This is a genomic window from Flavobacterium sp. GSA192, assembly GCF_006386525.1.
Classification (GTDB): domain Bacteria; phylum Bacteroidota; class Bacteroidia; order Flavobacteriales; family Flavobacteriaceae; genus Flavobacterium; species Flavobacterium commune.
Genome location: NZ_VAHC01000006.1, coordinates 288,356 through 346,026 on the forward strand (window position 1 = coordinate 288,356; position 57,671 = coordinate 346,026).

Annotated in this window: 49 protein-coding genes and 1 other RNA gene (2 of these 50 running past the window's edge); 32 read left to right on the forward strand and 18 right to left on the reverse strand. The window is 33.1% G+C overall.

The features are described from left to right. The 5 genes from FDM27_RS13765 to FDM27_RS13785 form a co-directional block, all read left to right on the forward strand. Window positions 1–132: the end of a M28 family metallopeptidase gene (locus tag FDM27_RS13765; RefSeq protein ID WP_140487332.1), read on the forward strand. The gene continues 885 nt to the left of window position 1, outside the view; only the last 132 of its 1,017 coding nucleotides appear in the window; its start codon lies beyond the left edge, outside the window; it ends in the stop codon at window positions 130–132. A gap of 204 nt (window positions 133–336) precedes the next feature. Beyond that, window positions 337–984: an HAD family hydrolase gene (locus FDM27_RS13770; protein ID WP_140487334.1), complete on the forward strand. Its 648-nt coding sequence runs from the start codon at window positions 337–339 to the stop codon at window positions 982–984. Window positions 985–1,280: 296 nt separating this feature from the next. After that, window positions 1,281–1,916, forward strand: a complete 636-nt coding sequence (locus tag FDM27_RS13775; RefSeq protein ID WP_140487336.1) for an HAD family hydrolase — start codon at window positions 1,281–1,283, stop codon at window positions 1,914–1,916. Between the two features lie 7 nt (window positions 1,917–1,923). Then, window positions 1,924–2,472 (forward strand): DUF1697 domain-containing protein, encoded by a 549-nt coding sequence (locus tag FDM27_RS13780; RefSeq protein WP_140487338.1) that lies wholly within the window; start codon window positions 1,924–1,926, stop codon window positions 2,470–2,472. A 196-nt stretch (window positions 2,473–2,668) separates the two neighbouring features. Continuing rightward, entirely contained in the window at window positions 2,669–3,367 is a 699-nt protein-coding gene (locus FDM27_RS13785) for a Crp/Fnr family transcriptional regulator (protein WP_071185515.1), read from the forward strand. A gap of 120 nt (window positions 3,368–3,487) precedes the next feature. Here FDM27_RS13785 and FDM27_RS13790 read toward each other — a convergent pair whose 3' ends face one another. Together FDM27_RS13790 and FDM27_RS13795 are read right to left on the reverse strand one after the other, a co-directional pair. Continuing rightward, window positions 3,488–4,537 carry an AMP-binding protein gene (locus tag FDM27_RS13790; RefSeq protein ID WP_140487340.1) on the reverse strand — a complete coding sequence of 350 codons (1,050 nt, stop codon included), beginning with the start codon at window positions 4,535–4,537 and terminating at the stop codon, window positions 3,488–3,490. A gap of 3 nt (window positions 4,538–4,540) precedes the next feature. Then, on the reverse strand, window positions 4,541–5,464 hold the full coding sequence (locus FDM27_RS13795) for a CPBP family intramembrane glutamic endopeptidase (protein ID WP_140487341.1): 924 nt from the start codon (window positions 5,462–5,464) through the stop codon (window positions 4,541–4,543). A 97-nt stretch (window positions 5,465–5,561) separates the two neighbouring features. Between FDM27_RS13795 and arsC the strand changes: the two genes are divergently transcribed. From arsC to fumC, 3 genes are all read left to right on the forward strand, one after another. Continuing rightward, window positions 5,562–5,912: an arsenate reductase (glutaredoxin) gene (arsC, locus tag FDM27_RS13800; RefSeq protein WP_140487343.1), complete on the forward strand. Its 351-nt coding sequence runs from the start codon at window positions 5,562–5,564 to the stop codon at window positions 5,910–5,912. An 82-nt stretch (window positions 5,913–5,994) separates the two neighbouring features. Continuing rightward, window positions 5,995–8,535 carry an outer membrane beta-barrel family protein gene (locus FDM27_RS13805; RefSeq protein WP_140487345.1) on the forward strand — a complete coding sequence of 847 codons (2,541 nt, stop codon included), beginning with the start codon at window positions 5,995–5,997 and terminating at the stop codon, window positions 8,533–8,535. 577 nt (window positions 8,536–9,112) lie between these two features. Continuing rightward, complete coding sequence (fumC, locus tag FDM27_RS13810; protein WP_140487347.1) at window positions 9,113–10,498, forward strand: class II fumarate hydratase; 1,386 nt, start codon at window positions 9,113–9,115, stop codon at window positions 10,496–10,498. Between the two features lie 82 nt (window positions 10,499–10,580). Here fumC and FDM27_RS13815 read toward each other — a convergent pair whose 3' ends face one another. After that, entirely contained in the window at window positions 10,581–11,786 is a 1,206-nt protein-coding gene (locus FDM27_RS13815) for an NAD(P)-dependent oxidoreductase (RefSeq protein WP_140487423.1), read from the reverse strand. A gap of 223 nt (window positions 11,787–12,009) precedes the next feature. Here FDM27_RS13815 and FDM27_RS13820 point away from each other — a divergent pair, with 223 nt between their 5' ends. From FDM27_RS13820 to folE, 7 genes are all read left to right on the forward strand, one after another. Further along, window positions 12,010–13,227, forward strand: a complete 1,218-nt coding sequence (locus tag FDM27_RS13820; RefSeq protein WP_140487424.1) for a serine hydrolase domain-containing protein — start codon at window positions 12,010–12,012, stop codon at window positions 13,225–13,227. 88 nt (window positions 13,228–13,315) lie between these two features. Next, window positions 13,316–13,713, forward strand: a transfer-messenger RNA (tmRNA) gene (ssrA, locus tag FDM27_RS13825). 246 nt (window positions 13,714–13,959) lie between these two features. Then, entirely contained in the window at window positions 13,960–15,198 is a 1,239-nt protein-coding gene (locus FDM27_RS13830; protein WP_140487349.1) for a site-specific integrase, read from the forward strand. 75 nt (window positions 15,199–15,273) lie between these two features. Then, the gene (yiaK, locus tag FDM27_RS13835; protein ID WP_140487351.1) at window positions 15,274–16,293 is read left to right on the forward strand and encodes a 3-dehydro-L-gulonate 2-dehydrogenase; all 1,020 of its coding nucleotides are present in this window, start codon (window positions 15,274–15,276) and stop codon (window positions 16,291–16,293) included. An 80-nt stretch (window positions 16,294–16,373) separates the two neighbouring features. Next, complete coding sequence (locus tag FDM27_RS13840; RefSeq protein WP_140487353.1) at window positions 16,374–16,757, forward strand: hypothetical protein; 384 nt, start codon at window positions 16,374–16,376, stop codon at window positions 16,755–16,757. A gap of 81 nt (window positions 16,758–16,838) precedes the next feature. Continuing rightward, window positions 16,839–17,492, forward strand: coding sequence for a sigma-70 family RNA polymerase sigma factor (locus FDM27_RS13845; protein WP_140487355.1), 654 nt, complete (start codon window positions 16,839–16,841; stop codon window positions 17,490–17,492). Further along, on the forward strand, window positions 17,483–18,139 hold the full coding sequence (folE, locus tag FDM27_RS13850; RefSeq protein ID WP_140487357.1) for a GTP cyclohydrolase I FolE: 657 nt from the start codon (window positions 17,483–17,485) through the stop codon (window positions 18,137–18,139). The genes FDM27_RS13845 and folE overlap by 10 nt, the downstream gene beginning before the upstream one ends. A 41-nt stretch (window positions 18,140–18,180) precedes the next feature. On the opposite strand, the gene hmpA is transcribed toward folE, so the two are convergent. The 5 genes from hmpA to FDM27_RS13875 all read right to left on the reverse strand — a co-directional run bounded on the left by hmpA (window position 18,181) and on the right by FDM27_RS13875 (window position 21,386). Next, window positions 18,181–19,383, reverse strand: a complete 1,203-nt coding sequence (gene hmpA / locus FDM27_RS13855; protein ID WP_140487359.1) for an NO-inducible flavohemoprotein — start codon at window positions 19,381–19,383, stop codon at window positions 18,181–18,183. A gap of 106 nt (window positions 19,384–19,489) precedes the next feature. After that, complete coding sequence (locus FDM27_RS13860; protein ID WP_140487360.1) at window positions 19,490–19,840, reverse strand: hypothetical protein; 351 nt, start codon at window positions 19,838–19,840, stop codon at window positions 19,490–19,492. A 9-nt stretch (window positions 19,841–19,849) separates the two neighbouring features. Further along, window positions 19,850–20,080 carry a 2Fe-2S iron-sulfur cluster-binding protein gene (locus FDM27_RS13865; protein WP_181161675.1) on the reverse strand — a complete coding sequence of 77 codons (231 nt, stop codon included), beginning with the start codon at window positions 20,078–20,080 and terminating at the stop codon, window positions 19,850–19,852. Between the two features lie 142 nt (window positions 20,081–20,222). After that, window positions 20,223–20,579 (reverse strand): DUF488 domain-containing protein, encoded by a 357-nt coding sequence (locus tag FDM27_RS13870; RefSeq protein ID WP_140487364.1) that lies wholly within the window; start codon window positions 20,577–20,579, stop codon window positions 20,223–20,225. 21 nt (window positions 20,580–20,600) lie between these two features. After that, on the reverse strand, window positions 20,601–21,386 hold the full coding sequence (locus FDM27_RS13875) for an AraC family transcriptional regulator (protein ID WP_140487366.1): 786 nt from the start codon (window positions 21,384–21,386) through the stop codon (window positions 20,601–20,603). A gap of 251 nt (window positions 21,387–21,637) precedes the next feature. On the opposite strand from FDM27_RS13875, the gene FDM27_RS13880 reads away from it, so the two are divergent. The 7 genes from FDM27_RS13880 (at window position 21,638) to FDM27_RS13905 (ending at window position 28,921) form a co-directional block, all read left to right on the forward strand. Further along, entirely contained in the window at window positions 21,638–22,948 is a 1,311-nt protein-coding gene (locus FDM27_RS13880; RefSeq protein WP_219846421.1) for a TolC family protein, read from the forward strand. Window positions 22,949–22,951: 3 nt separating this feature from the next. Further along, window positions 22,952–23,206 (forward strand): hypothetical protein, encoded by a 255-nt coding sequence (locus FDM27_RS16240; RefSeq protein ID WP_255510546.1) that lies wholly within the window; start codon window positions 22,952–22,954, stop codon window positions 23,204–23,206. A gap of 50 nt (window positions 23,207–23,256) precedes the next feature. Further along, the gene (locus tag FDM27_RS13885) at window positions 23,257–24,012 is read left to right on the forward strand and encodes an HlyD family secretion protein (RefSeq protein WP_255510547.1); all 756 of its coding nucleotides are present in this window, start codon (window positions 23,257–23,259) and stop codon (window positions 24,010–24,012) included. A gap of 4 nt (window positions 24,013–24,016) precedes the next feature. Continuing rightward, complete coding sequence (locus FDM27_RS13890; protein ID WP_140487369.1) at window positions 24,017–25,606, forward strand: MFS transporter; 1,590 nt, start codon at window positions 24,017–24,019, stop codon at window positions 25,604–25,606. Window positions 25,607–25,930: 324 nt separating this feature from the next. Next, window positions 25,931–26,548 (forward strand): hypothetical protein, encoded by a 618-nt coding sequence (locus FDM27_RS13895; protein WP_181161676.1) that lies wholly within the window; start codon window positions 25,931–25,933, stop codon window positions 26,546–26,548. A gap of 41 nt (window positions 26,549–26,589) precedes the next feature. Then, entirely contained in the window at window positions 26,590–26,994 is a 405-nt protein-coding gene (locus FDM27_RS13900; protein WP_140487372.1) for a hypothetical protein, read from the forward strand. Between the two features lie 442 nt (window positions 26,995–27,436). Continuing rightward, window positions 27,437–28,921 (forward strand): hypothetical protein, encoded by a 1,485-nt coding sequence (locus tag FDM27_RS13905; RefSeq protein WP_140487374.1) that lies wholly within the window; start codon window positions 27,437–27,439, stop codon window positions 28,919–28,921. Here FDM27_RS13905 and FDM27_RS16115 read toward each other — a convergent pair. Continuing rightward, complete coding sequence (locus FDM27_RS16115; protein WP_181161677.1) at window positions 28,898–29,068, reverse strand: hypothetical protein; 171 nt, start codon at window positions 29,066–29,068, stop codon at window positions 28,898–28,900. The two genes, FDM27_RS13905 and FDM27_RS16115, sit on opposite strands and share 24 nt — an antisense overlap. A gap of 420 nt (window positions 29,069–29,488) precedes the next feature. Here FDM27_RS16115 and FDM27_RS13910 point away from each other — a divergent pair, with 420 nt between their 5' ends. The 9 genes from FDM27_RS13910 to FDM27_RS13950 all read left to right on the forward strand — a co-directional run bounded on the left by FDM27_RS13910 (window position 29,489) and on the right by FDM27_RS13950 (window position 40,303). Further along, window positions 29,489–29,794 (forward strand): helix-turn-helix domain-containing protein, encoded by a 306-nt coding sequence (locus FDM27_RS13910; RefSeq protein ID WP_140487376.1) that lies wholly within the window; start codon window positions 29,489–29,491, stop codon window positions 29,792–29,794. Window positions 29,795–29,872: 78 nt separating this feature from the next. Next, window positions 29,873–30,373 (forward strand): hypothetical protein, encoded by a 501-nt coding sequence (locus FDM27_RS16245; protein ID WP_255510548.1) that lies wholly within the window; start codon window positions 29,873–29,875, stop codon window positions 30,371–30,373. A gap of 67 nt (window positions 30,374–30,440) precedes the next feature. Beyond that, window positions 30,441–30,827 (forward strand): hypothetical protein, encoded by a 387-nt coding sequence (locus tag FDM27_RS16250; RefSeq protein WP_255510549.1) that lies wholly within the window; start codon window positions 30,441–30,443, stop codon window positions 30,825–30,827. A 255-nt stretch (window positions 30,828–31,082) separates the two neighbouring features. Beyond that, window positions 31,083–31,694 (forward strand): ATPase, encoded by a 612-nt coding sequence (locus FDM27_RS13920; protein ID WP_255510550.1) that lies wholly within the window; start codon window positions 31,083–31,085, stop codon window positions 31,692–31,694. A gap of 398 nt (window positions 31,695–32,092) precedes the next feature. Further along, complete coding sequence (locus FDM27_RS13925; RefSeq protein ID WP_255510551.1) at window positions 32,093–32,410, forward strand: helix-turn-helix domain-containing protein; 318 nt, start codon at window positions 32,093–32,095, stop codon at window positions 32,408–32,410. Window positions 32,411–32,492: 82 nt separating this feature from the next. Beyond that, the gene (locus tag FDM27_RS13930; protein WP_140487378.1) at window positions 32,493–33,740 is read left to right on the forward strand and encodes a type II toxin-antitoxin system HipA family toxin; all 1,248 of its coding nucleotides are present in this window, start codon (window positions 32,493–32,495) and stop codon (window positions 33,738–33,740) included. A gap of 369 nt (window positions 33,741–34,109) precedes the next feature. Then, window positions 34,110–35,699, forward strand: a complete 1,590-nt coding sequence (locus FDM27_RS13940; RefSeq protein ID WP_140487380.1) for a type I restriction-modification system subunit M — start codon at window positions 34,110–34,112, stop codon at window positions 35,697–35,699. A 2-nt stretch (window positions 35,700–35,701) separates the two neighbouring features. Further along, complete coding sequence (locus FDM27_RS13945) at window positions 35,702–39,037, forward strand: P-loop NTPase fold protein (RefSeq protein WP_140487382.1); 3,336 nt, start codon at window positions 35,702–35,704, stop codon at window positions 39,035–39,037. Continuing rightward, on the forward strand, window positions 39,038–40,303 hold the full coding sequence (locus FDM27_RS13950) for a restriction endonuclease subunit S (RefSeq protein ID WP_140487385.1): 1,266 nt from the start codon (window positions 39,038–39,040) through the stop codon (window positions 40,301–40,303). A gap of 24 nt (window positions 40,304–40,327) precedes the next feature. Here FDM27_RS13950 and FDM27_RS13955 read toward each other — a convergent pair whose 3' ends face one another. Both FDM27_RS13955 and FDM27_RS13960 read right to left on the reverse strand, forming a co-directional pair. Then, window positions 40,328–41,215 carry a hypothetical protein gene (locus FDM27_RS13955; RefSeq protein ID WP_140487386.1) on the reverse strand — a complete coding sequence of 296 codons (888 nt, stop codon included), beginning with the start codon at window positions 41,213–41,215 and terminating at the stop codon, window positions 40,328–40,330. A 1-nt stretch (window position 41,216) separates the two neighbouring features. Beyond that, window positions 41,217–42,059 carry a HipA family kinase gene (locus tag FDM27_RS13960; RefSeq protein WP_140487388.1) on the reverse strand — a complete coding sequence of 281 codons (843 nt, stop codon included), beginning with the start codon at window positions 42,057–42,059 and terminating at the stop codon, window positions 41,217–41,219. 80 nt (window positions 42,060–42,139) lie between these two features. Between FDM27_RS13960 and FDM27_RS13965 the strand changes: the two genes are divergently transcribed. Then, complete coding sequence (locus FDM27_RS13965; RefSeq protein ID WP_140487390.1) at window positions 42,140–45,145, forward strand: type I restriction endonuclease subunit R; 3,006 nt, start codon at window positions 42,140–42,142, stop codon at window positions 45,143–45,145. 676 nt (window positions 45,146–45,821) lie between these two features. Here the strand turns inward: FDM27_RS13965 and FDM27_RS13975 are convergent. The 7 genes from FDM27_RS13975 to FDM27_RS14005 all read right to left on the reverse strand — a co-directional run. Beyond that, entirely contained in the window at window positions 45,822–47,258 is a 1,437-nt protein-coding gene (locus tag FDM27_RS13975) for an MFS transporter (RefSeq protein WP_140487392.1), read from the reverse strand. A gap of 90 nt (window positions 47,259–47,348) precedes the next feature. Then, on the reverse strand, window positions 47,349–49,874 hold the full coding sequence (locus tag FDM27_RS13980) for a glycoside hydrolase family 31 protein (RefSeq protein ID WP_140487394.1): 2,526 nt from the start codon (window positions 49,872–49,874) through the stop codon (window positions 47,349–47,351). 44 nt (window positions 49,875–49,918) lie between these two features. After that, the gene (locus tag FDM27_RS13985; protein WP_140487396.1) at window positions 49,919–52,030 is read right to left on the reverse strand and encodes a glycoside hydrolase family 97 protein; all 2,112 of its coding nucleotides are present in this window, start codon (window positions 52,028–52,030) and stop codon (window positions 49,919–49,921) included. Window positions 52,031–52,286: 256 nt separating this feature from the next. Further along, the gene (locus FDM27_RS13990; protein ID WP_140487398.1) at window positions 52,287–54,041 is read right to left on the reverse strand and encodes a glycoside hydrolase family 66 protein; all 1,755 of its coding nucleotides are present in this window, start codon (window positions 54,039–54,041) and stop codon (window positions 52,287–52,289) included. A gap of 191 nt (window positions 54,042–54,232) precedes the next feature. Continuing rightward, complete coding sequence (locus FDM27_RS13995) at window positions 54,233–55,681, reverse strand: SusF/SusE family outer membrane protein (protein WP_140487400.1); 1,449 nt, start codon at window positions 55,679–55,681, stop codon at window positions 54,233–54,235. Window positions 55,682–55,691: 10 nt separating this feature from the next. Continuing rightward, window positions 55,692–57,173 (reverse strand): RagB/SusD family nutrient uptake outer membrane protein, encoded by a 1,482-nt coding sequence (locus FDM27_RS14000; RefSeq protein ID WP_181161678.1) that lies wholly within the window; start codon window positions 57,171–57,173, stop codon window positions 55,692–55,694. 11 nt (window positions 57,174–57,184) lie between these two features. Then, a protein-coding gene (locus FDM27_RS14005; RefSeq protein WP_140487402.1) for a SusC/RagA family TonB-linked outer membrane protein crosses the window boundary here: on the reverse strand, window positions 57,185–57,671 show its end. The gene runs 2,537 nt beyond the window's last position; only the last 487 of its 3,024 coding nucleotides appear in the window; its start codon lies beyond the right edge, outside the window; its stop codon occupies window positions 57,185–57,187.

The window sequence follows — 57,671 nt, forward strand, 5'->3', positions numbered from 1 at the left end:
GATTATCACAGAAAAACAGACACTCCTGACAAAATAGAATACGATGCTCTGGCAAAAAGAGCCCAACTTGCCTTTAACATCGCCTGGGAATTAGCCAACAGAGAAAACCGAATTGTGGTGGATAAAAAATAAAACGTTAGTTTTCCACACGAATTACACTAGTTTACACGAAATACTTTTCACAGTCTTTATTCCACGAATCTACCAAAGGCAAAAAAAAATTGTGATAATTAGTGAAATCTGTGTGAAACTTTTTTTAGCTGAAACTTTGTGAACTTAGCGAAAAACTTAGCGAACTTTGCAGTTAAAATTATTACACAATATCAACATACAAAAATGAAATTTAAAGCAGTACTGTTCGACTTAGACGGAACCCTCGTAAACTCACTTATAGACATCGCCGATTCGATTAACAAGGTGCTTCAGGAACGCAACTTCCCTACTCATAGTTACGAAGTCATTAATGATTTTATAGGCAGCGGACTTAGAAATTTGGTTACCAAAGCACTTCCCGAAACCCATAAAGACGAAGCAACTATCGAAAGTACTTTTCAAGCCATGATGACAAACTACCGCGAGAATTGTACCAATAAAACCATAGCTTACGACGGAATTATAGAACTTTTAGATGAGTTAAAATCTAAAAACATCAAATTAGCCGTATTATCCAATAAAGCCGATGAGCTGACCAAAAAAATTGGACTTTCGTTATTTCCTGATTATTTTGAAATTGTAATGGGTTTAAAGAGTGAGGCAACAAAAAAACCAAATCCCGCAGCTGCAATTGAAATCAGCAAAGATTTAGGCTTTTCTGCAGAAGAATTCCTTTATGTTGGTGATTCAGGTATTGATATGCAAACGGCAAAAAACGCCAATATGCATGCAGTAGGTGTACTTTGGGGTTACAGACCAGAAGAAGAATTAGTTACCGAAGGTGCCCAATCAATCATCAATCATCCGCTAGAATTATTGGAACTTTTATAATTTGAGTTAAAAAAATAGTCCGCGGATAAGACTGATTTTACAAGTCAGATGTAGCAGCTTCAGAAATAAAAAAACAGCCACGAATTACACGAAATAACACAAATTTAAATGTTATAATATTCCACGAATCTGCCAAAGGCAGATAAAATTTGTGTAATTTATTTTTAAAATCACTGATATTTGTGCAAAATAGTGTGATTCGTGGCAAAAAAAAATCGTATGGTTGCTGTAACTGATATAAACAGATTGTTGCTATTAGTGTTCACATTTCTAAATTAGCTTAAAACAACAAAAACATGAAATACAAATGCATCATTTTTGATTGCGATGGCGTACTGGTAGATAGCGAAGCTATTTCTATTGGTACCTTAGTCAGCATGGCAAAATCACATGGAGCAATCATTGATGAAACCGAAGCACACCAATTGTTTTTAGGAAAATCACTTGAATTTTGTTTTGACTATATTGCTGATTTGGCTAACAAAAAATTACCAGCTGATTTTGAAGAAGATTTCAGGGCACGCACTTTTGACTCCTTCAAAAAGCATTTGAAACCCATAAAAGGAATTCATGAATTATTGGCAAAAATCAACGTTCCAATAGGGGTAGCTTCAAATGGCCCGGCCGATAAAATAAGACTCAATTTAACCACCACCCAATTGATTGATAAATTTGAGGGGAATATTTTTAGTGCTTACGACATTAATAGTTGGAAACCCAATCCCGAATTATATCTTCATGCAGCCAAAACCATGGGATTTGAAGTTAAAGATTGCGTTATTATCGAAGACAGTCCTGCCGGTGTTCAGGCAGCTTTAACAGGAGGTTTTGACGTTTTTGGTTTTACCAATCACGCTAATTTTGATGCTTTACAGCAAATGAATATTCCGCTATTTGATGATATGGCGCAACTTAATTTACTTTTACAATAACTCAATTATGACTACACATCTGGCTTTACTTCGCGGTATTAATGTTTCCGGGCACAACATGATGAAAATGGATGCCTTGCAGAAAATGCTTGAAAACATTGGATTCACCAACGTAACCACTTACATCCAAACCGGAAATGTTTTTGTAACAACCGAAGAAGAAAATCCGGCCGCTGTAGGTTTCAAAATCAAACAGGAAATCTTCAAAACCTTTGGTCACGATGTTCCTGTAGTGGTAATCAATAAAGCCGATTTAGAATCCTGTTTAAATAACAATCTCTTTCTAAAAGAAAAAGAGGTTGATACTAAAAAACTCTATGTGGCTTTTGTATCGATGGAATTACACAAAGACCGAATTCACGACCTTAAAATGAGCGCTGTAAAACCTGATGAAGTACATATTGACAAAAACAGAATTTACATTAAATATGCTGTTTCAGCCGGAAAAACCAGATTAGATCAAAAATATATCGAAAAAAGATTGAATCTTATTGCTACAATCCGCAACTGGAATACGGTAAATCAGTTGCTAAAAATGTATGAAGAATTCGAATAAAAACAACTACAGTAGGAATCTGATAGATTTTTAATCTAAAAAATAAGATTCCTGCAAAAAGCAGTACTTCAATTTCTAAATCCATAAAAAATGCTTTAATCTAAGTAATTTCGATTTAAAAATACGTATTTATACTTATTTTTACTTTACATTTGTTTTATTCAAACTTGAGTTCAACTCATCAATTAAAGAACAAATGAGAGGAATTACTACCGACTGTACTAGCTGTATCAATGCCAATTGTTTTATTAAAAAACATTTGCATCTGGAAAAGATGCAGGATTTTGTTTTAGAAAAAACCAATTATACCTGCAAAAAAGGACAACAATTCATGATTGAAGGTGCTCCTATGCAAGGACTTTATTTTATATACAAAGGAAAAGTAAAGGTCCTAAAAACAGGTATTTACGGAAAAGAACAAATTGTGCGTCTCACAACTGATGGAGATACATTAGGATTCAGGGGTTTTGGAACCAGTAACCGTTATTTAGTTGCTGCTTCGGCTATTGAAGACACTGTTTTATGCAATTTCAGTAATGATGTGATGCACTCCATTCTTAAATCGATTCCGGAATTTACCTATGACATGATGCTTTTTTATGCGGAAGAATTGAATAAAAGTGAAAACAGGGTCAAAAAAATCGCCCAAATGAATGTGCGCGAAAGAGTTATCGACATCTTATTGTACTTACTTAAAAAATTCGGCCACACTAATAACCTGCTAAATATCAATCTTTCAAGAAAAGAAATCGCCGATTTTGCCGGAACTACCGATGAACAGGTTACACGTATTCTTTCAAGTTTAAAGAAAGAAGGTGTTATCAAAATAGTCAATAAAAAAATTGGTTTATTGCAGGTGGACAAGCTGAATAACGAAATTATAGAGCATAAATAATTACTGTATTCAGCCGTCGGAAATTTATCTTTATAAGGTTCTTGATACTCCCGAAATTTCGGGATCCGAAAAAGCTGTTCGCATTTTCTGAAAACCCACTCGAACTGACGTTTGGATAATTTATTCTAAAGCCTTCAAAATGGCTTTTCGCTTGATTTTTCCGCTCTCGGTTATTTCAAATTCCGGGACAAAAAATACTGCCTTGGGTTTTTCGTATTTATCCAAAACTGTAAAAATAGAGTCATCAAGCACTTGTTTTTCACCTTCGATAACTAAAACTAATTTTTCTCCTAAATCAGCATCAGGAATCCCCCCTACAAAGAAACGAGCCGCAATTGCATCGGCTAATTTTTCTTCTATTTTTTCAGGAATCAGTTTGACACCACCACTATTCACCACATTATCAATACGCCCTAAAAGTACAAACTGATGATCGTTAATTAGTTCTACCAAATCATTGGTAATCAAACGCTCATCGCTCAGTTGTGGCGCATCAATAACCAAACAATCATTTTCATTTTGAGAAATGCTTACATTGGGCAAAATAGAAAAAGCCCGCTCCCCTATTTTCTTAGCGGCTATATGCGTAATGGTTTCGGTCATTCCGTAGGTTTCATAAACTTTAGTGCTAACATTTAAGAGTTTATTTTCTAAAGAATTAGCCATCTTAGCACCACCAATAATGAGTTTTTTAACCTTATGCAATTCGTTCAACGAGTTTTGAACCTGCAAAGGAACCATCGCAACAAAATCATATTTTTTGTTTACATTTTCTAAGGGATTGGTATTTGGAGCGACAAAATCAATTTCCAAACCTAAAATAAAACTCCTAACCAGCATCATTTTGCCGGCAATAAACTGAACCGGTAAACAACACAAAGCAGTATCACCTGGCTTTAATTTAAAAAAATCTCCTGTGGCTAAAGCCGAATTAACTAAAGCCTGTTTGTTTTTTCGAATAATTTTAGGTGTTCCCGTAGTTCCGGAAGTCTGCAAATCGATATAGGGATTATCATCAAACCAATCGAGTAAAAAATCGCCTATGGATTTTTCATACTCATTGCCTTCTTTTATCAGATAATAAGCTGCAACCCGCAATCCATTACTGTCAAAATGAACTCCGTTGAATTTAAAAAAATTATGAATATTTCTATAAGTAACTTTTCTCATAAATTATTTGTTTACATCAATTCGACCCGTGAGTTTTTCTTTCCAATTGTTCCATTGGTATTTTTTACTAAAAACAAACAAAAGAAAAGGGTAAACCAGCACTACCGGCAAAATAACATCTACTCCCGCCTGAGGTTCTGAGATATCTTTGAAAATAGAATGCGTTTGAAAAGCCGACCAATCTGAAGTGATTAACAAAGCGCCAATAAGATTATTGGCAGCATGAAAACCTAAGGCTAATTCCATCCCTTCATCCATCAAAGTAATGATTCCCAGAAACAATCCCGTCCCGATATAATAGACAAAAATGATGTTTCCTACTTTGGTAACTTCGGGATTAAAAAAGTGCATTCCTCCAAAAATAACCGAAGTCATCAATAAAGGAAACCATTTATTTCGAGCCAAATTAGCAAAGCCCTGCATCAAATAACCTCTAAAAACATACTCTTCGGTACTGGTTTGAACAGGAATTAATACCACCGCAATAATAAACAAAACAGCAAAAGGAATGGGTTTAAAATCTAAAACATACAAACTGGGATTCGAAAAATAAAACACTAATGTTGTTACAATTGAAAATACCGACCACAATCCGAAAGAAAACCAAATTCTGCTCCAATCGACTTTTTTTCTGGAAGTGGTTACCGATAGTAATGTTTGTCGATGCAAATATTTGACAACAAAATAGATTCCTCCAAAAGCAAACACAAACGAAATTAACAATAAAAAAAGAGTAAGATTAGGCTCAAAAAAACGCATCACCCCCTCATTTGTTTCCGGATAACTCGCTCCGCTAAGAATTGTTTTTCCAATAACCGCCAATAATAAAGGAAGCTGTCCTACAAAAGAAGCCGTAATAATAAAAAGCGAACCCAATAAATATTTCCAAAATTTATTTCCCGAATGAATTCCTTGTTCTATAAACATCTATTTTATGATTTTATATAGTCCTATTTAACTTTCAAAAGCTATTTTTGCCTCTTCGAAAATACCCTTTTTATTTTAAATTAAAAAAATAGTACTCATGATTGAAGTATATCATAACCCACGTTGTGGAAAATCAAGAAATTGTCTGGCTTTTTTAGATAATGCCAATCAGGAATATAAAATCATTAAATATCTTGAAGAAGCACCTAATTATGAAGAGCTTAGTGCTTTAATAGAAAAATTAAACCTTAAACCTATTGAATTAGTGCGTCAAAAAGAGAAAATTTGGATTGATCATTTTAAAAATCAGGAAATGACTGATGAAGCCATAATCAAAGTAATGGTTGAAAATCCAATTTTAATCGAAAGACCCATCATTATCAAAGGAAACAAAGCCATCATAGCCCGAGAAGCCGATAAAATCGAAGCTTTTTTTCAGGACTTATAATCAATTTAATATTTATTTAACATATTGCTTTTAAACCTATTTGCGTTTATCGATTCCTAACACAAACATAAATTCTAAAAAAATGCGACAATCATTAAGATTCTTTTTAAGTCTCACATTGCTTTTTACTTGCCTGAGCAGTTTTGCTAAAATAGACGATCCAACAGTAGATCAGGCAAAAGAAAAAGTAAAAATATCAGGGACTGTAATTGAAAAAACAACAAAACAACCCTTAGAATACGCTACAGTAACTATTACTGATACCAAAAGTTCAAAACCTATTGCAGGTGGAATTACAAATGCTAAAGGTGTTTTTTCTATCGAAGTCGCCAAAGGAATTTACAACATAAAAATTGAATTTATTTCTTTCAAATCCATTCAGTTCAATCAACGTAACATCGAAAAAAATACTGATTTAGGAACTATTGCACTGGCTGAAGATGTAGCGCAACTGAACGAAGTAGTGGTTCGTGCCGAAAAATCGACTGTCGAAATTAAATTAGACAAAAAAGTCTATAACGTAGGTCAAGACATGATTGTAAAAGGTGGAACAGTTAGTGATGTACTGGAAAATGTACCTTCAGTTACGGTAGATGTTGAAGGAAATGTAAGTTTAAGAGGAAACGAAAACGTACGTATTTTTATCGACGGTCGCCCTTCGAATGCTTTGAATATGGCCGATGCCTTACGCCAAATTCCTGCTGATGCTATTGACAAAGTAGAAGTTATTACCAATCCATCAGCCCGTTATGATGCCGAAGGTGGTGCTGGTATCTTGAATATTATTTTGAAAAAAGGAAAAAATCTGGGCTTCAACGGAAGTTTTATCACTTCTGTAGGTATTCCTGAAACTTATGGATTAAGTGCTAATTTGAATTACAAAACCGAAAAATTAAACTTTTTTACTTCTACAGGATACGATTATAGAACCAGCGAAGGATCAGGTAAAACCAATTCTACTTATTTTGATTCTAGTGATGCTATTAGCAAATACATTGACGAAACCAGAGATACCGAACGTCTTAGAAAAGGAATCTCTTCTAAAACAGGTGTTGAATGGACGGTTGCTCCTAACACTTTTTGGACTAATTCTGTTAGTTTTCGTGAAAACAGAGGTTCAAACAATGACATGGTTTATTTTAATTCTTTTGATGCTAATAGAAATTTCACTTCTACACGTTCTCGTTTAAGCGAAGGAAATGATAACGGAAGAGATATCGAATTCGCTTCTAATTTCTTAAAAAACTTTAACGATGAAGGCCATAAATTAACCATGGACTTCTCCTATGCAACTAATACTGACAACGAAAACTCCCTTATTACCGACGAAATATTAAATAGCACTACTGCTCCTAAATATGATATTACAAAAAATAATGAAGACCAAAATCAACTACAATTACAAGTTGATTATGTTTTACCTCTTAAAGAAGGAAGCCAGTTTGAAGCCGGTTATAAAGGAAATTTCAATAATCTGGACAGCAAATACAACATCACAAGTGACAGTAACGAGAACAGTTATCTTTCAAACACCTTAGAGTATAAAGAACAGATTAATGCCTTTTATGCTCAATATGGTTTCAAATTAAACAAATTCTCTTATTTATTTGGTTTACGTTGGGAGGACACAAAAATCAATGTCAATTTATTAGATGAGCCTGATACCAGTTTCAATACTAAAAAATACAACAATTTATTCCCTAGTGCTTTCATCAATTATGAAATATCAGACGAAAGCAGTGTATCATTAAGCTATAGCAAACGTTTATCGAGACCCAGAGGGCGTTTCTTAAACCCTGCAACAAACTATTCCAGTAACATTAACTTATTTAGAGGTAACCCTGACTTAGATCCTTCATTTACTGATAAATTTGATTTAGGTTATCTGAAAAAGTGGGAAAAGCTAACTTTGAATACATCTATTTATTTTGAAAATACTAAAAGTGTATTCTCTTTTGTACGTTTTCCAACCGGTGATATTGTAGAGGAAATGATTGACAATACTGATGACGATATTGACAATCCTACATTAACTGAAACTCCTGTAATTTTAAGTACTCCTATCAATTTAGGAAGAGAACAAAAAATTGGTTTCGAATTTACTTTGAATTATAGTCCATTTAAAATTTGGAAAATCAACAGTAGTTTCAATCTTTCCAGTGCTAAAACAACTGGTGAACATACCTATTATGATATAAATGAAAATCCTGTTACTCAATCACTGGACAACGAAGCTTTTTCATGGTTTTCAAGATTAAGTTCGCGTTTAACACTTCCTGCCAAAGTAGATTGGCAATTAACAGGAATGTATTTTAGTCCTCGAAATACTGCTCAGGGTAAAAGTTTAGGGAATTATGTGGTAAATATGGCTTTCAGTAAAGATATTTTGAAAGATAAGGCAACAATTGCATTCAACGTAAGCGATCTTTTTAATTCCAGAAAAATGATGTCAGAAACTGATTTAACAAGTGTTACTTCGTACAACGAATTTCAATGGAGAAGAAGACAATTTAATTTGTCATTCACTTACCGTTTGAACATGAAGAAAACAGACAAAGATAAAAACATGCCAAAAAACAATGGAGATGGCGGCGGCGAAGGCGGCGGTGAATTCCCTGGATAATATAACAAAAAGACTCGTGAAAACGGGTCTTTTTTATTTACATTAAATCAACTTTTTTAAACATAGTAAGCCATTGAAGTTATTTTAAAAGCTTTTTGAAATAAAGTTTATTAAAGACCATATAAGAAAATCTAATAAACCTTTATATTAATGTCTTAATGGTAAAATTCAAAAGTGGTCATATAAAAAAAGGATTCGTTTTCACGAATCCTTTTTTATGAACAATCAAAAATTTATAGTGATTGTTGTTTTTTTGCTTTTTTTTCTTTGAATCTCTCCCAAGCTGCTCCTCCTACCCAGTAAGATACGAAGCTAACCAAGAAAAACATTAACCAAAATCCCATAGTAAGGATGGTTAAGAAAAGTAAAAAGCCTAAATACTGTGAAAATTCAAACATGTTTTCCGGAATTTTGAATGTAGCCACAAATGTAACGGTTAATTTTTTTCTTAGCAATAAAAACGACAATCAATTTTAATAAAAATACATTTATGCGTACATTTAAACAGCTTTTTGTTAATTAAAAAAGTTTAACATAAATCTTCTAACAAAAAATCGAACTCAAATCAAAGATGATTATGAACTACCGAATAGAAAAAGATACCATGGGCGAAGTGCAAGTACCTGCCGACAAATACTGGGGCGCACAAACCGAGCGTTCCCGAAACAATTTCAAAATAGGTACATCGGCATCAATGCCTTTGGAAATTATCTATGGTTTTGCTTATCTTAAAAAAGCGGCTGCTTACACCAATTGTGATTTGGGTGTTTTACCCATCGAAAAACGGGATGCGATTGCGGCTGTTTGCGATGAAATCCTTGCCGGAAAACTGGACGACCAATTTCCTTTGGTTATCTGGCAAACAGGTTCCGGAACACAAAGCAACATGAACCTAAACGAAGTGATTGCCAATAGAGCACAAGTTTTACAAGGATTTGAAATTGGTCAAGGAGAACAATTTATCAAAGCCAATGACGATGTCAATAAATCCCAATCGTCTAATGACACCTTCCCTACTGCCATGCACATTGCAGCTTATAAATCCATTATTGACATCACCATTCCGGGAATTGAAAAATTAAAAAACACATTAGATGCTAAAGCAAAAGAATTTGCTACTGTTATAAAAATAGGTCGTACCCATTTAATGGATGCCACTCCGCTGACATTAGGACAGGAACTTTCAGGTTATGTGGCGCAATTAAATCATGGATTAAAAGCACTAAAAAACACCTTAGCCCATTTATCCGAAATTGCTTTAGGCGGAACAGCAGTTGGAACAGGATTAAATACGCCCGAAGGTTATGATGTAAAAGTGGCGGAATACATTGCGCAATTCACGGGATTACCCTTTATAAGTGCTCAAAACAAATTTGAAGCTTTAGCGGCTCACGATGCTATTGTGGAATCGCATGGAGCTTTGAAACAACTGGCGGTTTCATTAAATAAAATTGCCAATGATATTCGAATGCTGGCTTCGGGACCACGCTCTGGAATTGGAGAAATCCTGATTCCTGAAAACGAACCCGGTTCATCCATCATGCCCGGAAAAGTCAATCCAACCCAATGTGAAGCTTTGACTATGGTTTGCGCCCAAATCATGGGAAATGATGTTGCCATTAGCGTTGGCGGAATGCAAGGTCACTATGAATTGAACGTTTTTAAACCTTTAATGGCTGCTAATTTTCTTCAATCGGCTCGATTGCTTGGCGATGCCTGTGTTTCGTTTGATGAACATTGTGCTCAAGGCATTGAACCAAATTACAAACGCATCAAAGAATTAGTTGATAATTCGTTGATGTTAGTTACCGCGTTAAACACTAAAATAGGCTATTACAAAGCTGCCGAAATTGCACAAACGGCTCATAAAAACGGAACTACTCTTAAAGAAGAAGCCATTCGTTTGGGGTATGTAACTGCGGAAGATTTTGACAATTGGGTAAAACCAGAAGATATGGTTTAAAGTGGGAAGTGGGAAGTCATGAGACTTGCTCGATAAACTTTTTTACGCATAAAACTTACTTCCAACTTCCAACTTCCAACTTCTAACTTCTAACTTCAACATAGTCCTGTAAATAACTAAACCTAGGTGTTAATTTACCTTTTTCAGTAATTTTTGCACGAGCTAAAATCCCATCTTTATCTCCATTAAAAAAAGCAGGAATCACATGCTCCAGAAACATAGCACCAAAACCTTCACTGGAGTCTTTAGGCAATGTACAAGGCAAATTATCAACCGCCATCACTACAATAGCCGCAGGATGAAACACATCTACTTCCTTATTTTCTATTGGTAAATAACCATAATAAGGTTCTTCGATAGTTGACGAACGCAAGGTGCAAGCAATTGGTCCATTAACATCACAGGAAATATCGGCAACTACTTTAATTTTACAATCATTAGATTGCAGCATTGTTCTGCTCAAAATCTGAGGTGCTCCATTCGCATAAAAATGTGCTGTAATTACAATATCTGACACTCTTGTAAAGCGCTCAAAATTACTCTCATAATCCTGTGGATTTTGAAAAAAATCAGCGATTTCTAAAACTGTTCCGTCTTTTCTTTTGTTGTATTCTAAAGCTTCTATTTGAGTATAAACAGGCTGCGTATAATTTTTAGTCAAATAATTCTCCACCGTAACCGATTTCACTTTAATGGCGTCTAAAATTTCTTTTACACCGCTGCCTACTTTTCCGGTTCCGGTAACCACAAACTTGATAGGTGGTAAAATGATTCTCTTTAAATGACGAATTAAATCTTCTTTACCGGAAAGTGTTTCGGCTTTAGGCAATTTGAATAATTCAAATTTTAATCCGAATGCACGAATACTGTTATAAGCACCCACCATTCCAGCATAATATCCAAAACCAATTAAACGATGATTATTAGCATCGACAATAGTTTCATGGTCATAAAAATCAACATTTTTTGCTAATAGTCCTTGTAACAAAGCTCTGTTGTGTGGCTGTTTTTTTATCGTGTGCGAAAAAAAGAAATAAGACTTATTCGGGATCAAGTCTTCCACAGGAATTTCTTTAACCCCAAACAAAACATCACAATCACTTACATCCTCAGCTACTTCAAGCCCTAAACTTTGATATTCTGCATCGCTAAAAGTTCTGACAGCTGAACTTTCCACTTTAACGATCACTTCAGGATACAATGTTTTTAATTTTACTAATGCATCGGGTGAAAAAACCACTCTTTTGTCAGCTGGAGTTTTTCGTTCTCTTATTATTCCAAATTTCATATTTCGATATTCCTTATCATTTCTGGTTTTCAAACAGTATTTTACTACATCCAAAAACAAGATTTTTAGTTGTTTAATTATTTCTGTTTTACCAAAAAACATTAAAAGCTGAAAGCCAAAAACATAGAAAAAAGTTCCCTAAAAACTTTCAAAAAATTCTGTTAACATTAAAAAAAACAGAAAACAAAAGCGTTTGATTCTATATATTTGCCATTATAGCGCTATGAAAATGATTTTGATAAAAAAGACAAATATACTACAATTACTCTCGCTTATTTTGGTTTTGAGTTCTTGTAACCAAAAGAATAAAGAAGGAATACTTTCTGACAACGAATTACCTAAGGACACACTCCCTCACATGGAGCCTCCAACTCAGAAATTACCTAAATTAACAGCACAATACATTAACTCCAAAAGAAATGCCATCGAGCATTTTTATAATAAAAACTGGCCTAACAACAGTATGAACGGCAGCTTTTTGGTGGCAAAGAACGGTCAAATTATCTTTGAAAGATACGAAGGAATGGCTAATTTTAGGGATGAAAGACCTATTACAGCTACTACTCCACTTCATCTGGCATCAGTAACTAAAATTATAACTGCATCGGCTGTTTTAAAATTAATTGATGCTAAGAAAATTAGTTTAGACCAAAAAGTAAATACCATTTTACCTAATTTTCCTTTTCCGGAAGTAACGGTAAAAATGCTTTTAAATCACCGTAGCGGAATGCGTAATTACGCCTATTTTACAGATAAAAAAGACGGAGTTTGGGATAGACATGATATTTTGTCTAATAAAGACATTGTAAATTTAATGGCTACAAAAGATATTGGTTTAGAATCCAGAACAGGAACCCGTTTTGCCTATTGCAATACTAATTATGCAGTCTTGGCTCTAATTATAGAAAAAACAACAGGACTTAGCTATAAAAAAGCCATGGAGCGTATGATTTTTAAACCATTAGGAATGAATCATACCTATGTTTTTGACTATGAAAAAGACAAAGATACTGCAGTTACTTCGTATAAAGGCAATAAAGTCGAAATTGGTAAAGATTATCTTGATGCGATTTATGGGGATAAAAACATTTATTCTACACCACGAGATTTATTAAAATTTGATATGGCCAGAAGCAATCCCGGTTTTTTAAGTCCCAAATTACTAAAATTAGTATATACTCCTTTTAGTAATGAACATAAAGGTCAAAAAAATTATGGCCTGGGCATACGAATGATTAATTGGGAAACAGGACAAAATTTCTATTTCCACAACGGATGGTGGCATGGTAACACCTCTTCCTATATTACTCTACCAAAAGAACAGCTTACCATTATTGCTTTATCGAACAAGTTTACAACAAAAACCTATCAGGTTAAAAAATTAGCTCCTTTGTTTGGTGATTATCCATTCAAACTGAGTAAAGACGAAAAAGAGGAATAATTTTTGCTTTAACAATTGTATTCGAATACAAATATTCAAGTAGAAAATTGTACATTTGCACTCTCAATTTTTTGAGTACAAAAAAACTGGGGTCGACTGGTTTTGACAGCAAGTCGAATTGAACAGTAAGCACGTCGAGCATTGAGACCTTGCTCGTAAATATAAGATCTCGAACTTTTACACGGCGAAAATAACTACGCTTTAGCTGCATAATCCGAATTATAGTACGATTGCGCCACGTCCCTACAAGGTAGGGAAGCTGGATTCTCCTTGAAAGCCTTGGTTTGTGGCGTTCAGTTCAGGGGAACCGTAAAAATAAACCTAGATTTCCATGAGCTTCGGGTGGTTTTCGAATATTAAGAAGATAAGTGTTAAGTGGCTGTTTCTGGCCTTGCTTAGCATCGAAAATTCAATCAGGAAATAAGCGTGTAGAAAGCTCTTTAGTTGCTTGTTTGGACCCGGGTTCGATTCCCGGCGACTCCACTAAAACAAATTCAAATTGATTCAAAAGCCTGTAAATCGTATGATTTACAGGCTTTTTTGTTTTTGGTACTATTCAAATTATCCATTAAATCTCAAATCATTGGTGGTAAAATCGGTTACCCCAAAAAAAGCAAAATTAGGGTAACCGATTTTCTTCTAAAGCCAGTGATAGCAAGCAGTTCAAAAGATGAACATCTTGACAACTAAGGGGTAAATAATTAATTTGAATAACTATAAAGTCACCACAAAATGAAACACAAAATGTCAATACTTTTCTACGTGAAAAGTTCAAAAGCTTCAAAAAATGGCTTACTTCCCATTTATCAAAGAATAACAATTAACGGCACTCGAATTGAATTAAGCACATCAAAGTTTGTAGAAAAATCAAAATGGAATGTTACAGCAGGCAAAATTAAAGGGAATTCGGAAAAAGACAGACTATTAAATAGTTACCTCGATATTTTAAAAAACAAAGCCTATGAAACAGAAAAATGGATGGTAAACAACAACCAGGAAATTAATGCTCAAACTTTCAAAAATAAATTTTTAGGTATTGAAGAAAAACAACGTAAACTGATTTTAATTTTTGAAGACCATAACAAACGAATGAAAGACTTAATTGGAAAAGAATTCTCAATTAACACTTACAAGAAATATGAAACTGCACTAAGCCACACAAGAGAATTTTTAAAACATCAACACTCTATAAGTGACATATCAATAAAACAAATAGATATAGCTTTCATAAATGATTTTGATTTTTACTTAAGAAACATCAAAAATTGCAATAACAACTCAACAATAAAGTACATTAGAAACTTTGGCAAAATAGTAAAGCAGTGTTATATTAATGGATGGATTGAAAAAGATCCGTTTCTTAATTATAAAGGAAAAGTAAAAGAAAAAGAAAGAACCTACTTAACAGAAAATGAAATTGATTCATTACTAAATAAAGATTTTAAAATAAAGCGTTTAGAATTAGTCCGTGATATGTTTATTTTTTCATGTTTTACAGGACTTGCATATATTGATGTTTTCAATTTAACAAAATCTAATATTGTGCTTGGTATAGATGGCGAAAAATGGATTTCAACTCATAGACAAAAAACAGAATCCGCTTCTAAAATTCCAATTTTGCCCGTAAGTCAAATGATTATTGACAAATACGAAAATCATCCACAATGCTTAAATGAAAACAAATTACTCCCTATTCTATCTAATCAAAAAATGAATGCCTATTTAAAAGAAATAGCAACTATTTGCGAGATAGAAAAAGAACTAACCTTTCACATTGCCCGGCATACATTTGCAACCACTGTAACGCTAACCAATGGAGTTCCAATTGAAAGCGTAAGTAAGATGCTCGGACATAAAAATCTAAGAACAACCCAGCATTATGCAAAAGTTTTGGATAGAAAGGTTAGCGAGGACATGAAAATTTTAAAGACTAAAATGAATTTAACTAGTCAAAGAACTAAATCTGGCTGATATTATAAACCTTAACTATTTAGTATTAATTATATTAGCAAAAACGAATAGTAACAATTACTAAATCTTATAGAAATGACCGAAAGTACGATTAGAATAGAACATCAAAAAATGTGTGATGTACTGTATAAACTATTCTTAAAATATAAATTCACAGAAAAAAAAGCCCTATTAATGGCTAATGAATACACGGAAAGTACATTAGTAGGAGTTAATTCTCATGGGATTAATAGAGTTCCACTTTTTATTGAATATGTAGAAAAAGGAATCGTTAAAATTGATGCTGAAGCAGAAAAAAAAGAAACTTTCGGTAGTATAGAACGATGGGATGGTAATTCAGGACCAGGAATTATCAATGCAACAAAGTGTACAAATAGAGCTGTTGAATTAGCAAAAAAATATGGAATAGGAATGGTGACATTACGTAATACCAATCATTGGATGAGAGGTGGAACATACGGAAGACAAGCTGCCGATTCAGACTGTATTTCTATTTTTTTCACAAATACACAACCCAATATGCCTCCTTGGGGAGGAAAAAATAGCCGGATTGGCAATAATCCACTAATTGTATCTATACCAAGAAAAGAAGGGCATGTTGTGTTAGATATGTCCATTTCACAATTTGCGTTCGGAAAAATAAACGACTATAAACTGCGAGGTAAAAAACTGCCTTACCCTGGAGGGTGGGATGAGAATGATACACTCTCTGATGATCCTGAAAAAATATTATCAAACGAACGTGGACTGCCCATTGGATATTGGAAAGGATCTGCGCTATCAATAATTTTGGATATGTTGGCAACTTTATTATCAGCAGGTGATTCTACTTATAAAATTAGTTTAAATGAATACGAAACAGGAATTTCTCAAATATACCTCTGTATTTACCCTGATGTTTTTAATGATAAAAATCTACAAGAACGACTTATTAACGAAATTATTAATTACACACATGACGTTGAACCTATGAATCTGGGAGACAAAATTTATTATCCTGGAGAAAGAAGTGCTGCAACCAGAAATAAGAATATGAAAGAAGGAATCCCAGTTGACAAAAGTATTTGGAAAAAAATTATGGAATTATCAGCATAAATTTTGTAACCTTTTTGCCTTTCATAAACTCTAAAGTAATATAAAAAGATTTGTATTCTAAACTTTAAAAAGAAAAAAAAATGGAAAGCACAAACAAAATTCAAATTATTAAACCAACGTATCATTTATTAAAATTTACTTTTGGAATAGTACCCATAGTTGCTGGATTAGACAAGTTTACTAATATTTTGACTAATTGGGAAAACTACATTAATCCTTCCTTAACTGCTATAATCCCTTTTGACAGTGGTACTTTTATGATGATTGTTGGTTTAATCGAAATCATTGCGGGTATTATTGTTTTGAAAAAAACAGAAATTGGATCTTACATTGTTGCAGCTTGGCTTACTTTAATTGCGCTTACTTTAATTGCCAGTGGTAATTACTTGGATGTAGCTGTACGCGATCTAGTCATGGCTATTGCTGCATTTTCGACTGCTAAAATTGCCAAAATTGTAGAATAATAAAAATGGTTTCTATCAATAAAATAGAAACCATTTTTTGTTTAATATGAATTAATTCTAATAGGTTCAAAAACAATAATAATGAATCAATATACCGATACCGAATTAGTGAATAAAATTCTTGAAGGAGAATTAGCTTTATACGAAATCCTTATAAGGAGAAACAATCCTTATTTATACAAAATAGGAAGAAGTTATAACTATAATCACGAAGATACCCAAGATTTGATGCAGGATACGTTTATTGATACTTATCTTAATTTATCTAAATTTGAAAATCGCTCTTCTTTCAAAACTTGGATTATTAGAATAATGATTAATAATTGTTATAAAAAACTACAAAAGTTAAGCTATAAAAATGAAATTTCAACTGAAATCAATGAAAAAGCAATTCCTATGTTTTCTGATAATTCACATACTGATACAAATAAAGTAATAATGACTAAAGAGTTGAATTTTGTAATAGAGAATGCTTTAATTCAAATTCCTTTAGATTATAGAATGGTTTTTTCTCTGAGAAAAATTGCAGGATTAAATGTTGCTGAAACGGCTCAATCATTAAGTATAAGCGAAAACAATGTCAAAGTACGTTTCAATCGTGCAAAAACAATGCTGCGAAAACAAATTGAGAAATCATATACTGAAACCGATTTATATGAGTTCAATTTAATTTACTGTGATGCAATGGTTCTTAATGTTATGAATAGAATAAAAAAAACTACAGAATGTCAATAGAAAAAACTTTAGATAAAATAGATAAAAGCCCTTTAATTAAAAATCATTTGCATAGTCCAATTCGTAAAGATGCTTTTGAACTCAATGACAATGAAAAAATAGATTTGATTCAAAATCATTTCAAAGAAATTATGCATATCCTCGGACTCGATCTAACTGATGACAGCATACAAAATACGCTTAGGAGAGTTGCTAAAATGTATGTTGAAGAAGTTTTTAGTGGTATCAATCCTAAAAATAAACCAATAATTACCCTTTTTGAAAACAAGTACCAATATGACGAAATGCTAATCGAAAAAGACATCACTCTTTACTCTTATTGTGAACACCATTTTGTTCCAATTATTGGAAAAGTCCATATTGCTTATATTTCTAGTGGAGCCGTAATTGGACTATCCAAAATAAACAGATTGGTACAGTTTTACGCCAAAAGACCTCAGATTCAAGAACGACTTACAAACCAAATTGCTGATGGATTAAAAGAAGCTTTAAACTCAAAAGATATAGCAGTAATGATTGATGCAGCCCATCTATGCGTATCATCAAGAGGAATTAAAGATACCAACACAACAACAATCACAACTCACTTTTCCGGAAAATTTGAAAATAAGATAGTAAAAAACCAATTTATAGCATTAACCAAATAATCCTCATAAGAAAACCCTGCGCTAGGCAGGGTTTAATTTTTTTAATTCAAATGAACCGATTGTGGCCCAAATTCTTCATAAAAAATATTGGATTTATCAATATTAAAACCAACTAATGATTCATAATGAGCTTTGATAAATGGAGCTGGACCACACAAATAATAGTGTGCATTTTTAAGTAAAATAGCTTCTTTACATTTTTCTAAATCAACTCTTCCCTGGATAATGCCTTCTTCTATGTTTTGTTCCATATCTTCATTAAACAAAAAAGTTTCTAACCAATCTGATTCTTGCTCCATACTATCAATTACCTCTTTAAAAGCGTGAACTGAAGCATTCCGGCAACCGTGAATCCAAACCGTTTTATTTTTATTTGTTTTTTGATTAGTCTCTAACATACTTAATAAAGGAGTAGCTCCTACTCCTCCACTTATTAAAATAATTGGTGTGTCAACAGTTTGCAAAGAAAAATTTCCTGCAGGTGCTGAAACATTCACGGTATTCCCTACTTTCATCTTATGTAAGGTATTCGAAACCATTCCTTCAGGATGTATTTCCAAAGCAGTTTCTTTTTTAACCGAAATTCTATAATATCTGGAATTATAAGCACTGGAAAGACTGTATTGTCTTGGCTGTAATAATCCCAATTGTTCTACAAATACTTGTACACTTAAATATTGACCGGCTGTGTATGTTGCAATTTCTTTTCCATCAGTAGGAAATAAATAAAATGATTTAATTTCTTTAGATTCCACTACAATCGCTTTAATGGTAAAATTTCTCCAGCCTTTCCATCCACCAGTTTTATTTTCATTGTTAAGATAAAAATCAGCCTCGATACCAATCATTATTTCTGCCAGTTCATTATAAGCTAGCGTCCATGCATCAAGCAATTCTGGGGTAGCAATTTCTTCTCCCAAAACTTCTTTTATAGAAGCAATAAGATGTGTTCCTACAATAGTATAATCTTGAGCTTGAATATTCAAACTAACATGTTTATTACCTATCCCTTTTAAAACATCAATCAACACGGATGGATTATCAATATGTTCTGCATAAGCCAAAACTGCTCCCGCTAAAGCTTGCTTTTGTTTCCCATTGGCTTGATTTCCCATGTTAAAAACTGATCTTAACTCTGGATTGTGTTCAAACATTCTTTTATAAAAATAATCCGTTAAGACTTGACCTGATGATTGTAAAATAGGAATGGTAGCTTTAATTAAAGCCTTTTGATTTGTATTCATAATATTATATTTAAATTTTCATAAAACTAACTTTGAGGCGTAATTCTTTTTATGATTTGAATCACAAAACCATAAAAGTTGAAGTGTTTAATCATTATTTATAATTTTAGACACTTTCCCAATTTAATTCGTGTACCGAAATAAACTCCATTTCTTGGATAGGGTTCTCACTACGTATTTTTTTTCCAATTGAACTGTATTGCCAGAAAAAAGTAGCATCTACAGGGTATGGAATTTTCAAAATAGAAATCGATTCTATTTTAGTAATTTCTTTCCAATACAATTGATATACCACGCCATAAACATAATTTACTACATCATAAGCAGTAAACTGTAGTAGAAATTCAGCTCTTAATTCATCATCACTTTCAAAACAAACCGAACCCATATCTAATGGAGTTTCTACATAAGGTGTTTCAATTATCCTTTCTATTGTACTAAAGATGCTTGCTTTCATTATGTTTATTTACAAATCAAATATTTCAATTTGAGATCCATCTATATCATTATTAACATATAATTGACAAGAAAGACGAATAGTAGTATCTATATATCCCATCTTGGATAATGTAGTATGTTCATTTCTTTCTTTTATAATCGAATCTCCTTTAACTCCCTTTATTTCAATAATACAGGTAGCACACCTTCCTACTCCGCCACATTCACCAAAATCATCCAAAAGAAATTTATCTCTCAATAAGAACATCAAATTAGGATATTCATGCACATAAGCTTCAATAGAATGATTGATGTTGTTTTCTACAACTGAAAGACATATTTTATTTTTATTTGTTTCAAAATGAGTGGGATTCTAGACACAGAGATTCATCAATCTTTTTTTAACCGTATATTTTTAATAAATAATTTTGCAAAATTATGGCATGATTAATTTTCGGATGCTTTGCTCCGTATAATAATGACAAAGATATTTTTTGCGCTATATTTCCTAATCGCTGTACTTCCTCTTTTTTAATATTCAATTCCTGAATATATTGTTTAGTAAATTCTTCAAAATTTGCTTCTTTGTGATCAAACCATTTTCTTAATTCAGGTGAAGGAGCTATTTCTTTATTCCATTCGTCAATTTGTAAATCTGCTTTCTTTATTCCACGAGGCCATAATCGATCGATCAATATGCGATAAGTTCCGTCGCTCTTTTTGCAATCGTAAACCCTCTTTATAACTATCGTTTTCATATTTTCTATATTGAAATCGTTTTAAAAATTCTTTTTAAAATCTGAAGGCCTGGAATTAGTAAGCTGCATAAATACATCACTAAAGGCCGATAAACTTCCATAACCAACTTCATAAGCAATTTCATTAATAGATAAATCCGTTTGCAGCATTAACTCAATAGATTTAATAATTCGTAATAACTTAAGATATTGTAAAAATGAGGTCGCTAATGTTTGTTGAAATAAACGCGACAAACTTCTTTCGCTAATACCAAATTCATATCCTATACTTTGTAAGGAGTGACTATCTGATATATTAATTAAGAGATAATCTAATATTGGTTTTATTCTTTCATTTTCAGAGAAAGGCAAAGCAATTGGCAATCGCTTATTACTAATTTCTGGCAAAATATTTTTAATCACTGATAAAAACAAAAATTGATCTTCACCCGGATTAATATGCCCATACCAACTTTCCGAATATTTAATCATTTCCAATAGTAAATCGTTAATGGGATAAATCCCTACTTCTGAATAAAAGGGATGACTATCATCATCATGTGTATAAAAAAAGAGTGAGCGTAAAACAGTCCCGGAATGACCAATTTTAAGAACATGTGTTAATCCCTGTGGAACCCAAAAATAATGTTTTGCAGGAATAACATATTTTTTATTATTTACCTGTAGATAAGCTAAACCACCTTCAACATACGATAGTTGACCTTTAGTGTGGCTATGATATGGAATGAATTTTTCAAACCTTTCATATTTTACAAAAACAGAAGAAGATAAGGTGTCAATTTCGGGTAAAGAGGCTATTAAACTCATGGTAAATAGTTATAATAAAGGATATTATATAAAGATACGAAACATATTTTTTGCTATCAAATAATATATTTTGACTCTATTTTTAAGCAAAACTAAAACAACTTTATATCTAAAACTAACCAATTGTAGCGATTGGCTGAAATCATAAAACAATAGGCTGTTTTACGCAAATAGTTGACCTCTTATCGAATTTATATTTGCATTATAAAATTTAAATGCAAATGTTTAATCACGTCAAAAAATACTTTTTATTGTATCTAGTAGTACAAAATTCATCTTTTTTATGGGCACAAAGCCCAACAAATACAACTCAAAAAAAGCCAACACTCACGTTAAATCAAACCTGGAATAAAGCGTTAGAATACAGTAAAGAAATTAACATAAATAATCTTGAAGTTGAAGTTAGCAAAGAAGAAATAGCCGAAAGTAAACACGAACGATTTCCGGAAATTGTATTAAAAGGAAATTATGAATATGCTACTAATATTCCGGTATATGAAAAAGGTCTTTTTAATAAACCTACTCAACATGAAGTGATTCATTTATTATACAAATTAGGTACCGATTATTACTTTAATATCTATAATGGAAACAAATTAAATTTAAAAATTGACAAAAATAAAGTCGCCTTTGAAATGGCTCAAATACAAAGAAACTTAACTGTTTCAGAAATTAAGTTACAAACAGCTACTTATTATTTGGACCTACAACGTAGTATTATTTTTAAGGATTTAATGATTAAAGATATTGCTAATCAAGAAAAACAGTTAAACGAAATTAAAGAACTCTATAAACACGGTACTGTTTTAAAAAGTGATCTTTTAAGAGTGGAACTAAAATTATCCAACCAAAAGATGATGCTGGTCAAGATTGAAAATGACATTATTATAGCCAATCAAAAACTCAATATTATTATTGGCTTACCCGATGAACAATTAATCAATCCCTTAAATGAAATTAATCCTGAACTAAATGAACTTAAATCATATGAAGAATGCCTCAAAATAGCGGAGAAAAATGCTTACGAATACCATATTTCTGAAAAAAATGTAGAGATAAAAAAATTAGATCTTAAGAGCATTAAAGCCAATGTAAAACCCAAAGTAGGTTTATATGGTGAATTTTTTATTGCTAATCCTCAGATATTTTTATTCCCTTATTCACCAAGCAATTATACATTGGGAATTTTCGGAGTAAGAGCCTCTATTCCACTTTCTGAGCTTTATATCAATAAACCAAAAGAGCGAATTGCCAAAATGAATCTCGAAAAAGAAGAAGTAGAACATCATCATACCGATGATAAAATGAGAGAACAAGTTTTTCAAAATTACCAGCGATTCAAAGAAGCTCTAATTCGGATTGATGTAAATAAAAAAGATATCGATCAATCAGCAGAAAATGCTCGGATTGTAAAACAAAACTATTTCAATCAATCTGCACTTATAACTGATTTATTAGATGCCGATATTCAATTATTAGAAAGTCAATTCAAATATGCTTCATCTAGAATCGAAGCACAAATTCAATACTACCAACTTCAAAATGTCTTAGGAACACTTTAAAAAATGAGAAATAGAAATCAATACACAGTTACCGATAAATTAATTACCAAAATTACGGCTTGGATTGCAGGAATTATTGCTGTTGTCTTAATCATTTGGGGAATCATCACTTTATGGGATATCTATCACAATGAATATACGAATGATGCTCAAGTACAAGAATATATAAATCCAGTAATAGCAAGAGCTGGAGGATTTATAACCGCAGTTAAATTTGAAGAAAACCAAGCGGTAAAAAAGGAGATACACTTATTTTAATTGATCAAAGAGAATACACTATACAACAAAACCAAACTGAAGCAGCTTTAATGAATGCAAAAGCCCAACTCTTAGTTTGGAAAAGCAAAGTACAAACCCTAACTAAAACTACCCAGGTTTATCACTCAAAAATTGAAGTTAACAAAGCCGAACTAGTGAAACAAAAACTGGAACTGAATCGTTATAAAAAATTAGTGGAAACAGAATCAGCAACCCAACAAAAATTAGAAGCTGTACAAGCTAACTATGACATTGCTGGAGCTGAACTTTCATCTTCAACTGAAAAATACCAAGCCTCATTATCTGAAGTAAATGATGCAAAAGCACAAGAAGCAGTAGTCGAAGCCGAAATTAAAAGATTAGAATCACTATTAGACCGTCATAAACTAGATGTAACTTATACAGCTGTAATCGCATCTTATGATGGTTACATGGGAAGAAGAACTATAGAAGTGGGACAAATGATTGATCCTGGACAGGTTTTAGCTTATATCGTAAATGGCGAAACGGACAAATGGGTCGTTGCTAATTATAAAGAAACTCAAATCGAAACTATGAAATTAGGAGACACAGCAACTTTTACAGCTGATTCCTACCCTGATAAAATTTTCAAAGGAGTAATAATATCATTTTCTCCTGCTACTGGATCCAGTTTCTCATTACTTCCTCCTGATAATTCAACAGGAAATTATGTCAAAATTGTACAACGTGTTCCAGTCAGAATACGAGTAACGAATCCTAAAAGTGAATCAATCTTACTCAAAGCAGGAATGAATGTTAATGTTACTATAGCTAAAAACCAATAACAAAATGCTTCCAAAAAGTTTCTTATTCAAATCATGGGTTCCTGAATGGCTGGTAAAAGTAACCTTGTTTATAGTACTATTACCTAGTTTAGTATTATTCTTTTTACCCATAGCAAATATCAATGCAGCAGCTGGAAACACAGGAATTGAAACTTATGATGTCTATTTTTCAGTAGTATTATTTTATGCTGGATATGTATCTTTCTTTTCTCTCGAAAGACGTTTTTTTAGATTTTTAGCAGCCAAAGAATATTTTATAATTATTACACTTATACAAATTTTAAGTTCTTATGTGTGTTACACTACACAGGAAAACAGTATCCTTTTCCCTTTTAGATTCATTCAGGGAATGGCTTTTACTATGACAGTAAATTTATCTTTATCAATGATTTATTCTAGATTAAGAACCCAAAGAGCCAGGGTAATTGGTTATTCTATTTTCTTTGGAATGCTTGCATGTATGATTCCATTCAATAATTTTATTACAGCCGAAATAATTGATTCGTTTAATTTTAATTTCCTTTATAAGTGCGCCATGTTCTCTTACTTACCTAGTCTACTTTTTTTATTGTTGTTCATGAATAATGTTAGATTAGATGTTAAATTCCCTTTATACCAATTAGACTGGTCAAGCTTTTTATTGTACGCTATTTCACTTACCTTGACGGGATATATCATGGTATATGGACAAGAGTATTATTGGTTAGAAGATCCTCGTATTTGTTGGAGTACGTTGGCTATTCTAATCACTGGCGCACTTTTTTTCATCAGACAATCAACTTTAAAACGACCTTACTTTAACTTAGAAGTATTTAAATACCGTAATTTCAAACTGGGAGCTTTAATCATTATTATCTTTTATCTCTGTCGTTTTGCATTATCAATTACCACTACTTATTTTCAAAATGTTTTAAAACTAGACCCCATTCATATTGGCTACATTACACTCTTTAATATTTTAGGAATCATTATAGGTGTAATAATTTCAGGAGTATTTGTTTTACAAAATCGTCCTATACGCCTACTTTGGATATATGGTTTCATGCTTCTGTTTATCTATTATGCAGGGATGATTTTTATCTTTACTATAGAAGCTAATGAAAACTATTTCTATATTCCTTTGCTTATTCAAGGATTAGGTGTGGGTATGCTCATGACCCCATCTATTATTTTTATGGTAGCATCGGTTCCTGAAAGGCTAAGCGCTACATCAGCAGGTATCTGCTTATTAATGCGATGTTTGGGGTTTTATTTTAGTATTGGATTGATGAATTATTTTGAATTATATTCAAAAAGTAAACACTTTAATACTTTTCAAAACAAAATATCTTTTGACAATACTACAAGTTTTCAAAAAATAGAACATTATAAAAATCTTTTAACGCAGCATGGAGCAAGTACAACCTATGCAAAAAAAGCAGCTAACAAAATGCTGGTGAATTCTATAAATGCCCAAAATCATATTCGATACGCAATAGATTATTATGAAATAATTAGTGTACTTATAATACTAACAATTACCATGATAGCTTTATTCCCATACATTAATAGAACTATTGTAACAATAACAAAAAACCAACCTTCTCCTTTCTAATCATTTATAAAATTAAAACTTAATATGTGGCTAATTTATACAATAGCTCTTCTGGCTATACTTTGTTTTGTCCTATATAGCTCCAAAATAATAAAACAACAAATAGGATTAAAATTCAAAATTCTGATTTCTTGTTTACTTGAACTCGATAAAAGCCTTAAGGTTGAATACGAATCTAATGAGTCAATCATTTTGTTTTCTTCAAATAATCGGGGAAGCATTACTATTTTCTTATTTGAAAATTATGAATTATTATATGTAACAATAGAATCGGTAAACACTGATAATTATATTGAAAAAAAGGAATGGTTTTTTATTGACAAAATGAACCAGTATTTAATTTTTGATGAAATTGTTACAAGCTTTTTCAAAGAATACAAATCTTATGTTTTTAGTCCGAAAAAAATAAAACAAAGTATTCACATGACTGCCGAACAAACAAAAAACATAAACATAGAACCTATTTTTTCCAAAAAAAACATATCACAATCTTCCTTTTGCCTAGCTTTTAATAATACCAAAATACTTATCCCTTATAAAAATACAAACAGTCAAAGTAACTTTGAAATCCTTTTCTTCAACTGTGCTGTATGTTATCAAAAAATTAATAAAACAAAATACAATTTACAATGGCAAGATTATATTGCTTTATTAACGCAATACTTAGACAATCAAAGCCTATCAAAGCAGGTAGAAAATTTAACAGATTATTTTGACTATAGAATTACATTCTATTCAAAACAAATCGAATTAATAAAAAACAATACTAATCCTGATTATGATTCACTTTACTATTATTTTTTCGAAAAACCATTTAGTACAAAAATTAAAATAAAACACGGAAACTGGGATAAAACAGATTTTATAAAAACATTACATCACTTAATTACTGAAATAGAAAACAAAACAACAGAACTCGAATTACTCTCCTCTCAACGTTAAATTGCTTATTCGGAATAGTTAATATTTTAATATAAATTACAATGAAAAAAATAATCTTTTCACTACTCATCATTTTTATGATGAGTTGTACTAATGACAATAATACATTTACCCTAAAAACAATCAAACTAAATGATTTTAAAGGGAGAACTAGCCTACCCGCTCAAAAACTTTATTTTAAAGTATTTAAAAGCAATTCAGAAATTCCTTTAACAGAAACTGGATTTTATCCAAGCGATTATACTATGCCTGCCACTTTTAAGGTATTCCCATCTATAGGAATGCAGTTGTATGGTAAAGCTTACAATGTGCAGTTGTGGAGTGAAACCGAAGGTTGTTTAGGACGTTGTGATATTGACATGGATGAATATAAAATTATATTCCCTATTGATATGGAAGTAGAAAACGATAGTTTAAATATTGCTATTCAAGGTAATTGGGAATAACTGCTTCAAAAAAAAAAAGGAACAATGACAGAATTACATTTTTTAAGCGAAGGAATACCAATTTAATAGTGAGAGTTTGCATTGACATGAAAAATCATACCAGCAAGACGCTTTATAACATAGGAAACATAAGGGATGATTAAATATCCTTAAAAAATAAATACTTCCAACTTAATACCACGGATTTATTACAGGAAAAAAACGAAGTAGCAGCTAATCTACTGTTTCTCCTAAAATTAAATTACAGTTGTCCAAAATGAATAAAAATCAATCGCTTTTAGTACAATTGATTGACTATTTTAGGACTTCAAATTTTCAGATTATTGAAATCTATTTTTAACTTCATAACTGAACCGAATCTCAAATAGAACTCATTCAATTGTATCTTTTTAAAGCCAGCTTTAAAAATATTGATACCAATAGAATATAGTTTATTACGTTTATGAAGTTCAATTACCTATTAGAAATTTATGACACACTTATTAGTGAAATTCTAAATTCAAGAAAAAAACCAACAACGGAAATCATTGATTTCATTAATAGTTTAACTCTAGAAAGCTTTTACATCCATACTATTTCCTTAAAAAAAGCGACCAATAAAATCTATTATAAAATCGAAAGTTCGCTACATAGCTTTCATCCCCATACTCCTATTCTTAAAGAATCAAAAAACAATCCACTAGAGGAATTCAAATTCTTATTACCTCAAATCGAGCAAGAACTTAATATTCAAGAGTTGGAAAAGAAGTGCTATTGGGATAATAAAAACAAAATACCTAAGGTATATATCGTAACCAGTATCAAAATAGAAGAAATCGAAAAAGAGCAACTCTATTTTCTATATTATAGTCTGATTTTAAAACTGGAAACAGAGACAATACAAAAAAGAATAAAAGAAATCATTTCTGGACTATACTCCATTGAACAAATAGAAACCTATATTCATAAAAAACAATTGGCATTAGAAAGCTTAACGGCTAAATTAACTAAAACAATAAATCCTAAAAATGCTATTGAACTTTACCAATATTCAACAACTTATTCAGATAAAGATTGTCTTAAAATCATATATAGCTATGTCGAACAAACAATACGCTTTTTAGAAAAAGAATACTTCAAATACTTAGATAAAGACGGTCAAGCCGCAATTAAAACAATCATAAATACAAAAACAGAAATAGAACTAAAATACAACGAACTGAAACTAGAAATTAATAATTCAGCCTGGGAAGTAATAGAAATCGTTCTACAAAGCTTTTCAAAAATTATGGAATTAGATCTTCAGCAAAAAATTACTTATAACGAACTATTATATGCCTCCGAATTGATTCCAATGCTGTATAGCCAAATCAAATACAAGCAGAAAACAAAAAAGTGCTTAAAAGAAATAATCTTAGAATTTAATTTCAATGCACTAGATTTCTTTGACTACTATACTAATGAGATAAATAAAGAGTTAGAGAGACAAGAAACTGACCTGGAAAAATTCAAAATTTTATACAAATACCTTAAAAACACCAATCAGAAACAATTGTATGCAAATAACAAATGGAACACAAAACTACCATCTGCTAAAAAACAAATCTCGGGTTGGTTAGAGGAAGAAATCCAATACCTAAATCAAAAAAGAATGTTAGAATCTTATGCTACAACGAATCCTATAAATGCAGAAACAAAAACCAAATTCCATACCGACTTATCGGTACCGCAACTGAGTTATTTCTTTGGATTGTTAATTCAATCGAGAATCATCCAGCCACCTACACAAAGAGCTATCTTCAAATTCATTTCGGATCATTTTAAGACAAAAATGACCAATTCAATTTCAGTAGATAGTTTGAATTCGAAGTACTACAATGTAGAAACAACTACAAGGAATGCAGTAAGAGAAAAAATAATCGAATTATTGAATCTTTCTAAGTCCTAGTACCTCCTTTAGTAATCGCCATCCAAAACCTTCCATCCCAAGTAAGCGCTCATTATCAATAACTAATAAAGCGGCCACACTTGGGATTTTTTGTGCGTTCATAAAATTTTGAAGTTCTGGCGATACAACCTCCTGTTCTGCATTCATAATTTTAAAGTATAAAATTTAAAATCATGTCCCAACTGGAGTAGCTATAAACAAACTGCGTGGGACATCGATCACCAGCCACAGAGGTACCGCCAAGCACCCACAGCTCCGATAAACCGAGCCCACGCATTGCGTAGGCGACAGTTTATTTGTAGAGCTTGTTTAGAATTTTTGGCGGTTTTCTGTGGCTCGAAATAACTTTCGCTAATATGTCGTAAGAGGATAAATCCTCTGTATTTATTTACAAAGCAAATCTAATCATAAAACAATATAAATACAATTTATTGAGCTAGTATTAAAAAACTTTTTTGATACAAATAGGCAGTTTTACTACTATTTGGTGAGGGTTGTACAACCCCCACAACTGTTTTAGCAAACAATTATTATTTCTATTTGCCATGAACATTAAAACTCATTATTATGGCAATCGAAGTTATCACTCGCGAAGATTTAAATGAATTCAGAAGTCTTTTATTAAACGACTTAAAAGAAATCCTGCAATCCAAACCGGAGCAAACAAAACAATGGCTCAAATCCAATGAAGTCCGCAAACTGCTGAACATCTCTCCAGGTACTTTACAGAACCTCCGAATCAACGGAACAATTACCTACACTAAAATTGGAGGAATTCTGTACTACTCTAGCGAAGACTTAGATAAATTATTAGAAGCTAATAAAGTTGATGCTACCGTTACCTTATTCAATCCAAAGTGGCTAGTGAGATAGTGTCAAAAAATGATTACTACTGTCATGCTGAGCTTGTCGAAGCACACAACCCACAACCTATAACTCATAACTGTAAAAATGAACTACATCAAACACCTCACTGGTTTCTTCGAAAAAGTAGCAATTGATAAAACACTCAATCCAACTCACATAAGCTTATACATTGCTCTTTTCCAATTCTGGAATTGCAACCGCTTCAAAAATCCAATTAGTATTTCCAGGGATGAGGTAATGCGAATAAGCAAAATCAGTTCCAAAGCAACCTATCACAAATGTCTGAAGAACTTACATAATTTGGGCTACATAAATTACGAACCATCCTACAATCCATTCAAAGGAAGTCATGTCATTTTATTCAACTTTTCAGAAGATTTAAAACCAATTCCAAGAAGTGATAGAAAACCAAATAATGAACTTCTTTTTAAACAAGTCGGTGAACAAGCTCTAAACAAGTCTTGTACTAGTGATGAAACTGGTACTGAACAAGCTTTAGTATCTTATATAAACAATACAAACATACCAAACAATTCAAACGATTTTAAAGATTGTAAACTTAGGCGAGCAAGCAAAAAAAATTGAAAATGATGATGGTCTTTTTAAAATCGGGAATGTTAAAGAAAAAGAAAAAAGTTCCGCGAAAAAAGAAATGTTTTCAACATTCGCCGACACCGATAAAAAACAAACTGAAAAAAGTCAGCAAAAGAATGAAATTGAAAATTCCAATTTGTCATCCCGAGCGCGTCATCTCGAGCGCAGTCGAGAGACGAGGGAACTCAATCCAACAATAGATGAAATAAAAACTTATTTCCAGGAAAACAACTTCCCGGAACTCGAAGCCCAAAAGTTCTTCAATTATTTCTCCAGTATCGGTTGGTTAGTCGGTGGTAAAACCCCTATGGTTGATTGGCAGGCAGCAGCACAAAATTGGATAATAAACAGTATAAATTTCAATCACAACACCGCTGCAACACCAATAGACCGAGCCAAACACCTCAACACCGGAATAGACAAAGATTATGCAGAACCCTTGTAGCTGTCATTGCGAGGTATAACTTTTATTCTAAAAAAAGTAATATGAAATGACATTTACGTTGCATTCGAGTGTGTCCTTAGCTCCCGCAGTCGAGTGTCAAATGTTTGAAGAAGTCGTAAAAACAAAAACTGTTTGAGCGTAGCGAGTTTTTTTGTTTTAGACTTCGAAAACTAATTTGACCGACGAGGGAGCGCAGACTTGATTTTTTTGTTTCTTTTTTTATCAAGAAAAAAAGAAAATATTAAAACAATTATTATGAATAAATATTCTTATCCCGATGTAATTAATTGGCTCGAAAACAAAGGCATTGAACTCTACGGCAATCATTTCAAAATCCATGAAACCGATTACCCCATCATCCACAAACTCATAGCCTATTTTCTTAAAGATGAACCAAGCTGTTTTCAATACGGGATTAACCTCAACAAAGGAATCCTGCTTTCTGGACCAGTTGGATGTGGCAAAACATCAATAATGAATCTAATGAAACACCTCACTCCTATCGAACACAAATTTTTAGTAAAACCATGCCGAGATATCAACTTTGAATTTATTCATGACGGCTACCAAATCATTCACAAATACAGTATCGGAAAATTATATCAATCACAACCAAAAACAATATGCTTCGATGATCTAGGAGTAGAAAACAACCTAAAATACTACGGTAACGAATGCAATGTAATGGCTGAAATTATATTATCAAGATATGATCTTTTTATTTCAAAAAAACTACAAACCCACATCACTACAAACTTATCAGCTTCAGAAATAGAAAGCCATTACGGCAACAGAGTGAGAAGCAGATTAAGAGAAATATGCAACCTCATCGCTTTTGATAGAAACATAATAGACAAACGGCAATAGCAATTAACTTTCGGCAATAAAGCTATTTTACTACCAATACTTAAATAGTGTTATTTTGTCGCAAATATTTACTGTTTTTGCGACAAATTATTTACACAAATACTATGCAAAGCGTTGACAACAAAGTAATTTTTAAAATTAAAAAAGCCAAGAGGGGTTCGCTATTTTTACTGAGGATTTCCTGTCTTTTGGTTCAACAAAAGCATTGAAAAGATTCGTCTTAAAAGAAATGATTTCCCGGGTGACCTCCTATGGAAACTAGGTACATTCACAGTTAAGGTAGATATTTAATCTAATCAGCTTCGACGCTTCAACAACCGATAAACGACAATAATCAGACATACAAAAATATGTACTACTGTACAAAACGTTTGTTATTTCAAACAAATAGAATACTTTTGTATAGAATAACAAACATTTTTATCATGGCTACCAAAAAACAAACCGTTTTCCCCAAGTATAATAAAATATTAGAACACATGGGAGAAAACATCAAATTAGCCCGTAAAAGAAGAAAGCTCACAGCGGTACAAGTTTCGGAACGTGCCGATATAGCACGTTCTACCCTATACCTAATTGAAACAGGAAATCCCAGTGTTGCAATGGGAGCTTACTTCAATGTGCTTCGAGTTTTAGGCCTACAGGATGACTTCCTAAAACTAGCTGCAGATGACGAGCTAGGAAGAAAACTCCAAGACCTTGAACTACTCAAATAAAAACGAACCACTTTAAGCTCTACGAATATTCCCCTCCTTTGGAGGGGTGCCCATAGGGCGGGGTGGTAAAATACTCAACTAAATGTCATTAAAAACAGATATATACGTTTACGCACACTGGCAGGGAATGTCCGAACCGCAAATAATCGGCATACTCTCAGCACATCAGGCCAAAGGCAAAAAAGCCTTTAGTTTTGAGTACGATAAACTGTGGCTTAAAACAGCAGATAAATTTCTTTTAGATCCCGATATCCAGTTGTATACTGGTCCTCAATACCCCAACCAAAAAGAAAACTTCGGGATCTTTCTCGACAGCATGCCCGACACCTGGGGACGTACCTTAATGAAACGAAGAGAAGCTCAATTAGCAAGAGAAAATAACGAAAAACCGAAAACGCTCTACGATATTGATTTCCTGTTAGGCGTTTACGACGAAAGCCGTATGGGAGCTTTACGCTTCAAGACAGCCCCAGATGGTGATTTTCTGGACAATAATCAAACCACTCCAACCCCACCCTGGTCTTCGGTACGTGAACTGCAAAACGCTGCCAACAGCTTTGAAAACGATGACGATAATGATGAGGTGAAAAAATGGTTGACGGTCTTGATGGCTCCGGGGTCTTCATTAGGTGGTGCCAGACCAAAAGCCAACATACTCGATAGCGACAAAAGTCTTTGGATAGCCAAATTCCCTTCCAAAACCGATACAACCGACAAAGCAGCTTGGGAATTTCTGGCTTACCAATTGGCAACGCAAGCCGGTATAACCATGGCCGAAAGCCGCATTCAAAAAATAATAGGCAATTACAACACCTTTTTCACCAAACGCTTTGACCGCGAAAACGGCGAACGCATTCATTTTGCATCGGCCATGACCATGACGGGAAATAACGAAGATACCATTCGCGACAACCCGGCATCCTATCTCGATTTGGCAGAGTTCATTAGCAATTATGGGGCAAATGTAGAAGCCAATCTACACCAACTGTGGCGCAGAATCATTTTTAACATTGCTATTTCCAATACCGACGATCATTTGCGTAATCACGGATTCATACTTACCAAAGACGGTTGGATACTCTCCCCTGCTTACGACCTCAACCCTTCAATAGACAAAGACGGCTTAGCTCTAAATATCGATATGGACAACAACGCCCTCGATTTCAATTTGGCCAAAAGTATAGGTGAATATTTTAGACTAAACAATAATCAAATAAACACTATTATCCAGGAAGTAAAAACTGTCGTTTCGCAATGGAAAACCATTGCAGACAAAATTGGAATTTCCAGAAGCGAACAGGAACTAATGCAAAAAGCTTTTAAAATATAGTTTTTCCTATTATAAAACATTTTTGTCTTCAGGACTGATTGTAATATTATAGCTTAAATTTTAATCCAACAGTATAAACCGTTTATCAAAAAAACAATTCGGTTACCCACATAACAACTAATCTTTCTGCTTCAAAAATTGAAAATCATTATGGTAATAGGCTTTGTTCGAGAATGATGAGTATGTTTAATCTAATTGCTTTTAATAGTGAATCAAAAGACAAGCGATGAAGACAAACCTTAACCCCTAACCACAATTGATAAAATTTTCATCAAACTGCCTAGTTTAATCAGCACAAAAAAGCTGACAACTAAATCTAAATTTAATATCTTAGCCGATTATCATTCGTTAATTCTTCACTTTAAAAAAATGCCTAAAACACCTATCAAGGCCGATATAAACTTCGAACAAGAACTTTGGAAAGCAGCAAACGAATTACGCGGAGCAGTAGCTGAAAATCAATACAAAGACTATATTTTACCTTTGATTTTCCTCAAGCACATGTCGGAGCGATATGAGATTCGAAAAGAAGAATTACTCCATTTAATTCAGGACAAATCCTCTAGTTATTACACCCAAAACCAAGACGAAATCAATTACGTATTGGAAGATGCTGATGAATATGTTTCTAAAAATATTTATATTATTCCAAAAGAAGCCTCATGGCAATTTCTAAAAGATAATGCGGAACAAGATAATATCAAAGTAATTATCGATGATGCATTTGATATTTTAGATTCAGTATTAGCCGGATTTAGACCAGATTTAAAAGGAATCTTACCCCGCCTTTTTGTAAAAAGTCAATTATCTCCAAGACAGGTGGGCGGATTAATAAACTTATTATCTAACCCGAAACTTTCTCAAAAAGAAAATCCCGAAAGCGATATTTTGGGACGTGTATATGAATACTACATTGGCAAGTTCGCCATTGCCGAAGGTTCTGGTGCAGGACAGTTCTTTACACCGGGAAGCATCGTGCGCTTGATGGTTGAAATGATCGAACCCTACCAGGGAAAAATATTTGACGCAGCCTGCGGTTCGGGAGGAATGTTTGTGCAGTCTCTTAAGTTTTTGGAATCACACGGAGGAGATAAAAAGAACATTTCTATCTACGGACAGGAACGTTACGATGGTACCTTGCGTTTGTGTAAAATGAACTTAGCCTTACGCGATTTGTCTTTTGATGTGCGTTTAGGCGACTCTTTACTCAACGATAAATTCCCAGAGCTGAAAGCCGATTTTATCATCGTGAACCCGCCCTTTAACGTGAGTCAATGGCATCCCGAAGATTTACCTGAAAACGATCCCCGCCTTTTTGGACCAAAAGAAGAATTTACAACCGATGGAAGTGCCAATTACATGTGGATGCAAACCTTTTGGAGTCACCTCAGCGATACAGGAACAGCCTCGATCGTAATGGCAAACGGAGCCATGACCTCTAACAACAAAGGCGAGAAAAACGTACGTGAATTTATGGTGAACAACCACATGATAGACTGTATTGTCCGTTTGCCTGATAAGTTGTTTTTAACCACAGGAATCCCTGCCTGTATTTTCATTTTAAGTAAAAACCGTGATGGTAAAGACGGTATTCACCGTGAACGTACAAACGAAATCCTGTTTATAGACACCAGTAAAATGGGAACTATGGAAAGTAGAAAATTACGTGTTTTTACTGATGCAGATATTGACAAAGTTGCAGAAACCTACCACGCTTGGCGTAATGTGGATGGTACTTACGAAAATACAGATGGCTATAGTTACAATGCAACACTAGAACAAGTAAAAAAACAGGACTACAAACTCACACCGGGCATCTATGTGGGCACAGAAGAAATAGAAGACGATGGTATTTTATTTGAAGATAAAATGGCAGGATTGAAAATACAATTACAAGAACAGTTTGCTAAAGGAAATGAATTGCAACTGAGAATTTTAGAGAATTTTAATAAATTATAGTCATGTTTTTCTTTTTTGATAATGTACAAATTGAGTTAGGAGTTTCTCCAAAAGAAGCAGATGTTGCAATAGCTTCAATAGATTCAGGAGGTAGTATTGGTGAATTAAACCAAATGGTTCTTAAAGAATATGGATATGACAAATCAATTTTAAATCAATTAAATTTAGAGAAAGGGTTTGATTTATTTCAACTTAATGGAAAAGCTATTTTATTTGTAGTTACAGTAGGGATCGGTAATCCTATAAACAACTTAAATGAAAACCTCAAGCAAGCTATTAGATTTCATATTCAACCATTATCTAATAAAAAGATTTGGATTCCTCTTATGGCCACTGGCGCTGGAAATTTAAGTTATACTGAAAGTTATAAAATAACGATAAAAATTTTAGAAGAGTTAAAAAATAATATTTTTAATTCTAATTGTCAATTTTTAATTTCAATACCTAATGATGAAAAAGGTAAATTATTATATAAACAAATTGAAGATGAGGGTATTAATAGTGAAACATCTATATCAGGAAGCAATAAATTAAATCTTGACAAGCCTAAAAATTTCATTAAAAATAACAATCTTAAAGAAATAAATAAAGTACTACAAGTTCTGAAGGCTAATTACTATTTTGCTCGAATTGATTGGGAAGGAAAAAATCAAATTCAAAGATTTTACAAAGAAGGTATTTGGGAAAAAGGGTTTAATGACAGACTTTCTAGCATAATAAATAAAATTCAAGTAGATGATATTTTAATTATTAAAGAACCATTAAAGTTAAAAAACGAAGAATATTTTAAAATTATAGCTATCGGAAAAGTAACAAGTAATCCAAAAGATGGAAAAAAAGTGTTAGTTAACTGGCTCATCAAAGACATTCTTTTAGAAATAAAATCTTTAGGGTATAATAATTATACTATTACAACTGCTGATTTAGATTCTGTAAAAGAAATATTCTCAAAAATTAGTGTAGAGGATTTAAAAACATTAAAATCAAGTTTACCTCTAGGAAAGCGAAAAAAATATGAAATAATTGAAGACTCCGAGGTAGAAAAAAAAAGTAATAATACAACCTCAGATCAAGAAATTAAACCTTATACTACAACACTTCCATGTATATTACGTGATTCCGAAACAGGAGAAGACCATTTAGATATTAAAAAAGATGTTGCAGCATTTGCCCGCGTTATTGCTGCTAAAAGTTTTGAACCACCGCTAGCAATTGCTTTGCTAGGTAAATGGGGATCTGGAAAAAGTTTTTTTATGAACAAGTTGAAAGAAAATATTCAACAATTATCTAAAAACAACCCTCAAAAAGTCTTTTGTGAAGGAATTGCACACGTGCATTTCAATGCTTGGTCTTATATGGATGCTAATCTGTGGGCAAGTATTGTAACCCGTATTTTTGAAGGGCTTCAAGAGTACATAAGTGGTGATAATAAAGCAAAGGACTTCAAAAAAGAAATAGAAAAAAAACTAACTCAAAACCTAAATATAGCTAAGGAAGAGATTGCTGCGCTTGAAAAGCAAAATAAAAATATTAGCGCACAAATTGATAAGTTAACTATTGAAAAGAAAGAAGCTGAAGATATCTTAAAAGATAAAATCGAATCTATCAGATTACAAACATTTAAATCTATTATTAATGAAGTTGACAAAGAATTCAAAGTTACTGAACAAATTGAAACTGCGTTAGAAAGTAATGAAACTTTTATTAATTCAACAAATCGCTTAAAAAAAATTATTCCTGAGCAATATTGGATAAATCCTGAAGAACTTTATATTCAAATAAAATCAAAATATACTTTTATAAAAACCTTCTTTTATGGTGAGAATTGGTGGAAAAATTGTTTGTGGTTGTTGGGATTTTTAGTTATTGTCTTATATACGCCAATATTCTCGTTTATTGCAGCTTTGCTATTGAGTTGGCAAGATTTTACATTAACTCCAAAAACATGGTTAATAATTAGTTTAGCAGGAACTACTTTTGCTAGAGGGGTTGATACTTATAAAAAAATAAAAACTCTAATTGCTCCATTTTGGAAAATTAAAGTAAATTATGAAACGGAAAAAGAGAATGCTCTTTTTGTATTCAACCAAAAGGAAAAAGCCTTAAAACTTGAAATTGAAAATAGCAAGAATGAAATTAATGCTATTAGCGAACAAATCAATAAAGCTATTTTAATCAAAGCTAATATAGAATTTAAGATTGAAAATGCTTTGTCAACTGAAGCACTATATTCTTTCATTGAGAGAAGAGCCAATAGCGAAGATTACAAAAAACACTTAGGTATTGTCTCTGTTATTAGAAAAGATTTCGAAGTACTAAGTGATTTGTTAGTTGACCATAAACAAGAATCAGATAAAAATGAAGAAAGTATAGCTTTTAATGAAATGTTCAAAAACCCCCTTGAACGTATCATTCTCTATATTGATGATTTAGACCGTTGCCCTGAAGAACGAGTGGTTGAAGTATTAGAAGCAGTGAATTTATTAATGGCATTTCCGCTTTTTGTAGTAGTCGTTGGAGTTGATCCTCGATGGGTAAAAACTGCTTTAAAAAAGAAGTATGAAAATCAATTTGCAAAAGTGAATGAAAGTGAAGAAGCTATATTGCCTTCTAACTATCTTGAAAAAATTTTCCAAGTTCCGTTTCATTTAAATGATGCAGGAGACATAAGTATAAAAGGCATGATTAAAACTTTGTCTGAAGCTCAACCTAATTTTAATTTAAATAAAATAGAAACTGCAGCACAAACTGAAGGTGAAACTTTACTAGCTAATGATTTTACTATAACCGCTGACCCCGGAGTAAACACAATTGAAATTGACTCTAAACTATTTATTAATTCGGTAGAAAAAGAAAAGAAAACAGATTTAGATACGAAAGAAACCATAGAAGCTCTAAATATTACAGAAAAGGAATGTGAGTTATTACAAGATATGTCTCAAATTATTGGTAATAACCCAAGAGCTGTAAAAAGATTCATAAATATTTATAGAATAATAAAAACGCATGAAAATTTCAATTATAATAAATCGACTGAAGAAAAGGAATTGATGGCAATTATGTTTTTGTTGGCATTATCCATGGGAGATTACAAATATTTATTAAAATCTTTTGAATATCACTTAAATCAAAATGTTATGAGCGAAAGACCTATTTCAGACTATTTTCGCAAAACCTATGACGATGCTGATTATTTAATAGATGACAAGGCAAAAATATTAAGAGAAAAATTAAAAAATTTATTATCAATTAAGTTAATCAAGCTTTATAAAATTGAGGTAGATTTATTTGTCATACACTATCCTTTTGTTAAAAGATTCACTTTTAAAAACATATAAATGCCAAACAACTGGAAAACATATAAACTCTCAAAAGTAACAACTAAAATTGGAAGCGGTTCAACTCCTAGAGGTGGTCAAGAAGCTTATAAAACTTCTGGCATTTCTTTAATTAGAAGTCAAAATGTCTTAGATTTTACCTTTTCAACTAATGGATTGGCTTTTATAGACGATGTTCAAGCTTCAAAACTAAATAATGTTAAATTAGAAGAAGAGGATGTTTTATTAAATATTACAGGAGATTCTGTTGCTAGAGTTTGTCAAGTCCCTAAAGAACTTTTACCTGCAAGAGTAAATCAACACGTTGCAATTATTAGAGCAAATAAAGAAATCTTAAATCCTAGTTTTCTGAAGTATTCACTACTTGAAACTTCGAATAAAAATTCATTATTGAATATGGCTAGTGCTGGCGCGACAAGGCAAGCAATAACAAAAAATATGATTGAAGGATTTGAAATCAAGCTTCCTTCAATACAAGAACAAGAATCAATCGTCTCTATCCTTTCCGCCATAGACGACAAAATAGAAAACAATCTTGCCATTAACAAAACCCTCGAGGAAATGGCAATGGCACTCTATAAACACTGGTTTGTTGATTTCGGTCCATTTCAGGATGGAGAATTTGTTGAAAGTGAATTGGGGATGATTCCTAAAGATTGGAAACTAAAGAGATTGGATGAAATAGCTTATAAAAGAGCTGAAAGCTATAAGTTTAAAGGAAAAGAAAAAGTTGTATTTGTAAATACTGGTGATGTTTTAGATGGCTCTTTTATGCATAATAATTATATGAATGTCGATGATCTGCCCGGTCAAGCCAAAAAAGCTATTTATCCTGAAGATATTTTATTTAGCGAAATTAGACCTGCTAATAAAAGATTTGCATATGTTGACTTTGATTCAGAAGAGTATGTTGTTTCAACTAAGTTTATGGTTATTAGAAATAATGAATTAATCAATAATAAATTATTGTATCGGATATTGACCCGAAATGAAACGATTTTGGAATTTCAAAACATTGCAGAGTCGAGGTCAGGTACTTTTCCGCAAATTACATTTGATGTTATTGGACATATTCAATTTGCATTGCCAAATATTGATTTACAAAATGAATTTCAATCAATTGTTGGTAATTGGGAAGAACAACAAAGTATTAATCTAAAGGAAAATAAATCTCTAACCCAACTCCGCAATACACTATTACCCAAATTAATCAGTGGAGAAATTCGGTTAAAAGAATTTAGAGAACAAGCAAAAAAGGTATTGTAAAAAGAAAGGGCTGAAAAGCCCTTTTTATGATTCTAAAGTCAAAAGAAATTCAGAAAACTTGATATTGTTACTGTTACTAATCATTTCTGTTTCTTTTTCTAATATATCGGGTGTAATAAAATCAAAATCGTTTTTATAATTTTGAATACTCAAATCAAACAGATCGTGTTGTAATGTCCCTAAATCGGGTTCTTCAAAAGCTATTTTAATTTTTTTGACAGTAGTATTGGCCTTTTGGGCAAAAACATTCAAAGCTTTTTGTATGATTAAGGTTTCATATAAATGGTGCACCACGGTTTGTTCTCCCAAACTAAAATCAACAGTTTGTATGGCACTAATGGCGCCATTTTTAGTAATCAACGAGATGTTGGTTTCTTTTAGAATACCATTGAAAGTAAAAGGCTCAAATGTAAATTTTAAATCCGCTTTTTCATCAAGACCTTCCTTTTCAAAAGCGGGCTTTATCTTTTTGGCAAAAGTTACGATTTCTTTTTTGGCTTCTACAACAGCGATCTCACCCACAAAATTGTTATAATACTGCGCAAATTTTTCGGCAGTAAAATCAAAAGGCAAAGAAGCAGGTTCCGAAAAATGCAAAATACCATTATTGTATTTATTCAAATAAGAAATATAATCTTTGGAAAAAATCGATTTTTCAAATTGTAGTTTCGTCTGGCCTTTGATCAGTGCTTTATTCTCCTCACCAACCTTTTGCTTGATTTGCTGTAAAGTATTCTTAGCCATGATGCCAATGCCAACTTTGGCAGGAGCCAATTTATCCAATAATCCCAATTTGCTTTTAGAATAATCAAAATAAATCTCATTTTTGGTAATAGCCAATACCCCCATAACCACTTTTTCCGTAGAAATAGGGTTGGTTTGAATACTGACGATGCTAAAAAATGTTTTCATTTCAAAAAATGGATTTACTGTTTAATATAACCGATTTTACCTTTTCTATTCTCTCTTCACAAAACAGATAGTCATGAATTCGGTCCGCTAAATTAGGCGTTAATTTCCATATATCAGTCAATTGAAGTATAATAGAATCAATAACCTCTTTATGTGAAATCTTCAGCAAAGGTATGAAATTATCAACAATGTTAATAACTTCTTGTTCATCCATATAGCCGATGAAGCTCTTGTAAAAATCCGACTGATGGAATTTCCCTTGATTTTCGAAGGGCATTTTAGAATTAAAAACACCTATTTGCTGTACTCCTCCAAAAACAAAAGCGTGATCAAATGCCATTATTTTACGTTGGTTGCCAAATCTAACAGCCAAAAGATTGTAATTAAATCCCGGATCGATAAAGCGTCCTCTGTCCACATTATTAATCCATAAATCAAATAGGGCAATTTTAACTACATCCTCTGGATTCTGAATTCGGTTGTAATCTCTTTTGCTGGTACAGATTTCAAATTCGGTAATTTCTTCTGATGGATCTATTCCTTTAGAGCCAAAGCAAATATGGTTTACTCGAAGCCGTCTGTTTTTTATGATTTTACTTTTATCCAAAGTTCCTTCGGAAACCTGAACCAAAGCAATATCCGGTGTAGGGATATTCAAAGCTTTCAATAAATAATGGGCAACTATTTCATAAGCAAGACAGTTAATTTCATTGGGATCAAAATCGATTAAATATTTGCAGTAATACAGATGATTATCATTGCAAATAAACTTCAAAGGGGCGTGACCGCTTGTTTTTGTTTCTTCTAATAAAAATTCTGTTTTAACCTTAAGAATGTCAACCATACAATTTATGATAAATGTGTAGTAAATATAGTAGTATTTCTTTAAAACAATGTATTTTAGTGGCATTTAATAAAAACCACATGACTACAGAAGCAGTAATAGAGCAGGCAACAATAGAATGGCTTACTGATTTAGGGTATATACACGTAAAAGGAAATGAGTTGCCACAAAATGCAAATGCAGTTATTCTAAAAGACCAATTACGGGAATTTATTGTGAACCAATACCCACAACTCCCTGCTGAGATACAAGATCTTGCCGTAGCCGATTTTTGCAACAATGGTGGTGCCGATATCGACTACCGCAACCGTGACTTTCACCTCAAACTAACCAAAGGCATCAGCTACGAATACAAGGATGAAGAAGACAATGAAAAAGCAGTGCATATCTACCCTATTGATTTTAGATCAGGTTACGAAAAGAACAATACATTTTGGTGTGTCAATCAATTCAGTATCGTAGGCAAAAACAAACGCCGTCCCGATATTATTATTTACATCAATGGCATTCCGTTAGTCCTTTTTGAACTCAAAAACTGGTTTGACGAAAACACAACCATAGATGAAGCCTTCAACCAAATACAGCATTATAGAAAAGACATTCCGCTATTATTCGAATACAATGCTTTAACGATCGTTAGCGATGGCAACGAAGCACAGCATGGAATGTTTAACAGCACTTCCGAATGGTATGCCGCATGGAAAAGCACCAACGGTGTCGAAATTGTGGAGGATGATTTCCAAATGCACACCCTGCTCTTCGGTTTATTTCCAAAAGACCGTTTACTGTCTTATATCAAAAACTTTGTCTTTTTTGAAGACCACAACGGAACCTTGATAAAAAAAGGAGCCAAATACCATCAATTTTTTGGGGTGAACTTTGCCGTAGAAGCAGCCAAAAAAGCCATCAAGCCTTATGGAGATGGGCGTATTGGGGTGATTTGGCATACTCAAGGCAGTGGAAAAAGCATTTCGATGGCTATTTACGCCGGTATATTACGAAGCTTACCCGAGCTTAAAAACCCAACGATTGTAGTACAGGTTGACAGAAGTGATTTGGATTTTCAATTGTATGAAAACTTTGTCTTAGCCAAGGATTTGGTTGGCGATGTACAGCATGCCGGCTCCACTGATGAATTACGTCAGTTATTATCCACAGGCAGCGGAGGTGTAATTTTTACTACCATCGAAAAATTCAGATTAAAACAAGGCAATGACAATGAACTGGGAGAAACTGCACATCCAATACTTTCAGAAAGAGAAAATATTATCGTGATGGCAGATGAAGCCCATAGGACACAATATGGCTTGCTGGACGGTTTTGCTTCTAATTTGCGTAAAGCACTTCCCAATGCTTCCTTTATTGGCTTCACGGGAACTCCAATAGACAGCAAAGATGCCGATACTCAGGAGGTATTTGGAGAAACGATACACATATACGATATCAAGCAAGCGGTCAATGACAAAGCGACAGTTCCTATATTCTACGAACCCCGTTTAGCAAAACTCCATTTAGGAAACGAAAACATAGATGCCGAAGTAGATGCCATCACCGAGGATTTGGAAGACGACGGTAGTTTGAAATGGGCAGCAATCGAAGATGCAGCAGGTTCAGAAGAGCGAGTTCAAAAAATTGCCAATGATATCATGAAACATTATAAGAATCGTACTGACACCCTGCCCGGAAAAGCAATGGTTGTTTGTATGAGTCGTCGCAATAGCGTAAAAATGTACGATGCCCTAAAAGCTATTGAAGGTTGTCCTGAAATTGCTGTAGTAATGACAGGAAATATAGCGAAAGACCCTATTGCCTGGAACGATCATATCAGAACACAAGATGCCACCGAAGCCTTAAAGAAACGATTTCGCAAGCCCAATGACCCTTTACAAATAGTAATTGTTCGTGACATGTGGCTTACTGGTTTTGATGCACCTTGTGTACATACCATGTATGTGGACAAGATTATGCGCGGACATACGTTAATGCAGGCCATTACGAGAACCAATCGCGTTTTCAAAGACAAACCTTCAGGCGTTATTGTGGATTATATTGGAATTGGTGACCAACTGAAAACAGCCACTTCAAAATACACAGGCGGTGGAGGTCATGGAAAGCCTACAATCGACATGCACCAAGCATTGGAAATGTTCTATAACCAAATAGAAATTTGCAAAGGACTAATATCTGATAATATTGATTATTCAGATTGGAAAGGATTGCGTGAAAGTGATAAAATCCTTTTAATAAAAAAAGCATTGAACAGCATCATCAAATACGATGAACCTGCTAATATGTTTATGCTTGAAGAAAAGAAATTGACAGGTTTATTGTCCATTGTAAAATCACAGCCGGAAATTCAGGAATACTCCGTTGATGTTTTGTTTATACAGCATTTGTCAAAAGCAATTCGAAATGCCAAATCGGTAAAAGGAACTCGAACCAATCAAAAAGATCAAATCAAGGAACTAATTAGTCGCAGTATCGAGTCGGATGATATTGTGGATGTTTTTGCTATGGCAGGATTAGAACGAGCTGATATTTCTATCCTGAATGAAGATTTCCTTTTGGGAGCCAAAAAGGAAAAAGACAGTATAGACATCAAGATTGAATTATTGAAAAATATTCTGATGGACGAACTAAAATTGCGTTTGCACAAGAACATCAAAAAATACACTTCGCTCAAAGAAGAACTGGAAAAAGTAATCGACAACTACCATAAAAATGCAATTGACTCCTATACCACCATCGCCGAATTGGTAGAAAGAGCCAAACAATTACAGGAAGAAGATCACCGTAACAAAGAACTAGGCCTTTCTGATGAAGAATTAGCATTCTATGATATTCTGGCATCCAAAAAGGAAATCATTCAAGAAGCTGGGCCAATTCAGGATATTGTTCACGGTGTTGTCAATGCAGTCAAAAACAATCTGCAGCTGGACTGGATGAATAAAGAAGATGCCAAAGCAAGTATCCGATTGGCAGTCAAAAAAGAGTTACGTGGCAAAGTAAATATATTGGAATTAAATAATATACTTCAAGAAATAATGGAACAGGCCGAAGGACAATATGCCGAATGGAGGGCTTAAAAAATAAAACTATGGATCAAATTAATAGAGAACATGCAAATCGCTTTGTCCAAATTTATTTTACTTCCGTCACATAGAATATCTATTTGTGGACTCTGAATTCGTTTAGATAGTCCCAAAGATGATTATTGTGAATTGACTACTGGATTTATGGCCATCATCATTGTAATGTAGAAGATTTTAGCATTGGAAAAACAAAATTAATTACCAATTAATTGGGATATATTAAATACAATGAGAATGAAAACTTTAATAACTTTTCTACGTTTTCAATATAAGAAACTAAAAACCAACACCATAAACCTGCAACATCACAATAAACCAACTAGTTTATCATCTGGTTTTAAGTTTACTAAACAAGGGTAATCATTACCTTTAAAAACAAAACAAGAGTAATTTTATTAAAAATTCCCCCTCGTTTTTCATATTCTTGTTCACAAATAATACCCGTTCACATTTCCGTGAACAAACAAAAAAATGAACACATATCGCATATCGCAATATGCAATATGCCCCCCCCGATGGAGCGGATTTGTAATCCGTTCCTAACTACAGTCGTTTTTAACCAGTACATAAATAAAAAAAGAAACGTAGAGTTTCTATTTAAATAACAAGGAATTACATAAAAAAAACAGGCTTTTTACAGCCTGTTTTTTTAGTATAATATGAAATTTTCTTAATGCCCTCCACTGATTTTAGTGTCAAAATTGATGCCTTGACGTTTTAAAATACTACTTACTTTCCAGGCATAAAAAACCAAATAAGAAAAGCATAAAACACCAACAATATAACTGTTTTGAATACCAATATTTTCAGATACAAAACCTTGTAGCCAGCTAATAATACCGCCACCACAAATCATCATAATAAGAAAACTACTTCCTTGGCTGGTGTGTTTTCCTAATCCACTTACAGCTAAGGTAAAAATGCAAGGCCAAAGGGTACTACAAAATAATCCAACGCTCGTGAAAGCATACACACTTACAATTCCGGTGGTTCCCATTCCAGTTAGTAGAGCGACAATTCCTAAACTAGAGAAAATAAGCAACATTCGGGCAGGATTTCCCTTGCTGGTTATATCGGCGGCAATTAATACGAGAATAATTAATCCATAAATGTAGAAAGGAGTTAAATCATGATTGGCAATTGCATTTACAAATAAAAAAACAACAAATGCTAAATAGGGGGCAACAAACCGCAGAATCTTTTGAATACTAATAACATCACTAAAAACTTCTACAGCTCCCGTCCAACGGCCAATCATTAAACTAGCCCAATACAACGAAATGTAAGGGGCGATAGCTCCTATTTCAAATCCCAATTCGTTCTCCATATAAGAAGGTAAATTGCTGGCTGTAGATACCTCAACACCAACATATAAAAAAATGGCAAGCATTCCTAAGAGTAGTTGTGGGTAATATAAAGCCGAATTTTTAGAAGAAGCAGTATCAGCTGGAGATTCTTCAATTGTTTCAGGATGTTCAGGCAAGGAAGAGAATTTCAACAATAACGCAACAGCTAAAAAGGCTAACCCAAGTACTAAATAAGGGATTTTAACACTTTCTACACTCAATTCAGTATTTCCAGACGCAGAAGAACCAAAAATGGCAAAACTTACTATTAGGGGGCCAATGGTAGTCCCAAAATTGTTGATCCCGCCCGCAAGGGTCAATCGTTGAGAACCTGTTTTTATAGGTCCTAAAGCAATAGCTAAAGGATTGGCAACGGTTTGTTGCAATGAAAAACCTAAACCTACAATAAATAAACCGGCTAACATTAGTGGATAGGATCCAGTATTAGCCGCTGGATAAAACAACAACGTTCCTAATGCAGATATGATTAGGCCTAGTGTCAACCCGTTTTTATAGCCAATTTTATTCACTAAATCTTGTTTCAGTAATAAAGAAAATCCCATATAAAGTAAAGAACCTACGGTATAGGAAATATAAAAAGCAATCGATACAAATTGGCTTTGACCTTGGGTTAAATCAAAGGTTTTTTTAAATACGGGAATTAAAATGTCATTGCTGGCTGCAACAAATCCCCAAAAGAAGAAGACAATTACTAAAGGTATAAATTGCCCCCATTGGGTTTGTGTGTTTTTTGAAGTCATTATTTATTTGATCAGTATTTTGTTTAATATTATCAAGGAATTATCCTAAAGTGGGATAAGTTTTTGAATTTAATATGTAATGAAATTTCTTTATTTTGAAGAATTAATTGCTATCTGATAATCAAGGCCAGTATCGGGTAATTTTATATAAACTATACCTTGTTTTTCATCCCAACTATAAGATAGTTTTTCAAAATCCGTAAGGCCCTTTTCATTTAGTACTTCTGTTTTCTCTTTTTTAATTTTTGAAGTATTTATTAATACGCTTTTAGGTCTACTATTCGCGTGTAATTTTACAATGTAATTTCTGGAAGCTGCTGGCTTATAGCCTTTATCCTCTCTTGCATTTATATGTATTGCAAAGCCTGATGAATTGGCTAGGGCAGTAATTTTTGTTTTACAAAAAACATCTTTTTCATAATCCCTGCTTTCTCCATCATCTTCATATAAAACAAAGGAAGATTCTTTACCAATTTTATCAGGATAAACATCAAAACTAACAGGGTAATTAGGTTTTTCATGTATATATTGCATCACTGGCATACTAGGTATAATAGCCCCTTTTTTCACAAACAAGGGTATCACATCTAAGGGAGCCTCAACCGTGATCCATTGTTTCCCTTTATAGACAGTCTTACCATCATTATAATTAATCCATTCTCCCTCTGGCAAATAGAGTTTTTTGGTGACAGCTCCTTTTTCAACTACTGGTGCGACCAATAATTCACGACCAAATAAAAACTGACCATTCAAATCAAACGTTTCACTATCATTAGGATATTCAAGAAACAAAGCTCGCATTAAAGGCATACCAGTATCATGTGCTTCCCGGGCATAAGTATAGATGTACGGAAACATTTTATACTTTAATTCGATGGCTGTTCGGGTGATATTCTCAGCTTCAGTGCCGAAAACCCAAGGTTCAACAGCATTACCACCTTCATGATGTGCACGACTCAGAGGATTAAAAATACCAAATTGCATCCAGCGAACATATAATTCTGACATCGCATCATAATCTTTGATATCGCCACAATAACCTGATATATCAGAAGTCCAAAACGGAATGATACCCATCCCAGCAGAAAGTCCCACAGGAATCTGATTAGCAAATTGACTCCATCCATCTAAAACATTGTTGCCGTTTCCAGAATCTCCAGACCATCCAAATGTGTAGCGTTGCAATCCCGCATAAGCAGCTCTTGTCATTTGAAATATTCGCTTATTAGGATTATGCTTGTAAAATTGTTCGGTTACTACTTTGTCCCAGGTAAAACCATACACATTATGAATCTCATCGTGCATCCCTAAATGATGTTTCATATTAAGTCGGTCAGTTGCATCTTCATTACTCCAGGCTGGCTCTCCCATATCGGTCCAAAATCCACGTACACCATCATTTAAGGGTTTTTGTTGGTAATTTCCCCACCAGTCAGCCACTTCGGGTTTAGTAAAATCAACTACTCCACAATTTCCGCCCCATGGCCACGGCATATCATAACTCTTTCCAGTACGAGTATCTATTGCAAAATAGTTTTTAGAATTAGCCTCTTCCCATTGCTTTTTATTTGCTTGGGATATAACAGGGTCCTGAGAAATAATCATTTTAAATCCTTGGTCTTCCAATTCTTTTAGCATCTGTTTAGGATTTTGATAGTTGCTTTTCTTCCAGTCAAAATCCTGAAGTCCTTCAACCCAGCCAATATCCTGATATATAATATCACATGGTATTTTTCTTTTTCTAAACTCTGCAGCAATAGCCTTGGCCTGATTTTCAGCAGTATAATTTCCCCGGCATTGAGCAAAACCTAATGCCCATTTTGGTGGCATGATGGGTTTACCGGTAAGAGCAATATAATTTTGCATGATTTGTTTATAATCATTCCCATACATAAAATAGTAAATCATTTCGCCTGAAACAGCCTCAAAAGAATAATAATCGTTAGACTCGCTACCAAATTTAAATTCCGTTTTATAGGTGTTGTCAAAGAAAATCCCATAATGATTGCTGCTCATAAAAAAGGGAATGCTTTTATAAAGAGGATCTTCGTTGACGCCATAACAAGGCTGATCACTATTCCACATCTTATAGCTCTTTCCACGACGGTTAAGAGTTCCTGCTTTTTCTCCTAAACCAAAAAACTGTTCATCTGATTTTAATGTTTTGTATGTGGCTATTTGGGTGCCATTTTTTACAAATCCTTTCTCGTTATAATCACCAAATAGTAACTTTTGGTATTTATCAAATACTTGTAATTTAAATGGTTTTTTGTTAACTCTAATTCTAAGTTGTTCTGTGAAAATTTCATAAGCTGAGGTCTCTTCATTAACATTAATATTTCCTGACCAACCCAAGTTTTCATTGATAACAGCAAAAGATTCGTTATTGCGTTTAAAAGTTCCATCAGTAGAAAACCATACTTTAATTACTTGACTACTACAGAATTGTAAAAGTACTTTTGTATTGTTTTCACAATTAAAAATCACTTTGTTATTGTTTGACACATAAGAGGAGCAGTTACCGATAGTTTGGTTCTTTTTTTCTATGTTTTGTCCTCTAAGATTAAACTGAATCAATAAAGTAATTAATATCAAATAAATTGATGTTTTTTTCATAATTTAAGTACTTGTATTGTATATGTTTATTATTGAAATAAAAATTATTTTTTAATTTCAATAATACTGATAGCATAACCACCGCCAGGTACAGAAAGTTGTGATAATTTTGATTTATTACTTACCGTTATCTTACGAATGTTATAGGCCTGTGGGTTTGTTTTATAATGTGCTTCCTTAGCATCAGCATAAATAGTAGCTTCGTATTGTTTACCTTTTTCAAGGAAGCCGAAATCAATGTTTGATGTACGAGGAGTTTCTCCATTTACATTTCCTAAAAACCAATTATTAGTTCCTTTGGCTTTTCTTGCTACTGTAATATATTGACCAGGTTCAGCTTCCAGATATTTGCTGTCATCCCAATCTATGGCAACATCCTTAATAAATTGGAAGGCATCTGCAAAACGTTCATAATTTTCAGGAAAATCTGCCGCCATCTGCAATGGACTGTACATGGTAACATAAAGTGCCAACTGGTTTGCAATGGTAGCGTTTACATGCGAACCATTTGTAACATCCATTTGAAAAATTCCCGGAGTGTAATCCATCGGGCCACCAATTAATCTTGTAAAAGGCAATATGGTAACGTGATTTGGATGATTTCGCTCACCTCCAAAAGCTTGGTATTCAGTTCCACGAGCAGCTTCGTTTCCGATAAGATTCGGATAAGTACGTGCAATTCCTGTTGGACGTACCGCTTCGTGAGCGTTAACCATAATTTGATAATCTGCTGCTTTTTCAATAGCATATTGATAATGGTTGTTTGACCATTGGCTATAATGTGTTTCACCTAAAGGAAGAATATTGCCTACATAACCACTTTTCACAGCATCATATCCATATTGCTTCATCAACTTATAGGCTTCATCCATATGACGCTCGTAATTGCGCATTGAACCAGATGTTTCATGGTGCATGATAAGTTTTATTCCTTTAGAATGAGCATATTCATTCAATCCTTTAAGATCAAAATCAGGATAAGGAGTAACAAAATCAAAAACATAATCTTTTGCATTACCAAACCAATCTTCCCAACCTGTATTCCATCCTTCAACTAAAACAGCATCAAATCCATTTTTCGCGGCAAAATCAATATATCTCTTTACATTAGCGGTAGTTGCTCCATGACGACCATTAGGTTTTGCCTTAGTGAAATCAGTAACACCTAATTGTACCGCAGGGAATTCATCTGTATAAGACCAGCTACTTTTTCCTGAAATCATTTCCCACCATACTCCTACATATTTTGTTGGTTTAATCCATGAAGTTTCTTTTATTTTGCTTGGCTCATTTAGATTATAGGTCAATTTTGAAGCCAAAATTTCTCTGGCATCATCACTAACAATAATAGTTCTCCAAGGAGAATGACAAGGAGCCTGCATTCTTCCTTTGTCTCCATTTACATCAGGAGTCAACCATGATTCAAAAACAAAATTTTTATCATCCAGATTAAGGTGCATACAAGAATAATTAATAAGTGCTGCTTCGTGTAAGTTGATATAAACGCCATCAGCACTCTTCATCATTAAAGAAGTTTGAACACCAGTTGGAGAAAATGAAGTTTGAGAAACATTTCCTGTGGTATAGGCTTTTTCCATTGACGTTCTAATTTCAGAAAGTTTTGAAGTTGTATAATTGTATTCCTGAGTATCATAATCTCCTGGTATCCAATAAGCAGTATGATTACCTGCCATTGCAAACTGAGTGCGCTCTTCTTTTATAGTGAAATAGACTAGATTTTTTTGTTGAGGAAATTCATATCTAAATCCAAGACCGTCATCAAACAAACGGAAGCGAATAATCATTTGTCTATCGGTTTCTTTTTGATTTAAAGTCACTTCCAGTTCATTATAATGATTACGAATACTGGCAACTTCTCCCCAAACAGGTTTCCAGATTTCATCAAAAGTAGTCGTCTTTGAATCAATAATAGTAAAATCATTTAATAATGATTTAGCATCATTTTTTAATTCAAGTCCTAGTTTACTAGGCTTAATAACGACTTTATTTTTATAATTTAAACTATAAATTGGTGTACCATCACTTTGCAATGAAAAGTCCATTTGCAATTCCTGATTGGGAGATTTTATTTGCTGTGCTTTAATGATATTGAAGAACAACAGGATTACTGTGGCGATTAAAAAGGATTGTTTCATTCTCTTTATTAAATGTTTAATTAATTTATAATTGTAGCTTAATCTGTTATGTGAGGCGTTGTTAATGTGGAAAAATTGAGATTGAATCTGCCTTCTTTGAAATGGGATTTCTTAAAAAATAGTTTTATTTATGCTCTAATTTGTACTACAATAGCTAAAAACCAACCAATATTTTTAAAACATAACCAATTAGATTGTCTATTTCAAAAAACACCTATTTTTAGAAGGCAGAAAGTATAATCAATCTCTGTTTTCATTAATATTCTACTACAATCATTCCCCAATATTGGATAAAAGGAACCTTGAAAACAAGGTTACTTCCTACCTGAGAGAAAGCAAGTTCTTTTGAAGCACCACCATCTAAATCAGGTGAAGCGTACCATACTTTAGACACAGCATTGCTGTTAGCTAAGTTTAAAGTAAAATTTTTCTTTGCTTGAGGTACGGTTTGTTCCCCATTGGTATCACGCCAGTTTAAATTTGAAGTATTCGAAAAATTAATCAAATGCAAAATTTGTTTGTTTGCTAAAGATTTTCCAATTACTGAAACAGTAGAGGCTGCAGGAGGCCAATTTTTTAAATTAAGTTGGCCATCTCCTGAATTCACTACTGGAGAATTAAAAGTTCCACCTTCTCTTAAAATATTCTCATAAGCTACCATAAAATCGTAATATTTTAGAAGACGGCTTTTTAATTCGCCACTCATTTGCAAATTATTATTTGGAAAATATTCTTTTGCCAACATGTGCTCTCCTAATTCCAAATGAGAACCTCCAAAAGCGAAGATTACAGCATCTGTAAATAAGACTCCTGGAGTATTGAAAAATCCTGCTGAATTTGCTTTGTCATAATTCATATAAGCCGCTAATACAGTATTAACCTGATCATTAGAAAGGGAATTGTTAGACTTGATAATATCAGCCAAACTCTTATAAGTATTGTTTGGATCCCAAACTTCAGTATAAGCAATATCTACACCTGAATCCAAAATATTAGATTGACCGTATTGATTAACAGCATTTAAAACCATTTTTTTGTTAGGAAACTTGGCTTTTAAATTTTGAAGAAATGGAGTAAAGGTTTGATTAATTTGAACGGTATTTCCATTATAATCATATACCGTTCCTCTGTCACCTAATTGGTCCAGATGCCAACCATCGAAATTTAAATTATTATAAACTAAAGTAGTTTTATCAAAAATATAATTCTGCCAGTTTGTATTTCCCGGATTTGTAACATAAATATCGCTCAACCAACCTGGTAAAGGATGTTTGTTTACATTAGTATGACTGTTATTGTTATATATCAGCCATTCAGGAGAAACGCCGTCAGTGGCATAATCATTCCAGGTACCATACAAAAGATTGTAAAACATGGAAGCAATATTTTTGTCATGCCCTTTGTCGATATAGTTTTTAACGGTATTGAATGAAATGCTTCTATTGGCAATATCAACCCATGAAGTTGCAGGAACATTTCCATTCATTTTCAATGGAGCATGATGCTTGTTTAGCCAATCGTAATATTGAATAGCATTAATATGAAAATCCTTTAAAAAATCCAAATGACTATTAATTTGCGCATCTGAAACATTTCCAAAATTACTCAGGAAACCATATCTGGGAAATTTTGTCCAATCAGAAGAAACATCAACTGCTATTGTTCCTGCAATGGTTTCTGCATTATCGTTGGCTTTGTATATTTCAATCATGTAACCCTTAAAATCAGTTGCCGGGGCTGTCCAGGTCCATGTTTTACCACTCATTGGTTCTTCCTTGATTACATTGTTTAAGTGTTTGTATCTTACAGTAAATCCGGATAATATTTTATCGGAAGTAAAGGTAACAATGTCACCGGGAGCATATTTTGCTTTGTCGGTTTTTAATACCACTTCTTCAACCAGTTGATTTTCTTCAGGAATATAATTGAATGTATCTTCAGGTTTCGTACAGTGTAAAAAAAGCAATGCAATTAGCACTAAAAGACAATTATTTATTTTTATTAGTTTCATATATGTAAAATTTATTTATCAGAGGTCATACCTGTCTGCCGACAGGCAGATATGTTATCGCCTTCTATTTATTGATGTTTGTTTTCAACAAACTCACTGTTAATGGTGATTTCATAAAAGGAAATTTATAATTAAAAGCAACAGTGTCATTGTTTTAATGACACTGTTGCAAGAGACAAATCAATCTCTATCTAATTAATTGTTATAAGCTGTGTATCTAAGTTTATGGAAATTGTATGCGTTCCGGAAGTCTGCACTTTCCATTTATTGTCTGGACCATCACATTTATGTGTAACAATATAATTTCCATCTGAAATAGATTGATTAGCTGTAGCTGCATTAATCCAGTCTCCATCGCACCAATCTCCTTTGAATTTCGAAATTTTAAATTCTCCCACATTTAATTGACCCGTAAATGTATAAACACCGTTTGAATATGTCATAGGAGAAGGAGTACCTATATTCCATCCATTAGGTCCTCCATCACCAATGATGTATAAATTCACTTTTTGAATACTAATGGTATTATTGGCTGTATTTAAAGTAATTTTATATCTACCGGCTTCCGAGGAAGAAACTGTCCATTTATTATCCGGATTACAACCTGAATTTTGTTCTACATCTGTCAAAGTTAAAGCCTGACCATCCGTTAGAGGACGATACCATTCTCCACACCAGTTCCCAGTTGAACCAGCTAGAATTTTAAAACTTCCAGCACTTAAATGCGCTTCATAAGTAAAGATGAATGGATTGGAACTACTTTGTGTAAAAGCCTGTGGCGAATCTATATTCCAACCGCTAGAAGATGCATCGCCAACAATGTAAATATTAGAAAATGGCGGAGCACTTACTGCTTCAATAGAAATAGTTAAGTCAAATAAATTTACCGTTACTTTATACTGCCCTCCTTGGGTAATTTCCCACTTCAAATCATCACCACTTCCAGCTATATTATGTACTATTTTAGTCGCATCTGTAGCGTCACGAGTATAAAAATCCTGACACCAGCAACCATCTCTGCTTACGGGTAATTTAAACGATCCTGTGCTTAAAGATCCTTGGTAAACAAACACTCCAGGATTAGATGTTGAAGGAGTCATTTCAATAGCATTAGCAATATCCCAACCGTTTGGTGAAGCATCTCCAACTAAAAACAATGTTGTAGTTACAGGAAGATATGGCGTCAACGAAAAATCAACAGTCGAAACTTGTGGTTCAGTCTCTGAACCAGCAACGGTAGCAATAACTTTTGCTTCAAATTCTTGAGTTACTCCCGGACTAATTCCAAAGGTATTTAACAGTATATAATTAAGATTTTTAACACTTATTGACTGGGAAAATTTATTGGAACCTAAATCATATTCAAGCGCATTAGCAAAATTATTATCCGCTTTATCGATTTGTAATTTATAGCTAATCGAAGCACTTGTTCCTTGGTTGGTTCCTGTCGTCCAATTGAAAGTAAGGTTTTCATTTTGCTTTAACTCCTGAAGCACTAAATCTGAACTTGAAACAGTTAAAGTTAGTTCATTGTCATTTATCTTAATTCCATCCAGACTTTCTTCACAAGAAGTATTCATCAATGCAAAAAATAATGCACTAAGAATGGAAAGCGTTTTTATAAAATTATTCTTTTTCATAATACTATTTTTAATAACCAGGATTCTGAGTTAATTTTGGGTTTCTATCTCTCTCAATTTGAGGTATTGGAAATAATAAATGTTTTTGTGTAGCATTTGATTTTCCTATTGAATGAAGGAAGTCAAGACCATATTGACCATTATTTACACGAATCAAATCAAACCATCTTTGTCCTTCAAAGGCTAATTCAACTCTTCTTTCATTTAATACCTTAAGTCTGAACTGATCTTTACTTAAGTCGGTCGCAATATTTGGAAGCCCGGCTCTGTTTCTAACCTTATTTAAAGGGATTTCAGCCTGTGATGTTTGTCCTAACTCATTCAATGCTTCTGCTTTCATTAAAAGAATATTTGAAAATCGTAATACAGGAAAATTCATTGGACTGTTATCATAAGAAGAAACTAAACTCAATGGTACTAAAAACTTTCTCACGTTATATCCTGTGCTTGAATAGGAAGCTTGGTATGTTTTTCCATCAAATTGAGGAGAGCCATCGTATAAAACAGTTACATTTTTTCTTTTATCGTTTGCTTCATAACTATCTATAAATTCTTGCGTGGGTTGATTCCATCCAAATCCTCCTCCAACGAAATTGGCTCCTCTAGGTCCCATAAAAGGACTAGTCCAGGCGGCTTGGTTTTCGTTATTCCAAAAACTATAGCCTCCGTCGCTTGCATATTGTATTTCAAAAAGAGACTCAACAGAATTTTCTGCATTAGGATTGAAATTATCTTCGTAATTAGTGTTCAATGCAAAACCTAAACCTTCTACTTGAGTAGTTAGATCAACTACTTTTTGCCAATTGTTCCCAAGTGTAAGATAAACTTCAGCTAATTCACCTAATGCAGCTCCTTTATTGGCTCTACCAATGTCACTGCCAGAATACTCACTTTTATTAGGTAACAATGCAGCAGCGTTTTCTAAATCAGAAATAATTTGTTGATAAACCAAATCTTTAGAAACTCTTTCAGGAAATAAATCAGTATCTGAACTACCCGGTTCAGTAATTAAGGGTACATCTCCAAAGAAACGTACTAAAATGAAATAATAGTGAGCTCGTAAGAAATAAGCTTCTCCTATTGAACGATCTTTGATAGCATTATCTATCGTTAAGGTAGGAGCTACTTTTAAAACAGTATTAGCCATTAATATTCCCGGCCATGGACCTCTCCACATATCTAAAACTCCTTGATTATCAGTTGTTGTAGTAAAATTAGAATTATCCTGTGTTTCAATGCCATCAGAACCACCACCGGCACCTACTATACTGTTTCCAGCCATGATATCGGTAGTCCACATTCTTAAATTATACAGTTTTGGCCATTGTAAAGGCTGATAAGCACCATTTACTATTGTGATTAATTCACTTGCATTTGCAGGATAATTAGAGGTATTTATCGTATCTAAAGGAGCTCTATCTAAAAAATCACTCGAACATTGTGTACAGGCAATAATTGCTGTTACAAAAACTATTTTCTTTATAAATTTCATTTTTTTATTTTTTAAAATCCAACATTTAAACCAAGAGAAAATGTTCTCGTTAAAGGATATATATTGTTATCTATCCCATTTGTTGGGACCTCAGGATCAAAACCGGTATATCTTGTGAATGTGAACAAGTTTTGTCCTGACAAATAAATTTTAGCATAATCAAAAACTTTCTTACTCAGAGATTGAACAGGAATATTATAAGATAATGTCACGTTCTTAATTCTCATATAAGAACCATCTTCTATGTAGCGGGAAGAACCTCTGTTATTATTATTTGGATCTCCGTATATGGCTCTGGGAATTGTATTGCTTGTTCCGGGAGCTGTCCATCTGTTTAAGACCGCGGCAGATTGATTTGTCGTGATAGACATTGATTCTCCTTGAAGTTTAACGACATTAAAAATATCATTGCCGTTTACACCCTGTAGATAAACGCTTAAGCTTAAATCCCCATAAGTTATAGTATTGTTTAAAGAAGCTGAAAAATTAGGATTTGGA

Coding starts and splice junctions, on each gene's coding strand:
- FDM27_RS14000 (WP_181161678.1), bottom strand. CDS start 57,173: ATGAAATTTATAAAGAAAATAGTTTTTGTAACAGCAATTATTGCCTGT.
- FDM27_RS13785 (WP_071185515.1), top strand. CDS start 2,669: ATGAGAGGAATTACTACCGACTGTACTAGCTGTATCAATGCCAATTGT.
- FDM27_RS13955 (WP_140487386.1), bottom strand. CDS start 41,215: ATGAAAACATTTTTTAGCATCGTCAGTATTCAAACCAACCCTATTTCT.
- FDM27_RS13795 (WP_140487341.1), bottom strand. CDS start 5,464: ATGTTTATAGAACAAGGAATTCATTCGGGAAATAAATTTTGGAAATAT.
- FDM27_RS13815 (WP_140487423.1), bottom strand. CDS start 11,786: ATGAAATTTGGAATAATAAGAGAACGAAAAACTCCAGCTGACAAAAGA.
- FDM27_RS13780 (WP_140487338.1), top strand. CDS start 1,924: ATGACTACACATCTGGCTTTACTTCGCGGTATTAATGTTTCCGGGCAC.
- FDM27_RS13965 (WP_140487390.1), top strand. CDS start 42,140: ATGACTACAGAAGCAGTAATAGAGCAGGCAACAATAGAATGGCTTACT.
- fumC (WP_140487347.1), top strand. CDS start 9,113: ATGAACTACCGAATAGAAAAAGATACCATGGGCGAAGTGCAAGTACCT.
- FDM27_RS13860 (WP_140487360.1), bottom strand. CDS start 19,840: ATGAAAGCAAGCATCTTTAGTACAATAGAAAGGATAATTGAAACACCT.
- FDM27_RS13870 (WP_140487364.1), bottom strand. CDS start 20,579: ATGAAAACGATAGTTATAAAGAGGGTTTACGATTGCAAAAAGAGCGAC.
- FDM27_RS13775 (WP_140487336.1), top strand. CDS start 1,281: ATGAAATACAAATGCATCATTTTTGATTGCGATGGCGTACTGGTAGAT.
- hmpA (WP_140487359.1), bottom strand. CDS start 19,383: ATGAATACAAATCAAAAGGCTTTAATTAAAGCTACCATTCCTATTTTA.
- FDM27_RS13950 (WP_140487385.1), top strand. CDS start 39,038: ATGCCAAACAACTGGAAAACATATAAACTCTCAAAAGTAACAACTAAA.
- yiaK (WP_140487351.1), top strand. CDS start 15,274: ATGACCGAAAGTACGATTAGAATAGAACATCAAAAAATGTGTGATGTA.
- FDM27_RS13930 (WP_140487378.1), top strand. CDS start 32,493: ATGTCATTAAAAACAGATATATACGTTTACGCACACTGGCAGGGAATG.
- FDM27_RS16245 (WP_255510548.1), top strand. CDS start 29,873: ATGAACTACATCAAACACCTCACTGGTTTCTTCGAAAAAGTAGCAATT.
- FDM27_RS16250 (WP_255510549.1), top strand. CDS start 30,441: ATGTTTTCAACATTCGCCGACACCGATAAAAAACAAACTGAAAAAAGT.
- FDM27_RS13905 (WP_140487374.1), top strand. CDS start 27,437: ATGAAGTTCAATTACCTATTAGAAATTTATGACACACTTATTAGTGAA.
- FDM27_RS13940 (WP_140487380.1), top strand. CDS start 34,110: ATGCCTAAAACACCTATCAAGGCCGATATAAACTTCGAACAAGAACTT.
- folE (WP_140487357.1), top strand. CDS start 17,483: ATGTCAATAGAAAAAACTTTAGATAAAATAGATAAAAGCCCTTTAATT.
- FDM27_RS13890 (WP_140487369.1), top strand. CDS start 24,017: ATGCTTCCAAAAAGTTTCTTATTCAAATCATGGGTTCCTGAATGGCTG.
- FDM27_RS16115 (WP_181161677.1), bottom strand. CDS start 29,068: ATGAATGCAGAACAGGAGGTTGTATCGCCAGAACTTCAAAATTTTATG.
- FDM27_RS13910 (WP_140487376.1), top strand. CDS start 29,489: ATGGCAATCGAAGTTATCACTCGCGAAGATTTAAATGAATTCAGAAGT.
- FDM27_RS13840 (WP_140487353.1), top strand. CDS start 16,374: ATGGAAAGCACAAACAAAATTCAAATTATTAAACCAACGTATCATTTA.
- FDM27_RS13920 (WP_255510550.1), top strand. CDS start 31,083: ATGAATAAATATTCTTATCCCGATGTAATTAATTGGCTCGAAAACAAA.
- FDM27_RS13820 (WP_140487424.1), top strand. CDS start 12,010: ATGAAAATGATTTTGATAAAAAAGACAAATATACTACAATTACTCTCG.
- FDM27_RS13985 (WP_140487396.1), bottom strand. CDS start 52,030: ATGAAACAATCCTTTTTAATCGCCACAGTAATCCTGTTGTTCTTCAAT.
- FDM27_RS13830 (WP_140487349.1), top strand. CDS start 13,960: ATGAAACACAAAATGTCAATACTTTTCTACGTGAAAAGTTCAAAAGCT.
- FDM27_RS13875 (WP_140487366.1), bottom strand. CDS start 21,386: ATGAGTTTAATAGCCTCTTTACCCGAAATTGACACCTTATCTTCTTCT.
- FDM27_RS13790 (WP_140487340.1), bottom strand. CDS start 4,537: ATGAGAAAAGTTACTTATAGAAATATTCATAATTTTTTTAAATTCAAC.
- FDM27_RS13770 (WP_140487334.1), top strand. CDS start 337: ATGAAATTTAAAGCAGTACTGTTCGACTTAGACGGAACCCTCGTAAAC.
- arsC (WP_140487343.1), top strand. CDS start 5,562: ATGATTGAAGTATATCATAACCCACGTTGTGGAAAATCAAGAAATTGT.
- FDM27_RS13900 (WP_140487372.1), top strand. CDS start 26,590: ATGAAAAAAATAATCTTTTCACTACTCATCATTTTTATGATGAGTTGT.
- FDM27_RS13975 (WP_140487392.1), bottom strand. CDS start 47,258: ATGACTTCAAAAAACACACAAACCCAATGGGGGCAATTTATACCTTTA.
- FDM27_RS13895 (WP_181161676.1), top strand. CDS start 25,931: ATGAACCAGTATTTAATTTTTGATGAAATTGTTACAAGCTTTTTCAAA.
- FDM27_RS13805 (WP_140487345.1), top strand. CDS start 5,995: ATGCGACAATCATTAAGATTCTTTTTAAGTCTCACATTGCTTTTTACT.
- FDM27_RS13980 (WP_140487394.1), bottom strand. CDS start 49,874: ATGAAAAAAACATCAATTTATTTGATATTAATTACTTTATTGATTCAG.
- FDM27_RS13945 (WP_140487382.1), top strand. CDS start 35,702: ATGTTTTTCTTTTTTGATAATGTACAAATTGAGTTAGGAGTTTCTCCA.
- FDM27_RS16240 (WP_255510546.1), top strand. CDS start 22,952: ATGAGAAATAGAAATCAATACACAGTTACCGATAAATTAATTACCAAA.
- FDM27_RS13960 (WP_140487388.1), bottom strand. CDS start 42,059: ATGGTTGACATTCTTAAGGTTAAAACAGAATTTTTATTAGAAGAAACA.
- FDM27_RS13845 (WP_140487355.1), top strand. CDS start 16,839: ATGAATCAATATACCGATACCGAATTAGTGAATAAAATTCTTGAAGGA.
- FDM27_RS13885 (WP_255510547.1), top strand. CDS start 23,257: ATGAATGCAAAAGCCCAACTCTTAGTTTGGAAAAGCAAAGTACAAACC.
- FDM27_RS13995 (WP_140487400.1), bottom strand. CDS start 55,681: ATGAAAAAGAATAATTTTATAAAAACGCTTTCCATTCTTAGTGCATTA.
- FDM27_RS13990 (WP_140487398.1), bottom strand. CDS start 54,041: ATGAAACTAATAAAAATAAATAATTGTCTTTTAGTGCTAATTGCATTG.